Consider the following 57,671-nt stretch of genomic DNA (forward strand, 5'->3'; position numbering starts at 1 on the left):
GCCTGCGTTGCCGGGCGCGCGCCTGCATAACTCTGGGCCGCATTGATTGCTCGGATATCCATTCTGGTGTCCTTTACTTTCTGAGGAGGTCCATCAGGCTCGACGACATCTGACGTGTCTGATCGAACATCTTGAGGTTGGCTTCGTAACTGCGCTGCGCCTCGCGGGCGTCGGCGATCTCGATCATCAGATCGACGTTCGAGCCGCGAAAATGGCCTGTGTCATCGGCCATCGGATGACTTGGGTCATAGACGCGCGACAGCGCGCGGCGGTCCAGCTTGACCCGCCCTGCCTGCACCATTTCTTTGCCGTCTTTGTTCACGGCTTCAAACGGGACCGTCTTGCGCCGATAACCCGGTGTATCCGCGTTCGAGATGTTTTCGGACACATGGCGCAAACGCGCGGCCTGTGCGCGCAAGGCGCTGGCAGAGGCGGTCAGAGAATGGGAAAAGTCACTCATCCTACGGCCCCCTTATGCCCGGCCGACGCTGCTGCGCAGAATGTTCATTGAAGATTTGTAGATCGCCAGGGCGCGGTCATGCTGACGCTTGACTTCAACGCCTTTTAGCATCTCTTCCTCGACGGAAACGCCATTGCCGTTTGGGTCACCCGAAGGGGTGGCTTCAATCTCAGCCCAGGGCTTTGGGCCACCAACACCATTCAGATGTCCCGCCCGCGTGGCAGTCATTGCGACCTCACGACCCGAGCTTTCGAATGCTTTTTGAAAGGCCTCGATATCGCGGGGCTGGTAGCCTGGCGTATCCGCGTTGGCCATGTTTCGTGCAATGACGGATTGCCGTTGCCCGGCATGTGTTGCCATTGCGTACGCGGTCTTAAAGACGTTCAGGTCATAGAACATCGGGGCTTCTCCCTCGATCAATTTCAATCAAGGCTTAACCCCGATTCCTTTAAAAACCGTTTTCAGAAACCGTTGGAGAACCCACGATGTCCGATCTCGACCCGATGCTATTGAAATGTGAAATCGACCGCCTGACTGCCACACGCCATATGGGGCATGTGGCCAGCGTCGCGCGCGGGTTTATAGAAGTTGAAGGCATCGCAGCACATGCGCGGATCGGGGGTCATGTGACCTTACGCCGACGCAATGGGCCGGATCTGGCAGGCGAGATATTGCATGTCGAATCGGATCTGATTCACATGCTGCCCGCCACGGCTCCGGACGGGGTCTGCCTTGGTGACAGAGTGATTCTGAACCAAACACCAGCCTTTGCGCCGGGAATGCACTGGTTGGGACGGGTGGTCGACCCGTTTGGCAATCCATTGGACGGAAAACCGCTGCTGTCGGGAATTCAGGAGCAGGACATAATGCAAGCCCCTCCACCTGCGGTCGATCGCAAACCTTTGGGTCAACGAATGGAGACTGGTCTTGCGATACTGAACACTATGCTGCCCATCGTTCAGGGTCAGCGCATTGGACTGTTCGCCGGTTCGGGCGTGGGAAAGTCCACTTTGCTGGCGACTCTGGCGCGGTCGATGCAGGCGGATGCAGTTGTCGTCGCGCTGGTCGGTGAGCGTGGGCGCGAGGTCAACGAGTTTGTCGAACATGCACTGGGTTCCGACGGAATGAAGCGGTCAGTCGTCGTGGCCGCAACGTCTGATCAGTCCGCCCTGGCGCGCCGCCGATGTGCCTGGTCCGCGATGTCGGTAGCAGAGTATCTGCGAGACCGGGGGCTGAATGTCCTGTTCCTGGTCGATTCCGTCACCCGTTTTGCCGAAGCGCATCGCGAGATTGCTGTTGCTACAGGTGAGCAACCGTCGCTTCGCGGGTTTCCACCTTCAGTGACCCCATTGATTGCGGGCCTTTGCGAGCGCGCGGGTCCGGGCACCGGCGAACAGGGCGACATCACCGCCGTATTTAGTGTTTTGGTCGCAGGATCGGACATGGATGAACCAATAGCCGATATCCTGCGCGGTGTACTGGACGGCCACATTGTCCTGAGCCGCGAGATTGCCGAGCGTGGCCGGTTTCCCGCGATCGACCTCAGCCGCTCTGTCTCGCGCAGCCTGCCCGGTGCGGCCACAGAGGAAGAAAACCAGTTGATCTCGCAAGCCCGCCGACTGGTTGGCAGCTATGAACAGTCCGAGGTGATGATCAAAGCTGGGCTCTATTCTGAGGGCGCCGATCCGCTGTTGGATCAGGCCGTGCGCGTGCATGATGAGCTGGACGCCTTTTTTGCCCGATCCGAAACGGACGGAATCAAGAATAGTTTTGACCGCCTGCAACTGATCCTCCGCCGGTCGGGAACCGCTTTGGCATAGCAGCGATATCGCGACAGTTTTAAACGTTAAGCCCGCCTTAAGACCTGCACTGCTACCTCGGTAGCGGGTGATAAAAAGGTGGTGGAGATGGGTGCGCAATCCAATGCAGCGCCAATCATCATCAAGAAGAAACGTGTGTCCGGTGGCGAAGGTCACCACGGTGGCGCGTGGAAAGTCGCATATGCCGACTTTGTCACGGCCATGATGGCGTTCTTCATGTTGATGTGGCTGCTGAATGCAACGACGGAAAAACAACGCAAAGGACTGGCGGATTACTTTTCGCCTACAATCCCGGTGAATCCGGTGTCAGGCGGCGGTGACGGCGCCTTTGGCGGCAACAATATGTTCTCTGAAAAGACCATGGTGATGGATGGTTCGGGCGCCAGCCAGAAAAGCCCGACGGTTGCCCGGCAGGCGCGCGGTTCGGTCGGCGTGAACGCGGAAGGTGGTAAAGAGACCGTCGAGGATTTTTCGACACTCGAAGCCGAGCTTCTGGGGCGCACGGGCGAAAGTCTGGTTTCGGACAAGGTCCGGAAACATATCGTCACACGCGTCACTGACGAAGGCTTGGTTGTCGAGCTGTTCGATACCGAGGATCAACCGCTGTTCGAATCGGGAACCGACAAGCCCACCGCCATGATGCGCGCGCTCGCCTTGCTGGTGGCGCGATCTTCGGACCTGGTGCAGAACTCCATTGCTGTCGAGGGACATGTGCGTGCCTCGCCGGTCGTTCTGGCGCAAAACCCGGCCTGGGATTTGTCGACGACCCGCGCTCAGGCCGTGCGCCAGATGTTGCAAGGTAAGGGTCTGGCTGCCGAAAGGCTGGATCGGGTCACGGGGCACGCAGACCGCGAGTTGACGGCCAAAAACCCGATGGCGGTTCGCAACAACAGGATCGAGATCATTTTTCTGCGCACGCCGTAGAATTCAAAAGGATAGAACGCATTTTACCTGTTAGCGTGCTGTTAAGGGCCAGTACGTTAGCTGTTGCATCACGTTTTGACGCAACAGAAGGGCGTGCCAATGACAATTTCCTCTTCGCTGAATGCCGGTGTGGCCGCTTTGAAGGCCAACGCGAACCGGCTGGCGACCATCTCTGACAATATCGCCAACTCGTCCACCTTTGGCTACAAACGGGTTGAGACCGACTTTCACTCGATGGTCACCTCCGGTCAGGGCGGAAGCTATTCGGCAGGTGGTGTCAGAACCACAAGTCAACGCATGATCGACCAGCGCGGATCGCTGGTCACAACGAACAATTCAACCGACCTGGCAGTGCGCGGCCGTGGCCTGCTACCCGTGCGGCCCAGCTCTCAGGTGGCGTCAAACTCGAATGAAATGCTTCTGACCACAACCGGCTCGTTTCGCACCAATGAGCAGGGTCATCTGGTAACGCAATCGGGGCTTGTTTTGTTGGGTTGGCCCGCTGGCCCGGACGGATCGATCCCTAATGTGCCAAGGGATACACCAGCTGCGCTGGAACCCGTCAAACTCAGCGTCAATCAATTGACCGGCTCGCCGACCACAAGCATGAACCTGCGCATGAACCTTCCGGCCACGGCGACGGATGCCGGCGCACCGGGTGACGCACAGCCTTTGTCGGTTGAATATTTTGACAACCTCGGAAAATCAGAATCCGTAAACATTGAACTGGTCCCGACTGTGCCCGGAACAGGATCCAGCAATGAATGGACCATGACGCTGCGCGATACCGCATCTGGCGGTGCGGTGATCGGAGAGTACCGCCTGACCTTCACCGACAGCCGAACCGCAGGCGGCACGCTGGCCAGCGTGACTACCATTTCAGGTGGTGCTTACGATCCGGCAAATGGCAGTTTTGTGGTAAACGTAGATGGTGGGCCGATGGAGATTAATATCGGTCAGATTGGCGACAAAGATGGGATTACCCAGCTGTCGGATACATTTGCCCCAGTATCAATCACGCGCGACGGTGCCCCGGTTGCGACGATGACCGGCGTAAAGGTGGATGAAAACGGATATGTCTACGCGCAATACGACAGCGGTGTCAGCCGGCGCGTGTACCAGATTCCGCTTGTCGATGTTCCCAACCCGAATGGGCTAACGGCGCTGGATAATCAGACCTATGCCCCATCCCGCGACAGCGGAACGTTCTTCCTTTGGAACGCGGGCGATGGGCCGACCGGCGATCTGGTATCCTTTGCACGCGAGGAATCCACGACCGATGTCGCAACTGAACTGACCTCGATGATCCAGACGCAACGGGCGTTTTCCTCCAGCGCCAAAGTGATCCAGACAGTCGACGAGATGCTGCAGGAAACCACAAACATCAAACGTTGATCTGGGGCATTCAGCTAGGGAAAGGACCTGTCCGATGAACATGACGACAGCATTGAACAACGCGTTGGGCGGTCTGACCGCCGCAAGCCGCGGGGCCGCAGTTGTCTCGGGTAATATCGCCAACGCCCTGACACCGGGCTATGCGCGTCGCTCGCTGGAATTGGCGACAAGTCCGATCTCGGGCAACGGCGTGCGCACCGTCGGCGTGACGCGCCATCAGGACCCGGCCCTGATCGCCAACCGGCGCGATTCCGACGCAAATCTTGCTGGTACAAGCGCAATTTCAGAGTTCTACACCCGTTTTGAAAAGGCCGTGGGTTCGGTTGATGACCCCAATTCCATTGCCTCTCGGTTGACCGAATTTGAGAACGACATGACAACGGCCGCCAGCTTGCCCGATTCCAAAGTGCGGCTGGATCAGGCGGCCCGCGCTGCCCGGGATTTGGCGGACAGCCTTAACGCGGCATCCGAAGGTTTGCGTCAGGCGCGTTCGGACGCAGACAGGACCATCGGCAAGCAGGTCAACCGCCTGAGCCAGTCCTTGCAGGACATCGAAAACCTGAACAACAAGATCCCCAGCATCAAGAATTCTGGAGGCGATATCAATGCCTTGCTGGATCAGCGCCAGGTATTGATTGATCAAGTGAACGAACTGATGCCGGTCAATGTCGTAGCGCGGGATAACGACCGTGTGTCGCTATATTCAGATGGCGGCCTGATCCTTTTAGAGGGGCAGGCAGCAGAATTCAGTTTTACGACTACCGGCGAAACCAAGCCGCACATGACAATTGCCAACAGCCTTTTGTCCGGTCTTGAAGTGAACGGGCAGCCTGTGCGCACCGGCGGCAATAGTGCGCAGCTTAGGGGCGGCGCGCTGGCGGCTCAGTTCGAGATTCGCGATGAACTGGCGGTTGAGGCTCAAGTACACTTGGACACCGCCGCCCAAGACCTGATCGAACGGTTCGAGACCGCCGGTCTTGATCCGACCGTCGCGGCAACTGATCCCGGCGTGTTCACCGATGATGGCAATCGCTACGACGCAACTGCGGCAATCGGATTGGCTTCGCGCATACGCTTGAACGTGACGGTGGACCCCGATGCTGGTGGTGACAGCTGGAAATTGCGGACGGGCCTCGGCGCCGCCACTCCAGGGGATCCGGGCGATGCAGCGCAGCTGAGGACCTTTAGCGCGGTCCTGAACGATGCCCGTCCCGTTGCCGGGGCGGTATTTGGCACCGGCAACATGCGAGCTGCGGAAATTGCCGAGGCACTGCTGTCTAAGGCCGGGGCAAACGCCCATGCCGCCGAGGGGCGCATGACATTCGCCAAGCAATCACAACTAGAAATGGCCAAGATCGAAACCGAACGCGGCGTGGATACTGACACCGAACTGCAAAATCTGATGCAGATCGAAAAGGCATATGCCGCGAATGCGCGGCTCATCTCGACCGTGGATGAGATGATGGACACTCTGCTGAGGTTATGACGATGAATTTGACATCCATAGGTGATCTGGCGCGCGGATTGACGCTGAGAACCCGGTCGACCGAGATCAAAAATCAGATCGAAACACTGTCCTACGAATTGTCATCCGGACGGGTTCAGGACTTGTCTGGCCATTTGGACGGTGATTACTCTCATCTGCTGGATCTGGATCGCAGCCTGTCCAGACTGGATGCGTTCAAAGTATCGACCGCCGAAGCCGGGTTGTTCACGGATGCGATGCAGCTGAGCCTGAACACAGTTGCCGGCGCTGTTGGGGGGATTACCGCCTCACTTCTGTCCTTTGGCACCTCAAATCAGGCGGTGACCCACGAAAACGCATCGGCTCAGGCCAGAAACGAACTGGACGCGATCGTATCTGCGTTGAACACCCGCGCCGGAGGGCGCAGCCTTTACTCGGGCACCGCAACGGATGTCTCTCCGCTTCCGTCCGCTGACACGCTGATCACCGCGCTAGAGGCCGAGTTGACGGGCGCAGCTACTGTCGCGGACATCCGGCAGAGGGCAGAGGATTGGTTCAACGATCCTACCGGTTTCGATGCGGTAATTTATCAGGGATCCGGCACAAAACTGGCCCCCATGCAGATATCCGAGAATGAAAGCGTTTCAATTCCTGTGACAGCGACCGACCCAGCCATCAAAGCCGCAATTCGCGACATTGCAGTCGCAGCCGTGGTCGCGGACAGCGGTCTGAATGTCCCGACGCAACAAAGAACGGCCCTGTTCAAACAATTGGGCGTCGATCTGGTCAACGCCAAGGATCAGTTGGTAGGGCTGCGCGCCGATGTCGGCGCGACCGAAGCTGGAATCGAACAGGCGCAAACGCGAAATAATGCGGCGCGGACCAGCCTGCAAAGCAGCCGAAGCAAATTGATCGCGGCGGATCCCTATGAAACCGCCACTCAGTTGCAAACCGTGCAGTTCCAACTGGAAAGCCTGTATTCGGTCACCGTTCGCAACGCGAACCTGTCGCTGGTGAATTTCCTGAGATGAGAGTTCTTGTTTTTCTTCTGATGTTGCTTCCTGGCCTGGCCTCCGCCGGCGCGATCCGACTGAAAGATCTGGTGGACTTCGACGGAGTCCGCGGAAACGATCTGGTCGGTTACGGTCTGGTTGTGGGGCTGAATGGAACCGGTGACGGGCTCAGGAATTCGCCCTTTACCGAAGAGATCATGTCCAACATTCTCGAAAGGTTGGGCGTCAACGTCAACGGCGAGGACTTCCGCCCCAAAAACGTGGCCGCTGTTCTAGTGACTGCAAGCCTGCCGCCTTTTTCGCGCGTTGGGGGGCAGATCGACGTGACGGTCTCTGCCATCGGAGATTCCAAAAGTCTACTGGGCGGTACGCTGATCATGACGCCATTGAACGCTGCTGACGGGCAGATTTACGCTGTTGCGCAAGGCACCGTTTTGGCAGGCGGCGTGTCGGCTGAGGGAGAGGCCGCCTCGGTTGTGCAGGGCGTTCCTACTTCCGGTGTGATCCCCTCCGGAGCAAGGGTAGAACGTGAAATCGATTTCGAACTTTCGGCTCTTACCCAGATGCGCCTTGCTTTGCGAGAGCCTGATTTTACTACGGCAGGCAGGATCGAGCTTGCCATCAATACCGAGTTCAACAGCGCGGTGGCCATCATGCGCGATTCCGGGACGGTTGAGCTGAACATCGCGGCAACGCAGGCAATTTCGACCGCCCACGCGCTTGGGCGGATCGAGAACATTCTGGTCGAACCCGAAACCAAGGCCCGCGTCGTGGTCGATCAGCGTTCGGGCACGATTGTGATGGGGCAGGAAGTGCGGATATCCCGCGTGGCGGTCTCGCAGGGCAACCTTACGCTAACAGTCGAAGAGGCGCCGATTGCGGTTCAACCCAACCCCTTCGCGCGCGGCGAGACCGTTGTGGTGCCCAGAACAATCGCGGGAATAGAAGAAGAGGAAGGCACCGGACTGGCTGAAATACCCGAAGCAGCAACCTTGTCCGAAGTTGTGGCAGGTCTGAATGCGCTTGGGGTGTCGCCCCGCGACATGATCGACATTTTGAAGACGATCAAAGCCGCCGGAGCGCTGCACGCCGAATTTATCGTACGCTGAGGAACACAGGCCAACAGGTCACCGCCAAGGCTGAGGGAGGTGCCAAACGGCCCCACCAAAAACTATTGGGATTTCCAACTGTTCAGCCACTTTCGGAACCTGCTGCCCTGCTCTTCTATGGCGTCGCCAGCGGCATAAAGGCCATCTTCCATATTCTCGATCACGGGATCAACCCGCGCCTCGCGAAACCGGCGCCAGCGGACCCAAAGGGCCCAAACTATCGCGAAGAATACGGTCAGGAAAATGATATTGAACCAGGGAATAATCCGAACGTCTTGGCTGTCTACTGACCAAATCTTCACTGCATTCGGGAAAATCGACAGGAACTCACTTCGCCAACCGTAGTGGCGAACAACCACCCAGCGAGGCGCTTCGTTTGTTGATTTCAAGTCTGCGGCTTCGGCCTGCAGGTTCGACGAGTTTAGTTTAAAATAAGGTGGCCAGCCCCAGCCCGTGTCTTCGTTCCGATACACCATGACCTTGCCGTTGGTCTTGCGGGTCTGAATGAAAAACACATCGCGGTTTGGCGTTGTCGCATCACTGCCGACGTCATGAACCGACCAGAAGATGCTGTTCTCACCGGGGTCGATCCGTTTCTCATAGGTATCCGAAATCCGAACCACATCGTGCTGCGGAAGGGTGTAATTCAACACCGCGGCAATTGTGCCCCAGAACAGGATGATGATAGCCCATTTGATGTAACGCATCAGCGAAACCCTCACATGAAATTCGTAACATAAATCAGGATTGCGATCAGGCCCAGCGGCACCACGTAAATCCCAAGGATCAGTTTGCGTCGAAACGATCCGTCGTACTTTTTTAGCCCTCGCTGGACAAATGCATCGCGGTCGCCGGTCAGACCCTTTTTCTCCCAATGGGCGATCAACTTATTGCGCCGTATCCAGCGGGAATAGATTGATACGCCCACATAAATTACCGTCAGAACGACCAGCAACGGTATCAAAAAGCGCAGTGCGACGAACATTTAACTTCTCCCTACTGCGCCCCAGGGGCCGACGCGTGCGATGATGTCTTCGCTGATCCGGTCATTACCGCTCATATCCGGTTCGTGGCCGAATAGTGCGGCCCGGGCGCCAGCTTTATCCACCTGATACTCGCGTGCAAGGAAGTCGGCAACATAGGCTTTCTTGGCCTCGGGCCAAGTCGCATAGGTGCGGTAGAACAGTTCCTTATGGCAAATGAACACCTGACGCGGGTCCAACGGGGCCAGTTCCGCCAGCAACATGTTCACCAGATCGCGGTTCGGTGTGTTGGTTGCCCGCAACGTATAGAAATAGGCCGGGTGATCCGAGGTGATACGCGGCCAAGGTCCGCCATCCTTCGCCCAGCGCAGCAGTTGTGCCAGACCGTGATAAGCCTCGGGCAGACGATCCGAATGGTTTCGCGCCAGCCGTCGCATGTCACCGCGATCCAACCCTGTCAGGTCAACGCCTGCATCGGCTGCGGCGTCTACGGTCAGAAAATCCATTTTCTGCTGCAGGATTGCGGCGGAATTGACACCGCGCGCCTCGATGATCGTTTCGACCAAGTCGTTTAGCCCGAGGAACTTGGCAATCTGGTTTCGCTGCGATGGGTCGAAAACGTATTTGATCGGAATATCGTCGGGTCTGTCGCCCATACAGATCGCCGCCGGGTGGTCCAGATCCGGGAACATATACAGCCCGCCGAAATGCGCTGTCCAGAAGTTGCGTTGCTCGAACGCTGTGTGACGCAGGCGGACAGGGTTGCGGGTGACGTCGCCGGTTTCCTTGGCCGTCTCGATCATCTTCGCGATCAGCACATCGTCGAACCAGGCATCCTCTTCGGTTTTGAACCGTTCGACCATGCCCGCCAGTTGCTGTGCCTTGCGCAGGGTGCCGCCCGCGGTATCCGCCTCGATCTCGATCTTGCGCAGGTTCAGCAGATCGCGCGGGGTGGAGAGCTTGATGACCGAGTTCACCAACTCTCCGGCCACCGCATCGGTGGCGGTCAGGGCGAACAGCTGCGCCTCGTTCATCTCAATGAAGTCGCGCAGGATATCGCGCGAGGTCGAGAATTTGACGTTGAGCAAAGGCGCGCGTTTCTGCTCGGTCGTCAGCAGGATGAACTGCCGGTTGACCCCGTTGGGGTTGAGGTAGAGCTCATCCTCCAGCTCAATCCCCACTTCCGGCGAATAGCCCGAGATATCCACATGGAAATCCGTCAGCGCCGTGGTTTTGCCCGCCAGATGCTGCAGCGCGCGGTTATACCGCTCGACCAGAGCCGGGCTGGAGATGTGGACGAGATTGCCGAACATCAGGCCTTTTTTGATGAGGCGGATCATTTAAGTCATCTTGATGCTGGAAAAAGAACTACTAAACGAATTCAGGAAGTCTCGAATCTGCTTTATCCGCGCACCCTGAAGGCGGATTTGGTCTGCGCTAGATAACCGTGGTTCAATTTCACAAATGGCATCTGCCTTTGAGATCATATCCTCCCATCGTAAATTAATAGTTTTGTCTGCTGATTCATGAAGCTCGGAAGACATAGGATCAACTTTACGAATCACAAAGAATAGATCGAGAAAGAACTCGACATCATCCTCGTTTTCAGCGTTGTTCTTTACCACTTGTCCCCACATTTTTCTGCACAATCTTTTTCTTGAGCCATGCCATTCCATCGCCCGGCGGAAATCTTTGAGTAGTTGTTCAAACTCTAGGTTTGCTCTTTGTTCTTTTCGAAACTGCTCCTCATCACGTAGGATGTTTATTTGTTTCTCGGAGATAACTCTCTGACTACGAAATTCCTCACGAGTAAGTCTTAGTTCTACACGTTGCGCACGCAGCTCCTTTGCCTGCATCATTACCGTTATGATGATCCACAAGAAAGCAAGAGTGCCTGCTACACCAGTCAAAGTGTCTCCAAACTCGTTGGGAGACGAATAGATCAACGCACGTGCTTTGCTTTCGCAGGCACTAGGTGCTTTACAATAATCAAACCCGAAGGAAAAAAAGATCAGACCTAGAAAAAGTGCAGTGAGTAAAAGTCCGCTTTTAAAAAGGCTGTCTTGCCGTCTTAGTTTTCGCAGTTGCAGTTTCGCAATTATTCTGGCGCGCCGAGGGTGTTCGAAGTCGTAGAAAAAAACAACAAGCGCGCCGAAAATCGCTATCACGACAAAAAACTCAGCGGAGAATTTGAAGCCGTACCAGTTCACTTTTTCCCCTCCAAATACCGCCGCTTGGCCTCCTCCATCCGGCCCATCTCACGCACCGCGTTCTCAATGGCGACCTCGTCGCTCTTGTCGGCATAGCGGAACTCGCTGTCGGCGTAGCGGTTGATTTCCTGCATCACCATCTCAACCGTGATCGGCTGGCGCAGGTCCTCGATCATCGCCTTCTTGGTGTCGTAGTCGCGGAACAGGAACAGGTCGGGGTTCTCCATCCATTCGTCGGGCAGTTCGAAATCCATCGCACGGACCTTGACTGCATCGGTGATATTCTTGATTGCGCGGCCGGTAAAGCGCTCATCGGCCTGTTGGATCGCCTTGAGGTAGGTGCCCAGTTTGGCGATCGTGTCCATCTGGCCAATCTCGCCGGAGACCCCGTCATAGACCTGCAGCAGAGCCTCTTCGTGCGGGCGGGAATGACTTTCGAAACTGGCAGCGACAGCCTTTTTGATTTCCTGCGCGGCATAGGCTTCGTGTTCGCCCAGCGGGATGTCGTGATTGCGGCCCATCAGCAGGTGCAGGATATCGATGTAATCCTCGCGCGTCTGCGGCCCGTCAACCAGGAACCGCGCGCCCGCCCGTTGGCGCAAGGCGTCGTCCACATTCTCGGGGTAGTTCGAGAACATGCCAAAGGTGCAGTTGCCCCGAACGACGGTGTTGGCGCCCGCAAAACTCTCCATCAGCACGGCGGTGATTTCCAACTGCCCGGCCGAGGATTGCCGGTCACCGCGCTTACCCGCCAGTTGGTCGATATCGTCGATGGTGCCGAAGCCGATGACCGAGGGGTCGATGATCGTGTTGATAAAGGCCTTCGCGTTCTGGCCTGACTTGCCCTGATAGCTGTCGATATTGTCAGTGCTCAGGTTCTGATAGCGGAACGGATAGCCCGCGTTCTGGCAATAATCGTTGATCAGCCCGGCCATCATCTGGATCAGAGTAGTCTTGCCGGTGCCCGGTTTACCGTCCCCCATGAAGGTGAAGATGAACCCGCCGAGTTCCGCAAACGGGTTCAGGCGGCGGTCGAAGTCATAGGCCATCACCATCTTGGCAAGCTTCATCGCCTGATATTTGGCGATGTGGTTGCCCACCACTTCGTTTGGTTTCTTGAACGTCATGGTGAGGGTGGTGGATTTGGCCTTTGAGGCCGGTTCGAACCCCCGGATCGTCAGATCATCAGCCTCGATGTGCCATGCGGCGTTCTGGAACGGGGCCAGATGGCCTGCTGACTGCGCGCGCAGCGCGGCCTTGTCCATCAGTTGCTCGGCATAGGCGCTGGTGGCGGCAATCAGCTGGGCATCGTCGGGGGCATGATTGGCGAGGGTCTGGTCCAGCTCCCACAGCGCGCCATGCAGGGCAAGTTGGCCATTATCGGTCAAAACCTCTTCGATCTCACTGATATCGGCGGTGGTTTCACCCAAATGCGAGGACATCAAGTACGCCAGCGCATTGCCGAACGTGTGCGAGGTGATCAGAGCTTCCGCCGTCAGCAGTTCCGAGAATTCGGTCTTGCGCGCGGCGGGCAAGTCTCCAGCAAGATTCGCGCGTTTCAGATCAGCCAGCGAGGTCTGTTCCGCATAGGCCTCACCCACAGCCAGAGCGACGGCAATGGCGCGGCGGATGGCCTGCTGCGTGGTCGCCTGAGGCGGCGAGACCAGCGTATCGCCATCATCCGAGGCCTCGATCCGTTCGACCAGATGCACTCCGGCTGCGCGCACGGTTCGGCGTGTCACCAGCCCCGGCGTCGTGGAGCGAAACCGCCGCCCAGTTGAAACGCCCGGAGACCGTTCGGTCGCCACCTCAACCGCTTTGGCTATCCGCGGCGCGTGTTCAAACCCGTTCAGCAAGGCGGTCGCTGCCGGATAATGCTTGCGAATATCGTCCTCGCGCAGTTCCATCTGATCTGACGTCAAACTCATCTGAAAATAGCCTTTGTTGTCTTCAATATCTCAGCACCTGCCCGCTCTTGCTGACCACGAATTTGCGCACATCACCAAATCCCGGCGGGTTACGCTCAGCCAGCACCTGAAACGGGCGTTGGGGCAAGATGATCGACCGTTGGGTGCGCGTAGCCCCGGTCTCGGCCCCCTGTCCGCCGAAAGGATCCAGCGCAAAAACCTCACGTTCTACGGTCGAGAACCACCCGGCGCGTTCTTCGATCACCTCTTCGCTTTCCAGCTCTTCTGTGGTCCATGCCAGTGCCCAGTCCTGACCTTGCGGTGCCTGTGCATCCTCAAGTACCTGCCGCAACGGGCCGGTTTGCTCGGTATAGGCCGAGGAATACATCGGTCCCACGTGGATGCGGCGCAGATGTTTGGGGTGCAGGTCGTCGAAATCCTGATCGAAGCCTTTGGCGATGGTCACCAGTTTCAGACCGCCTAAGCTTTGCGCCATCAGATGCGCCTGCACTTCGGGCCAGCGGCGCTGGTCTTTAGGCAGGGCGGTTTTGCCGCTGTCCTCCAACTGCATCAGGTAGATGACCGGCAGGTTGATCTGGCTGTCATAAACCGCCCAGTGGATCATGAACTTGCGCCGCTCGCCCTCATTTCCGATCCAGTGGCATTCGGGATCATTGCGGGCCCAGAACAGCTGACCCTTTAGCAATTCCTCGTAATAGAGCCTTTGAGACAGGGCGAATTGCAGCTTGGTGGGGATTTCCTGATCGCCAATGATCGTCCGCACCATGTCTGTTTTCAGATCATCTTCAGACGGCATATTCGCCAGATGCACCTGCGCCTGTTGCGCGTCATTGGCCATGGTCAGCAGCTCGGCCGCCACCGGAAATCCGCTGTCACGCTTGTCCATGGCGAGGCTGCCAAAGAACCGGCCCGTATCGCGCCCGACCAGCAGGTATTTCATGGAGAGCGCCCGGAAGGTGTAGAGCAGCCCCGAAAGGTAACGCGACACGATCCGCACCTCTTGTTTCGAGATCGCGCCCTCAGCCTCCATCGTCGCGGCCACGCGCAACAAGTGAACGGTGATCACCTCGAATTTTCGAAAATAGCGGCGCGAGGAGAAGGTGTCGGTTAGTCCCACATGGTCTTTAGTGGGGTCAGTCATGCATCACCGCCACCAAAACCACCTAGGTCCGGGCCAGGTGACTGACTGCCGTCGCTTTGGACATTAGTTGGCACACTGTTAATTCCTTGCGATCTGCGAAACATTTCCAGTCGATAGCCCGACCACAAAGCACCGAGAACACCAACGCCACTCAAAAGGTAAAACCCATTCGCCATCATCGTCAGAAAACAGATGAGGAAAACGAGGCCAATTGCACCCCAAACAAGCTCACCGTTCCGTTCTACCCAAGTCTTGTCTTTGTCTTGCTCCAAGAAAAATGGCATTCGTCGCAACCACTCTTTTTTACCCACCATACAAATTCTTATCATGCTTCTCGACAATCGAGGCGAAGCGACGGGCAAAGCGTTCATCCGCCTTGGCCTTTTTCTCCAGCACATCACGGGCAAAGACCATGTGGTCCTCATGCGCCTCAAGCATGTCGGCCATCTTCTGGTTGGTCGCGGTGCCGATGGCGGCCATGGCGGTCTGCGCCTCCTGGTCCGTCTGCACGCCGATCTCGTTGATGCGGTGGGCCACGTCCTGCTGTTGCGCGGTTTTCAGCGATTTGGTCAGAGCGTCATACAGTACCACGCGCTGTTGCGTGTCTGTCTGCAGCTTGTTGATCAGCACCATTTGCGTCGCGGCCTGGTTCTGTAGGGAGTCGACCCAGGTCTTGCCCTTTTCAATATAACGTTCGAGCGTTTGGCTTTTGGCCAGCTTGACCTGCTCTTCCTGAACCTTGGCGTTGTATTGCTTGTTCAGCTCGGCCAGTTCAGTCTCCAACTGGGTCCGCGCGGCGGCATCCTGTTCGACACTGATCTTGTTTTCCAGAGTTATGATCGTCGGATCCATATCCTGAATCTCGGCCCGCAGCGCCTCCAACTCGGCCACCGTCGCCTCGCGGTCGTCCAGCGTACCGGTCAGGTTTTCCTCGACCTTCACCCGCTGTTCTTCCAACACGGATAACTGCCCTTGCAGCAATTGAACGATTACGTCGGATTTGGCGATCAGGTCCTGCAGCTTGTCGTCGATATTGGCGGTGCGCATGCGTTCCTGCCGCATCGACTCGGATTTTCCTTTCGAGAAGATGCCGACAAACGTCTCCCACCCGGACTTCGAGCGCATCTCATCGAAATCCTTGGAAAAGGCGCTGGTGACGTCGTCCAGACCCATGATCAACTCAGCGATATTGGCGTTCATCACCTCGGTATGGGCGTGCACATCCTCAAGTGTGGCGTTTTCGATGTCGATGTCGGCCTCGGCAGAGCCGATCTTAGAACGCGCGGCTTCAATCCGGGATGTCAGCCCTTCGATCTGAGACTGGCTTTCGCGCACTTTTTGCTGCGTTTCCTCAATCAACGCATCAAACTGCTGGTTCGACATCTGTCCTATTCCTTTTTTAATTATGCACCCAACAAGATAGGAGATGTTACGATCATTTACATCCCCTTGGGCAACCAATCCTGTGGAACTTTGGCAAACTCCGCCAAAAAAAGATAGGCGGGTTGACACTTTGGCCTCAGATCGCATGAATGCGCTCCGGTAGGCAAAAAACGTCACGTTTACCATACGAAAACTGGATTGATCTGACCCCACGGGTGGCCATAGACAATCCGGGAGGCACATGTTTGAGTGCTAACAAATTTTTATTGCCGGAGGCTGACCTATGCTGGACGCGACAACCGACCTGAAATCAATCCTGAAAAACCCCGATCTGCTTGTAACCAAAGCCTATATCGGCGGTCAGTGGGTCGACGGGGACAATGGCACCTTTGCCGTGACCAACCCGGCGCGCGGCGACGTCGTAGCCGAAGTCGCAGACCTGAGCCGCGCGCAAGTCGCCGGCGCGATCGCACAAGCTGAGGCCGCGCAAAAGGAATGGGCCAAGCTGACCGGCAAGGAACGCGCCGTGATTCTGCGTCGCTGGTACGACCTGATGATGGAAAACGCCGAAGATCTGGGCAAGATCCTGACCGCCGAGCAAGGCAAACCGCTGGCCGAGGCCGTTGGCGAGATCGGCTATGGCGCGTCGTTCATCGAGTTCTTCGGCGAAGAGGCCAAGCGCGTTTATGGCGAGACGATCCCCGGTCACCAGCGCGACAAGCGGATCATGGTGCTGAAACAGCCGATCGGTGTTGCGGCCTCGATCACGCCCTGGAACTTTCCCAATGCGATGATCACCCGCAAGGCAGCTCCAGCGCTGGCGGCTGGCTGCGCCTTTGTTGCGCGCCCAGCCAAGGAAACACCGCTGTCCGCATTGGTCATGGGCGTTCTGGCCGAACAGGCTGGCATTCCGGCTGGTGTGTTCAACGTATTGCCGTCCTCCAGCGCCAGCGAGATTGGGAAGGAATTCTGCGAAAACCCCGGCGTGCGCAAACTGACCTTCACCGGCTCGACCGAAGTAGGTCGCATCTTGCTGAAACAGGCGGCCGATCAGGTCATGAAATGCTCGATGGAGCTGGGCGGCAACGCTCCGTTCATCGTGTTTGACGACGCTGATCTGGATGCGGCTGTCGAAGGCGCGATGATGTGCAAGTTCCGCAACAACGGCCAAACCTGCGTCTGCGCCAACCGCATCTATGTGCAGGCGGGCGTGTACGATGAATTCGCGGCCAAACTGAAAGCCGCCGTCGAAGCGCTGAAAATCGGTGACGGTCTGGCCGATGGCACCACCACCGGTCCGCTGATCAACGAAGAAGCGGTCGCCAAGGTCGAGGAACACATCAAAGACGTTACCGACAAGGGCGGCGCGGTTCTGACCGGAGGTCTGCCGCATGATCTGGGCGGCACCTTCTTCCAGCCCACCATCGTGACCGGCGTGACGCAGGACATGATGGTCGCACAGGACGAAACCTTTGGCCCGCTCGCGCCCCTGTTCAAGTTCGAAGACGAAGATGACGTCATCGCAATGGCCAACGATACGATCTTTGGTCTGGCTTCATATTTCTACGCCAAGGACCTGAGCCGGGTGTACAAAGTGGCCGAGGCTCTGGAATACGGCATCGTCGGCGTGAACACCGGTATCATCTCGACCGAGCTCGGCCCGTTTGGCGGTGTCAAACAATCCGGCCTGGGCCGCGAAGGCAGCCATCACGGCATGGAAGATTATCTTGAAATGAAGTACGTCTGCCTGTCGGTCTGATCTGAAAAGGCCCCGGAGCACAGCGCCGGGGCCATTCGGTTTGTCACAAAACTGCAAACAAACCGTCACATCCCTGCAATGACCCGCGTTCATCCCCCTCTCATCCAAGTGAGAGAGGATACCACCCGATGTCATTGCGCTGTGTCTGCCTGACATCTGCCCTTGCCCTGACCGCCGGTCAGGCAGCGGCAGAAATGAATTTCAACCGAATTGCGTCTTTCCCCGTCGTCAAAAATATGGCCGAGGGGGCGGATACCACCCGCGAAACCTCGCCCGAGATCATCGCGGCGACTGCTGATGGCATGACGCTGGTCTATACGGACAGCCCGCTGGGTATGATTGGTATGGTCGATATCACCGACCCCGCGAACCCCGCGCCACTGGGTGCGATGGACGTGGGTGGTGAGCCGACATCCGTGGGGATTGTTGGCACGACGGCTTTTGTGGGCGTGAACACTTCGGAAAGCTATACTGTCCCTTCGGGCAAGCTGATCTCGGTCGATATTGCAGGCAAGGTGGAAACCGGTGCCTGTGACCTGGGTGGTCAGCCCGACAGTGTCGCGATTGCCCCGGATGGCAACTTTGTTTCCGTAGCCATCGAAAATGAGCGTGACGAAGACCTGGACGACGGGGTCCTCCCTCAGCTGCCTGCCGGAACACTGGCTCTGGTGCCGCTGAAAGACGGCGCATTGGATTGCGCGGGCATGAAGATGGCCTCGCTGACCGGTCTGGCCGACGTTGCCCCCACCGACCCCGAACCCGAGTTCGTGGACATCAATAGTCTGGGCGAAACTGTCGTCACCCTGCAGGAAAACAACCACATCGCGGTCGTGGACAAAGACGGCAAGGTGATCAGCCATTTCTCGGCCGGTAGCGTAGATCTGGATGGTATCGACGCCACCGATGAGCGCGGCGCACTGGTTTTCACCGAAAGTCAGCCGGGCCGTCTGCGTGAACCGGACGCGGTGAAATGGGTCGACGAGAACCACTTCGCCACCGCCAACGAAGGCGACTACGAGGGCGGTTCGCGTGGCTGGACGATCTTCCACAAGGACGGCGCCGTAGTTTACGAAAACGGTACCGGTTTCGAGAAAGCCATCATCCAGATCGGTCACTATCCCGACAAACGCTCGGACGCCAAAGGTGTTGAGCCTGAAAGTGTGACCGCAGCGACCTTCGGTGACACACCAATGATCTTTGTAGGAGCCGAGCGCGCCTCGGTCGTGGGTGTCTATGACGCCACCGATCCGGCCAACCCGGTTCTGAAACAGCTGCTGCCTTCAGGCGTTGGTCCCGAAGGTTATGTTGCGATCCCGAAACGTAACCTGCTGATCTCGGCTAATGAAAAGGACCTGATCGAAGACGGTGGCCCGCGTGCACACGTGAAGATCTACGAATATCAGGACGCCCCGGCCACCTATCCGCATCTGACGTCCGCAGGCACGGATGAGCTGATCGGCTGGGGCGCGCTGTCCGGTCTGGTGTCTGATGAGGACGGCATGATCTACGCGGTCAACGACAGCTTTTATGGCTTCCAGCCTTCGATTTTCAAGATCGACCCCAGCCAGAAACCCGCCCGCATCGTGGATGTGATCCGCATCCACCGTCAGGACGGCAACCCGGCGCAGAAGCTGGATCTGGAAGGCATCACGCTGGACGGTAAAGGCGGATTCTACGTCGCCTCCGAAGGGCGCACCGACCGTGTTATCCCGCACGCGATCTACCACGTGTCCGCTGATGGCCTGATCAAGGATCGCAAAGGCGAGATCGGCCTGCCGCCGGAACTGATGGCAGTCGAAAAGCGTTTTGGCTTTGAGGGCATCACCAAGGTTGGCGACACCCTGTGGATGGCCGTTCAGCGCGAATGGAAGGACGACCCCAAGAACCACGTGAAACTGGTCGCGTACAATCTGGACACCAAGGAATGGGGTGCAGTGTACTATCCCAAGGCTGACCCGGAAAAAGGCTGGGTTGGCCTGTCGGAAATCGTGGCATTTGGTGACCATGTCTATGTCATCGAGCGCGACAATCAACATGACCACCGCGCCGTGACCAAAAAGGTCTACCGTATCCCGCTGTCAGAGATGACCCCGGCCCCGTTAGGCGGTCCCCTGCCCGTGGTCAGCAAGCAAGAGGTCCGCGACCTGCTGCCTGACCTGACCTCAACCGGTGGTTACGTTCTGGACAAGATCGAAGGTCTGGCCATCCTGCCCTCGGGCGAGGCGTTTGTGATGACCGACAATGACGGCGTCGACGATGCTTCGGGCGAGACGATGTTCTGGTCGATTGGATCGGTTACGGCTGGGAACTGAGCGCTATCTCGAATTATGTTGAGCCCCGCGTATTGCGCGCGGGGCTTGGTGGTCAATGCTCTAGAAACCAGGGCGATACCTCAGTTAGGAATTGGGTTTTATCAGTGATTTTTTCGCGCGTATCGAAAATGACACTGCCCCGTTCTTCTCGCAGACCCATCAAGAAATTCGTGACATTTTGGGCGTCGGCAATACCAGGAGCTTGGTAGCAAATGGCTTGTCCGGATTTCCGGGAGTTTACACCAACGCAGTGTTGAGTTTAATCAAAGCGAATAGACCGCAAAGCCAAGGGTAAGCCGAATGAGCATAAGTGAGGCTGAGAATCTGACCGAATTGGCAGATCGCTATGGATCAGACAAAGGTTCATCAAAACATCGATACACCGAACTCTACCATTTGCTGTTTCACCCTTACCGTCATAGCGAAATTGTTTTTCTAGAGATGGGCCTTCTGATCGGTGGACCTGAGCACGGGGTCGACAAAGATCGAGCTACCAAAGATTGCCCCTCTATTCGAATGTGGCTTGAGTACTTTTCGAAGGCACAAATTCATGGCTTGGATGTCTCCGATTTCTCGTGGTTTAAACACGAACGCTTCACATTTCACCGGTGTGACATGAATAACCGAGAGGAAATTGCGAATACAGCAGGCAAGATTGACCCAGCGCCAGATATCGTGATCGATGATGCAAGTCATGCAAGTCATCATCAACAGAGTGCTTTTTTAGAGGTTTTTCCGAAGCTCGCTTCAGGAGGGCTCTATATTATCGAAGATTTGAGGTGGCAGCCAAAAACCTATGAATTAGCGGGCATAACAAAGACTGCCGCACTTTTTCGTAGCTTTCAGAATGACCGAGAATTTACACATTCAAACCCATCCATAGCCGAAGAATTTAACGCACTAATTCCTCAGATTTCGGCCTGCATTATTGAACCTGCGCGGTATCAGAAACACCGCAGAGACCAAGTTCTGGTCGTGCACAAAAAATGAAGAACTAGCCCGCATCTTCGTTGGGGGTAAAACCAGAGCGCCCTCTATCGCAATCCGTTGAAATCTTCGCCCCCCAACGAACGGCAAACACCTGAAGCGTGGATTTTTTTTGCCAAGCGCGACGATACCTCAATACCCTAGTGGCTCTATTTGAGAGCCTCGCTATAACACTTCGCCCCGCGCCTGGAGGAACGCGGGGCGTGTGGTGCGATAATCCAGAGAGGAACGATTATCGCGGCGTATAGCGGTCGCCTTAGTTCACGGCTTTGGCGTCGACCACGTCCTTTTCAATGGCATTGGCCGAAGAAATCTCGATCCGGCGCGGTTTCAATGCCTCGGGCACTTCGCGCTTCAGGTCGATGTTCAGCATGCCGTTTTCATGGCTCGCGCCGATGACCCGTACGTGATCAGCCAGAGCAAAGCGGCGTTCGAACGCGCGGGTGGCGATGCCACGGTGCAGGTAGCTGCGCTCTTTGTCCTCGGCGGCTTTTTTGCCAGCAACGATAAGGGCGTTTTCTTTCATTTCGACCGAAAGGTCATTCTCCGAAAAACCGGCGACTGCAACCGAAATGCGATAAGTGTCGGCATCGGTCTTTTCGATGTTGTAAGGCGGGTAGCTCGGCTGAGCCACATCATTGGTCAACACGCGATCCATCATGTCGGCGATCTGGTCAAAACCAACGGTGGCACGGTGCAGGGGTGCAAAATCAAAACTACGCATGTGTCATATCCTCATATCAGAGCGATCTGTGTTCTGCCCTCCGTTCGGACGGGCATCTGGTTGATACGGGCCCCGTTCGTGGCGACCCGATACAGTTCACATGGGTAGCAATTTGATCGAGTTCAACCCCCGCCTGAGCTGATGAATTTCGCGCCGGAATTCGACTTGCCGGACCCGACCTGCAACCGGCGGATCGTTGCCTGTGGACGCGGGGCATCGCGTCGCAAGTCCGCCTTTAGTTCGGAAACGATTCCAGATAGTTCCATGCCAAACCCTACTTTCTGATACCCGTTGGACGCGACTGCGGAAACCACCGACAGAATCTGCCAACGCGGGCCGTTTTTGGCAAGTAAGGCAGAACCTGAGGACCCAAAGGTGATATCGCAGTTGAAAGTTATCAATCCCTGGTCTCGATCCAATATCCGACAGGACCTTTCACGTGTAATCGCCTCGGACCGGCCGCGCCCGTATGAGGCCAGGCTGACCTCATTTCCCGAGACCCTACCCTGATGCAGGGCAAAAGGATCGGCGATGGAATATGGGATTGGCTCGTCCAGACGCATCAGAGCCACATCAACCTTCACCCGCGGTGCTGACACCGGGCCGTTTGCCACGAAATCCGGGTGCGCCGCGATTTGAATTACTTTGCGGTCGGCTAATGCGTCCTCGCCGCTTAACCCCGCCCGAAAAGTCACCATTCCCGGCGGGTACGGTTCGCCGGTGGCCTTGTCCAACGCACAGTGAGCAGCGGTCAAGACCAGATCCTGCGCAATCAGGGTGCCTGTGCAAAACCCGTCATCGCCGATGTCCAGACGTCCAACCGCCTCCCACCCGTAAAGGTCATCGCGGTCCGTCAGTTTACGCTTGGCGGTCTGGGCGTAAGTTGCAGAAGCGGAAATTGAAAAAAACAAAAGAAAATTCAGAAAAAAGCGACTCATGGTTTTATGAACCTTGCTCCAATATTGCGGCGTGTCCCTCCTTGGGAGGAAGATACGCCAAATCCGCGGCCAGCCGACAATTCTGCCTGCAGCAGCTCCAATGAATCTTCGACCGCGGTGCCGACGGCCACGCGCTGCCCGTTGAATTCGGCCTTGGCTGCGACGACCGAAACGATGCGCGGCCGGTCCCCTTCAAAGGAAAAGACCGGTGCGCCCGACGACCCGAACTCGACGTCACAGGACAACACCAAAACGTTGGATGTGCGCGTCATGACCGAGCACACTTCTTGCAACGAGGGAGCCTCGGCCCGATCCTGCGCGTAGGACACGACCCCCACTTCGGCACCTCGGGCCGGACGGTCTCCGGTCTCGAACGGAATTACGCTCGTATTGCGGATCGGTTGCCACAGCTCGATCAGCGCGATGTCATTGTACAGCCGCGAGGCCGATGCCTCGGTGCTGTATTCGTAGTCCGGGTGAACAACAGCGCGACGTGCGGCCCGATAGGCCGATGCACGCCCAAGACGCCAGGCGGCCAGAAACTCGACCTCTGCCAGGTCAATCCGTTGACCAGTTACCTTATCGAACAGACAATGGGCAGCCGTCAAAACCTGGGTCGGAGAAATCAGTGTCCCGGTGCAAAACCCGGCGCCGTCCTTGATATCCAGGCGCCCGACCGCCATCCACGCGCGCCCCGCATCGGTGGTGTCCAGGCTTTTCAACCCGGTATCCTGGGCTGCGGCGGACAACGGCGTCAAAGCCAGCGCCAATGCTGTGATCCAGTTTCGCAAACGGCACTCCGGCTTTGCTGTTGACGTATTTTCCTACGTCTCCGGTGCGGCAAAAATAGGGCGATGACGCCCGCGTCCGTTTAACGGGGCGAGTGGTGCGCAGTTGCATCAGCATGGCCTATCTAAGGACCGGAACCTTGGGTTTGGCTGGTTCACGCAATGCACGCGGCACAGGCCCACCCGTTGCCCAATCCAAAAGCTCGACCGTGTGCAGCACGGGAATGTCCGTGCCAGAGCCGATCTGCATCATGCATCCGATATTGCCCGCCGCGATCACGTCCGGCTTTTTGGCTTCCAGCGTTTTGACCTTGCGGTCCTTCAGCTTGCCCGAAATCTCGGGCTGCATCAGGTTGTAAGTTCCCGCGCTGCCGCAGCACAGATGACTATCTGTAGGCTCTAACACAGCAAAACCGGCCTGTTTCAGCAGAGTTTTGGGATGAGCTTTGATCTTTTGACCGTGCTGCAAAGAACAAGCTGCATGATATGCAACGGTCAGGCCCCTTTCTTCACCTTCAGGCAGTTCCAGCTGGATCAGCAGTTCGCTGATATCCATTGCAATCGATGACACCCGCGCCGCGTCTTCGATTATGGGATCGTTGCGAAACATATGGCCATAACCCTTGACCGTCGTGCCGCAGCCCGAGGTGTTGATGACAATGGCGTCCAGCCCGTCGCCGTGCATTTCTGCGGTCCAGGCCCTGATGTTGGCCTTTGCGGCCTCATGGCTTTCGCGGGTCTTGCCCATGTGATGGGTCAGCGCGCCGCAGCACCCTGCCCCTTCAGCCACGACGACCTCGCATCCCACCCTGGTCAAAAGTCGAATAGTTGCGTCGTTAATGTCAGTATTCAAAGTTTTTTGCGCACAACCCGTCATCAGAGCAACGCGCTTGCGCTGCGGTCCCTTGGCCGGAAATCTCTGCGGGTCGTCATTGCGACTAACGGGCGGGATATGTTTGGGTGCCATGTCCAGCATGGCACGCAACCGGGCATCAGGCATCAGAAAGCGGAATGGCCGCCCGAGCTTCGCCCCGATCAAAGCCCAGCGGAACCGCATCGGATAAGGCAGGATCTGAGCCAACACCCAACGCAGCGCACGATCCGAGAAGGGGCGTTTGTAGTTCTCTTCGATGTATTCCCGCGCGTGGTCGACCAGATGCATGTAGTGCACACCCGATGGACACGTGGTCATACAGGCCAGGCATGACAGGCAGCGGTCGATATGCTTGACCGTTTTCTCATCCGGCACACGCTCGTTTTCCAGCATGTCCTTGATCAGGTAAATGCGCCCCCGTGGACTATCCAACTCGTCCCCCAGCACCTGATAGGTCGGGCATGTGGCTGTACAAAACCCACAATGGACGCAGTTTCGCAGGATTTCATTTGATCTTTGGATCGCGGGATCTTGCAACTGCTCTTCGGTGAATGTCGTCTGCATCGGCTTACCCCATCAACCCCGGATTTAACAAACAGCGGGGGTCGAATCTTTGACGTATACCCTTAGTTAGAGCCGAAATATTTGGCGCCTCCGGTTGAAAGTGCCCCAGTTCAGCCAGTGTTTCCCGCCCTGCCCGCACGATGTTTGCGTGACCGTCAAACGCGCCTAATTGCGCACGCAGATCAGTTCCAACCGGCACCAAGGTCCAGATCAACCCGCCACCCCAATCAAACAACGTTCGATCTGCCCGGATGCGCGCAACGATGCCCGGCGCATCCGAGGGTTTGACCGAAATGCGCCAGACATCACCGCTTTGTTCGTGGAAACCGGCTGCGTCACGTAGGTCGACCCACAATGTGCCGGGCTGCTCAAGTTCGGCAACCTCGCCGAAACCAGACAGTAGGGATTTCAGTTGATCCGACCTGTATGTCACCGAACCCGCAAATCCTTCGAGGCGCAGTAAGGCGCTTCCCATATCCGGGTCGTACGCTGCTCCGCTAACTTCAAAAGGGGATTTCAATGCGGCGGACAGCGCTGCAATTGCGGTGGTCACATCAGGTACCTGAACAGACAGCGTTGCGGCGACTTCGGGCTTTGGCAGTACTTTCAATGACACTTCGGTCAAAACGCCCAGAGTGCCCCAGGATCCCGCCATCAGTTTGACCAGATCATAGCCGGTGACGTTCTTCATGACCCGGCCACCATTCTTGATGACCCGCCCCATGCCATCGACATAGCGCACGCCCAAAAGGAAATCACGGCATGCCCCTGCCTGTACCCGCCGGGGGCCTGATATGTTGGCCGCCACAACGCCGCCTATGGTCGGTGTGCTATTGGTGCCCAGCAATCCCCGGTGATCCATCGGCTCAAAGGCCAATTGCTGACCTTCTGCATCTAATGCGGCCTCGATCTCTGTCACCGGCGTGCCGGCTTTCGCTACCAGCGTTAGCGCACCGGGTTCGTAAAGTGTGATGCCGGTTAGTCCGCTTGTTTCAATCACCGCATCTGGTCCCACAACACCGCGCGTACCGCCTCCCTTGATGCGGATCGGTTCGCCCAGCCCGGCCACCATCTCGGCCAGTTCGGCTTCTGTCTTTGGTTTCATGACAATTCTTCTTTGTTAGAGCCGATTATTCAGCGGCAATCCGCGCGATGCGTCGGGATTCAGACGCACTCAACGGAAAAACCTTGGCGGGGTTCAGCAACCAATTCGGGTCGAACACATCCTTGATGACCATCTGAGCCTCAAGGTCCGCAGGCGCGTATTGGTGGGACATCAGATCGCGTTTTTCGATCCCAACGCCGTGCTCACCTGTCAGGCAGCCACCCACATCAACACAAAGCTTCAGAATATCGGCTCCGAACGCCTCGCATTTCTCAAGATCACCGGGTTTGTTGGCATCGAACAGGATCAATGGGTGCATGTTGCCATCGCCTGCATGAAACACATTTCCGACCGGCAAGCCGTATTCTTCGCTCATTTCACCAATCCGGCGCAGCACTTCCGGCAAGGACGACACCGGGATCGTGCCGTCCAGACACATGTAGTCGTTCAACTGCCCCATCGCGCCAAAGGCCGACTTGCGCCCCAGCCAGATTTTCGCGCTTTCTTCGGCCGACTGGCTTTCGCGCAGTTCGACCGGATTGTGGCGCTTGGCGATTTCGATGATCTTTGACAACTGATAATCCATCTCGGCCTCGGACCCCTCGACCTCGACAATCAGCAAAGCGTTACAGGCGGGGTAACCGGCATGGGCGAAATTCTCACAGGCTTTGATGCACAGAGTATCCATGAATTCGATCGCAACCGGCAGGATGCCCGACTTGATAATGTCCGAGACGCATTGCCCGGCGACCTCGTTGTCATCAAACCCCATCAGCACGGGTCGCGCGCCCTCGGGTTTGCGCAGAATGCGCAGCGTGGCTTCAGTCACTACGCCCAACTGCCCTTCAGACCCACAGATGACACCCAGCAGGTCCAAGCCCCCAGAGTCCAGATGCGCGCCGCCAATCTCGACCACGCTGCCATCCATCAGCACCATCTTTACGCCCAACAGGTTGTTGGTGGTCACGCCGTATTTCAGACAATGCGCCCCGCCTGAGTTCATGGCGATGTTCCCAGCAATGGCACAGGCGAGCTGTGAGGACGGATCTGGCGCATAGAAGAAATCGTCTTCCTCGACCGCGCCGGTCACGCTCAGGTTCGTGCGGCCTGATTGAACGCGAATGAAGCGGTTGTCATAGTCGACCTCCAGCACCTCGTTCATCCGGGCGACTCCAAGGATGACGCAATCCGCTGTTGGCAACGCGCCACCTGCCAAGGAAGTACCCGACCCGCGCGGAACCACTGGAACGCCTTCCTCGTTGCAGATGCGTAGAACGTCCGAGACCTCTTGCGTGGTCGACGGCAGCACCGCCAGCATCGGAGGGCACCTATACGCCGTCAGTGCGTCGCATTCATAAGCACGTGTCTCGGACGGCTCGTGAATAACCGCCTCTTCGGGCAAGACCTGCAACAAACGTTGAAGAACCACGGCCTTGCGGCGCAGAACGTCAGGATTTGGCGTTGGCATTTCCATGGCTGATCCTCCATTTGGTAAAATAATATTACCAATTTCTCCATCTGGCAAGTTCTCATGTCTGGCCCTAAGGTCGCCGCATGACGTGGATTGATCGGGCACAACTTTTTTCACCGCTGGACTATGCGGCAATTGCCGTGCTGCTAATTGCTTGGCTCTGGATCGGGTGGCGAATCGAAAACCCCTCCCCTACCAAGAGCTCTGTCACGATGATGATGGATGACTATCGTCGAGAGTGGATGCGGGAAATGGTCACTCGACAGCCCCGAATGTTCGACGCGCAGGTGGTCGCGGCGATGCGGCAGGGCAGCACGTTCTTCGCCTCGACCACGATGATCGCTGTCGGGGGCGGGTTGGCTTTGCTGGGCAATACCGAACGCCTTGCCGGTGTCGCCAATGATTTGGCCATCGGCAGCGCACCGGCCATGGTGTGGGAGATCAAGATTCTGATCATCATCCTTTTTCTGGCCAATGCATTCCTGAAATATGTCTGGGCGCACCGGTTGTTTGGCTATTGCGCGGTTCTGATGGCCTCGGTGCCCAATGAACCGTCGGACCCACAAGCCTATCCGCGCGCAGCACAAGCGGCCGAGATCTGCGTCACCGCGGCGCGCAGCTTTAACCGCGGTTTGCGCGTGACTTATTTTGCCCTGGCATCCGTTGCCTGGATACTTGGGCCTGTGGCGCTGTTGCTGGGCACGGCGATCACGTTCGGTGTCCTATACCGGCGCGAGTTTGCGTCGCATTCCCGGCTGGTCCTGCTGTCCCAACCGGGCGACACGGATTCGTGATCGCGAAGCCGACGGACAAAGCCTAGGATCGCCACATGCGGTATTTGATTCTCAGCCTTCTTCTCGCCAGCCCGGCGCTGGCCAACCCTTCTGTGATTGAAAAAGTGGCGGCCAGCCAAAGCGGTGACACGTGGCGATTCGACGTGACGATCCGCCATCCCGATACCGGGTGGGATCACTATGCTGATGGCTGGCGTGTTTTAGACATGGACGGTAATGAACTGGGCATGCGCGTATTGCATCATCCACATGAGAATGAGCAGCCCTTTACACGCTCCCTGTCCGGGGTGGTGATTCCAGATGGCGTGTCTCAGGTTCAGATTCAGGCGCGGTGCAGTGTCGATGGCTGGGGTGACGAGACGACGTTGGTCACACTGAACTGATCTTCAGAACACACCTAGCGCCAGACCCGCACCCAACGCAGCCCCAATATCACGGCACACATCCAGTTGGTTTTGCGGGATGGTCTTTTCGGCCAGAATAGCCTCGGGCGTTTGCGCATGGGTACAGATGATCAGCGGCGACTGAACCTCTTTCAAGCGCCAACCAGTGGCAATCCGCGCGGTTTGGCGGGCCGCATTCTCGCCATCAGACCCGGCACAGATCATCTGGGCATAGGGCCGTCCTTCGATCTTGCCCAGCACATGGTAGTAGCAGCGATCAAAGAACTCTTTCATCAGACCGGAAATCGCCGCCAGATTCTCGGGCGCGCAGAAAATATACCCATCCGCGGCCAGCAAATCCTCAGGGGTCGCCTGATCTGCAGTTTTCAGAACCGTTTCCGCTTCGTCCCGCGCTCCTGCCGCGGCGGCTTGGGCCATTTGACGGGCTCCGCCAGTGCGCGAATGGTAGACAATCAGAAGCTGCGCCATGTCAAACCCGGTGATAGGGACCGCCCGACAGGATGTTCGCGGCCCGGTATAGTTGCTCGGCCAGCATCACACGGACCAGCATATGCGGCCAGACCATCGACCCGAATGAGATGGAAAAATCGGCCTCGGCCCGCAGATCAGGGTCTATTCCGTCCGCACCGCCAATGATCAATGCCAGATCCTGCCGCCCGGCATCGCGCCAGCCACCCAGTTTTTTTGCAAAATCAGGCGAGGACATCACCCGCCCACGTTCATCCAGTGTGCAGATCACCGCACCTTTGGGCAGGGCCTTGCGCAGCAACGCGGCCTCGGCCCCCATGCCTGCGTTTTTCTTGTCTTCGACCTCGACCACCTGTGCAGGACCAAGGCCCAGGCTACGGCCGGTCCGGTCAAATCGGGTCAGGTAATCGTCAAGCAGGGACTTCTCCGGTCCGGCACGCAATCGCCCGACCGCACAAATGCTTATACGCATATTTCTCTCGCCTCCGGCCCGTTAATGCAGGCCGGGATAGCGCCTCAGTTGGCTGAGGCGCTGCTGCCCTGAGGCAGCCACATCTTTTCCAGCTGATAGAATTCACGCACTTCGGGGCGGAAGATATGGACAATAACATCGCCCGTATCGATCAGCACCCAGTCGCCGGCATCCTTGCCTTCGACCTTCGAGGTGAAACCGAATTCCTGCTTGATGCGATCCGTCAGCTTTTCCGCCATGGCCGAGACCTGACGGGTCGACCGACCCGAGGCAATCACCATGTGATCCGCGACAGACGACTTGCCTTGCAGGTTGATCTGCACGACATCTTCGGCCTTGTCATCGGAAAGTGAGGAAAGGATACGCTCAAGCAGCTTGTCGCTGATTGACTGAGAGTGGGCCATTACATTGGCCCCATCATCGGCGGGCAAACCCGCCTGTGTATGTAGAGACAGGACATAGTCCTCCTTTGTTGCGCGCCGCCAAACCCCGGCGCAGGGGTACTAATAAGGTAACAAGGGGAATGCAACATTTCAATGAACGGGCGCTTTTGCGGCCGCACGGGTGCTCACTCTTTGGCGATCTGTTGCGAGTCTGCGCCGTCGGGCAGCAGCCGAACCTCGCGCTGGGGGAAAGGAATCGATATCCCCTCGGCCTTGAAGGCGTCCCAGAGGGCGAGGTAAACATTGCCCCTGATATTGGTAAGCCCCTTGGTCGGATCGCTGATCCAGAACCGCAGCACATAGTCCACGCTGCTGTCGCCGAACCCGGTTATATGGCAGACCGGCTCATGTGAACCGCCGCTGAGAACACGTTTCACCGATTTAACTGCCCGGATCGCGGTTGCGCGCACCTGATGCGGGTCGTCGTCGTAACTGGTGCCAAAGTCCAGATCCAGACGCACATAACGGTCCGAATGCGACCAGTTCACCACCTGATTGGTGATCAAGTCTTCGTTCGGGATCAGGTATTCACGCCCATCCCGCGTGACCACCGATACATACCGAGCGCCCAGCGCGTTGATCCATCCGAATGTGTCACCCAACGAAATCACGTCGCCCGGTTTGATCGAGCGGTCCATCAGGATGATGATCCCGGAAATCAGGTTCGACACAACTTTTTGAAGACCAAAACCGATGCCCACGCCGATCGCGCCTGACAACAGCGCGATGCCAGTCAGATCAAACCCAAGCGTGCGGATGGCCGCCATAAAGACAGCTCCGTACAGCAGAACTTGAATGCCTTTGGCCAACAGAACCTGCATCGAAGGCGTGATGTCGTCGTTCCTCTGCAATCCCCGCTCGGCCGTGCGGGTCCCGATGCGGGCCAACGTCAGCAGCACGCCGATCAGCAAAGCGGCCTTGAGAATCCCCAGGGCCGAGATGTGCAGATCACCGATGGAAATCGCCACGCCGTCCAGAAACTCGGCCACATCATCCGTCAAGTTCAGCGCAACCAGTGTTGCATAGACCCACATTGCCCATTTGAAGATCCGCCGCAGCGTACGGTTGCGGACAAGTCGCGCCACCAGCGCGATCGCCAGCCAAGCGGCGGCCAATGTCGCGATCACGCCGATAATGTAACTGTGCGACGGCCAGGTCACATTCTGCATGAACAGGTACAGCGTCCAGGACAACAAAACGAAATAGACCAGTGTTAGACGCTGCATCAGCTGAACCAGAGTGCGCAGCCGCCATTTGGGCCAGCCGGTGCGGGCACGTGCCCAGGTTTCCCACCGGTTTTGCGTAACCAGCTTGAGCACATATGCCAAAGCCCACAGGGCGAGGATGATGATCAACTGGTGCCGCCGCCAACCCGGCGTAACGATCAGATCGGCAAGTTTGCCGAACTGCACGGAAAACCCCGCGACCATGTTTTCATAGAGTTCCGACAGCGAGCTGGGGATCAGGTCTTGGTTCATACAGGTCTCCTGACCCGCAGCTTGGACAGCAACTCGGGGTGATGCAAGCCCGAGGCCGGATTGAACCTTGATTGACGGGCACACGCGATATATCTGAGGCGCATGAGAGTCTATTTGGCCCCTGCTCCGACACTGCAAGACCGCACGCGCCTGCGTGAACGGTTCTTTGGGGCCGCCCGCACGGTTCTGGCCCGCCTATAAGCGGCGCCCAGCCACTCGCCAGCTATTTCTCATTACATACGGGAGAGGACCGATGTCCCCCAAAACACTCTATGACAAGATCTGGGATGCCCATGTCGCGCACGAAGCCGATGATGGAACCTGCCTGCTTTATATCGACCGCCATCTGGTGCACGAAGTCACCAGCCCACAGGCTTTCGAAGGCCTGCGCATGGCGGGCCGTCCGGTGCGCGCACCGGAAAAGACCATCGCTGTGCCGGATCACAACGTTCCGACCACTGCGGATCGCGTAAACGGGATCGAAAATCCCGAATCGCGCATTCAGGTCGAAGCACTGGACAAGAACGCAAAAGATTTCGGCATTCACTATTACCCGGTGAATGACGTTCGTCAGGGCATCGTTCACATCGTCGGCCCCGAACAAGGCTGGACGCTGCCTGGCATGACCGTTGTTTGTGGCGACAGCCACACCGCCACCCACGGCGCGTTTGGTGCTTTGGCCCACGGCATTGGCACGTCCGAGGTTGAACATGTTCTGGCCACGCAAACCCTGATCCAGAAGAAGTCCAAGAACATGAAGGTGGAAATCACCGGCAAATTGCAGCCCGGTGTGACCGCCAAGGACATCACTCTGGCTGTGATCGGTGAGACCGGCACTGCCGGCGGGACCGGCTATGTTATCGAATATTGCGGCGAAGCGATCCGCGATCTGTCGATGGAAGGCCGCATGACCGTCTGCAACATGGCGATCGAAGGCGGCGCCCGCGCCGGCCTGATCGCGCCAGACGAGACCACTTATGAATATGTCAAAGGCCGTCCCCACGCGCCCAAAGGTGCCCAGTGGGAAGCAGCACTGACATGGTGGAAAACGCTGTTTACCGACGATGACGCGCATTTCGACAAGGTCATCACCCTGCGCGGCGAAGACATCGCGCCTGTCGTGACCTGGGGCACCAGCCCCGAGGACGTACTGCCGATCACCGCAACTGTACCGAACCCCGAAGATTTTGAAGGTGGCAAGGTTGACGCAGCCCGCCGCTCGATCGAGTACATGGGTCTGGAAGCCGGTCAAAAGCTGAGCGACGTCGAGATTGACACTGTTTTCATCGGGTCCTGCACCAATGGCCGCATCGAAGACCTGCGTGCCGCAGCCGAGATCCTGAAGGGCAAAAAGGTCAAGGACGGCATGCGTGCCATGGTCGTGCCAGGTTCGGGCCTGGTTCGTGCGCAGGCTGAAGAAGAAGGTCTGGCCGAGATTTTCAAGGATGCCGGTTTCGAATGGCGTCTGGCCGGGTGTTCGATGTGTCTGGCGATGAACCCTGACCAACTGCAGCCGGGCGAACGCTGTGCAGCGACCTCAAACCGCAACTTCGAAGGCCGTCAGGGCCGGGGCGGACGCACCCATTTGCTGAGCCCGGCGATGGCTGCCGCAGCGGCAATCACAGGACGGCTGACAGACGTCCGTGAATTGATGTAAGGTCCCATCACATCTAGATATTTGAGGGATTGAAAACATGAGTGACTGGGTCAAATGGCTCCTGCTGGGGCTTCTGTCCATAGCGTTCGGTATCTTTGTACTGGGCGCGCCAGTTGTGGCGTCTGTCGCGGTGACGGTGGTAACAGGTGTGTTGCTGCTGATCTCGGGCGTGCTGCAAGTTGTTGGCGGCTTTACGGTTGAAGGCACCGGCAACAAAATTCTGTCACTCATCATGGGTGCGGTGATGCTGTTTTTGGGCTGGTCTTTCTTGGACCACCCGTTGCAGGGAACCCTGACCTTGGCGACCGTGATGCTGATCCTGTTCATGGCAGGCGGCATCGCGCGGGTCATTCTGTCGTTCCAGATGAAAGGAACACAGTTTTTCTGGCCCACGATGATCTCGGGCATCTTGTCGATCGTCCTTGCCGGTATCATCTGGACTTATGTGGGAAGCGATCCTCAGGTGCTTCTGAGCATTCTGGGCATCTTCCTGGGCATTGAGATGCTGTTCAACGGGTTCGGATTGGTCTTCATGGCGTTCTTCATCCGGAACGCACCCAACGACGCAACAACAGAAGCGAAAGAAGCTTAAACGCGGGATATGGGCGCGGCCCTCTCCTGCAGGAGTGTAGACATGGAAAAGTTTGACAAAGTCCACGGGGTGGCCGCCCCAATGCCGCTGATCAATATCGACACCGATATGATCATCCCGAAAGTGCACCTGAAAACCATCAAACGGTCCGGCCTTGGTGTCGTGCTGTTTGATGAGATGCGATACCATCAACATGGTGGCGAAAACGAAGACTTCGTGCTGAACAAACCCGCCTATCGTCAGACAGAGATTCTGGTTGCCGGTGACAATTTCGGCTGCGGCTCGTCGCGCGAACACGCGCCCTGGGCGATCAAGGATTTCGGCATCAAGGTTGTGATCTCGACCAGCTTTGCCGACATCTTCTTTAACAACTGCTTCAAGAACGGCATCCTGCCCATCGTGGTGGAAGAGGAACATCACGCCATTCTGATGGATGACGCACATAAGGGCGAAAACGCCCGCATGACCGTGCATCTGGAGGATCAGCAGATCACCACCTCGGATGGCGTTGTGATCGAATTCAGTGTCGACCCACATCGCAAGCATTGCCTGCTGAATGGTTTGGACGATATCGGCCTGACGATGGAGAAAGATCACCACATCGACAAATTCGAGGATCATGCAAGCCAGGCCCGCCCCTGGGTGTGATTCCAAGAACGAATCTGTGGATACTCAACCTATCGGGGTCGCCTGGGCGACCCCTTTCGCGTTCTTGGGGTTATCAGCCCAGCAACCACAACATGTGGTATTCCCCCTCTGATACACGCCGAATTTGCGACGGAAATGATGCAAAGGCGCACCAGTTTCGCCATCTTTTTGCCTGAAATTCCGTGTTTTCTGCAGCTTGGCTTGAGCGGATTGCCGCTTATCGTCAGTGTTGGCGATAATAGAGGCACCCGTCGAATAATAATTATCGGGCACAAGTTGGGACGAAACCGTCAAAGAAGCGGTCAATCCGGTTTGAAAGGGTTTGGATAGTGATTGCGCGCACAACAGGGGCGGCGATTCGGGGATTATTGGTCGCACTTTTGGTGCTGACGCCCGCGTTGTACCTGCCTGTAACGTCAACGAATGGGACCGAGATTGTCGTCTTTCTCGCCATTCTCGCGTTTTTCCTGACATTCGCTGAATACAACTCCTCCTTTCCCAGCTTTATCGAATTCCGCGATGCGCCACCTGTGAACCGTTTGCGCTTTGTCGGCCTGATGTCGATGGTCACGTTCCTGACGTTGATCTGCAAAAACGCATATACGCCGACCGGCCTGACGACAGTTTTCTATTCCTTCGGCGTGGGCGTCGCGAATGTGGTCGACTTTCCCTATTCGCCAGTACGGCTGATCATCCTGATGCTGCCGACTGACGCAAGCGCCCCCCTGATCGAACTTGTCCGTATTTCTGCCAGCGTCGCGTATGTTGCTGCTTTGGTGACGATCGCCAGCTTTGCCTATGCGGTGAAAGTGCGCGGCTGGCCGACCGGAAATGGCGCCTTCAATGTCTGGACCAATCTTCCGTTGTTCGACCCCACCAAAGGCGGTGACGTAGTTACGCGCCTGCAGCGCGACGGTCGGCTGAACATTTGCATCGGTATACTGCTGCCGTTCCTGATCCCGGCGCTGATAAAACTGCTGACTGACTATGCCGATCCGATCTCACTGAGCAATCCTCAGACCCTGATTTGGACGCTCAGCGCCTGGGCCTTCCTACCGGCCAGCATGATCATGCGTGGCATGGCGACCCTGCGCATTGCCAATCTGATCGTCGAAAAACGGCGCGCCTATTCCACAGCCGAGTCTACCCAGACCGCATGATCCGCATTCTGATCCTGCTGCTGTTGCCCGTTGTGGCACAGGCAGAGACGATCCGTATTGCCACCTACAACACAGAACTCAGCCGCGATGGTCCGGGATTGCTGTTGCGGGATATTCACCGCGGTGATGATCAGGTGATGGCGGTTGTTGCCGTTTTGGCGGACACCCGCCCCGATATCATTGCGTTGCAGGGGATCGACTGGGATTTCGAGGGGCTGGCGCTGGCGGCGCTGGCAAATCGGTTGCGCGAGGCCGGATTGGATTACCCCTACACTTTCGCAGCCCAACCAAATTCCGGCCTGGAAACGGATCTTGATCTGGACGGAGATGGTCGCACCAACGGCCCCGGCGACGCGCAAGGCTGGGGTCGGTTCACCGGTCAGGGCGGGCTGGCCGTGATGTCCCGCTATCCCATCGCATCGGATCAGATTCAGGACCTGTCCGACCTGCTATGGCTGGAACTGCCCGGCGCTGAACTGCCTCAACATGACGCAGGCCCCTACCCATCAGAACCGGCGCAGAACGTTCAGCGGCTCTCATCCGTGGCGCATTGGATTGTGCCCATTGAAACTTCGGTAGGGCAGCTGGATTTGATGACTTTTCATGCCTCACCCCCCGTGTTTGACGGGCCAGAGGATCGCAATGGACTGAGGAACAAGGACGAGATCCGCCTTTGGTCCGCAGTGATGGATGGGGCAGTCGGGCGCAAACCCGATCGTCTGTTTGTCATCGCGGGTGACGCCAATCTGGACCCAGTGCGAGGTGATGGACGCAAGGAGGCGATCCGAGAGTTTTTGAACGACCCCCGCCTTCAGGACCCTTCACCCGCAGACCCCTCAGGCGATTTGACAACGGTGGTCTGGAAAATGGTTGGTCCAATGCGGGTCGATTACGTCCTGCCATCGGCCCAATGGCAGGTGGTGGATTCCGGGGTGCACTGGCCCGTCGCGGGCTCCGAAGAACGCGAAACCGCCGAAAGCGCCAGCCGTCACCGGCTGATCTGGGTCGACCTGACACTGCCTCGCTGATACGGCATTTTGCGCCATGATCTGGCCTGCAATGCAGACCTGACGCAATTTTCAGACGCTAACGGAAACAAACCTGTAATTTCCTTGCCGTCAGGCGGGATCGTCTCATTGACCCGATGCCGCGCAGGCGCTAGGGCCTGTGCTGTAAAACGCAAGGAGATCCTTCATGTCCAACCCCTCGCTCCTCATCCTGCCCGGAGACGGAATTGGCCCCGAAGTCATGGCCGAAGTGCGCAGAGTCATCGACTGGTTCGGTGCGAAACGCGGCCTGGAATTCGACGTGAGCGAGGATCTGGTCGGTGGTGCCGCGTATGATGCGCATGGCAAGCCCCTGTCGGACGAGACGATGGCCAAAGCGCAAGAGGTTGACGCGGTTCTGCTGGGTGCTGTGGGCGGCCCGAAATACGACGATCTGGATTTCAGCCTCAAGCCCGAGCGCGGCTTGCTGCGCCTGCGCAAAGAGATGGACCTGTATTCCAACCTGCGCCCGGCACAGTGCTTTGACGCGTTGGCCGATTTCTCGTCGCTGAAGAAAGACATCGTTTCTGGCCTCGATATCATGATCGTGCGCGAGCTGACCTCGGGCGTCTATTTCGGCGAGCCGCGCGGCATCTTCGAGGAAGGCAATGAGCGTGTTGGCATCAACACCCAGCGCTATACCGAATCTGAGATCGAACGCGCCGCGCGCTCGGCATTTGAGCTGGCAATGCGCCGGAACAAAAAGGTCTGCTCGATGGAGAAGGCCAACGTCATGGAATCCGGCATCCTGTGGCGCGAAGTTGTGAACCGAGTGGCCAAGGATTACCCCGAGGTCGAGCTGAGCCATATGTATGCCGACAATGGCGCGATGCAGCTGGTGCGCGCGCCCAAGCAGTTCGACGTCATCCTGACCGATAACCTGTTTGGCGACATCCTGTCGGACTGTGCCGCGATGCTAACCGGCTCGCTGGGAATGCTGCCGTCGGCCTCGTTGGGTGCTCCGATGGCGAATGGCCGCCCCAAGGCGATGTACGAACCGGTCCATGGTTCGGCCCCGGATATCACCGGTCAGGGCAAAGCCAACCCGATCGCCTGTATCCTCAGCTTTGCTATGGCCCTGCGCTATAGCTTTGATCAGCTTGAAGAGGCGGATCGTCTGGAAGCCGCGATCGAGAAGGTGCTGGCCGACGGTGTACGTACTGGTGATCTGCTGGCCGACGAAGGCGTCACGCCGGTTTCGACCACGGAAATGGGCGACGCCATTTTGGGCGCGCTCGACGACAGCCTCTGATCGGACCCACATTCAATTCAAAAGGCGGTGCCCAGCGCACCGCCTTTTTTAATTTCCACCGAAAATGTTGTTCAGCAGGTTGTTGATAGCCCGATCCAACCCGGTTTGGTTCTTACGGCGCTGTTGCTGCGGTTGCGCTGTTCTGACCGGTGGGTCCGGGGCCAGCATCGGCAACGGCGTCGGTGTCATGCCTTCGGTCACGCGCAGCATGGTTTCTTTCCAGACTTCAGCCGGCAACCCGCCTCCGGTCACACCGGATAATGGGGTGTTGTCGTCATACCCCATCCAGATGCCCGTCACGTAGTCTGCCGTAAAACCGATGAACCAAGCATCGCGGGCTGCCTGAGTCGTCCCCGTCTTTCCCGCGACCTGCCAACCGGGCAACTGAGCGCGCGCACCGGTGCCTTCGGACACGACACGCTCCATCATCCAGGTCAGTTGTTTGGCGGCTTTGTCGTTGATGACCCGCTCACCAATGCCGGTTGTCGTCACCATGACCGGGGTTTGATCGCCCAACAGCTTCAATTCGGTCAGCCCATAGGGTTCCACCGCCGAGCCGCCGTTCAGGATACCCGCATAGGCCCCCGTCATCTCGATCAGCGTGCTTTCCGACGCGCCCAGCGCCAATGCGGGGCCCTGCGCCAGATCGCTATCGATGCCAAACTCGCTCGCCACGGTACGGACATTGTCCAACCCGGCAATCTCAGCCACTTTTACCGCTGGGATGTTCAGCGAGTTCTTTAACGCGTCCGCCAGCGTGACGCGCCCATAGAACTTGTTGGTGTAGTTCTTGGGGCACCACCGACCGGACCCCGGAATATTCACGCAGTAGGGTTCATCTACGACCGTATCCAATGGCGAATAGCCAAGCTCCAGCGCGGTGGCATAAACAAAGGGTTTGAAGGAAGACCCCGTTTGCCGCAGCGCCTGCGTGGCTCGGTTGAATGCGCCGGACACGCGGGTCTTGCGCCCGCCAACCATGCCGCGCACAGCCCCGTCCGCCGACATCACCACGATCGCGGCCTGCGCCTTTGATCCTTCGCGGACCTTCTCCTGGAAGATGAACTGCAGCGCCTCTTCGGCCGATTTCTGGATACGTTGATCCAGTGTGGTGCGGATCACCACATCTTCGGTCGTGTTGCGTGTGAAGAACTCGGGCCCGCTGGCCATCACCCAATCGGCGAAATAGCCCCCCGCTCGCGCAGCAGCGGCTTCGGACAGTTGCGCGGGATTGCTGCGCGCACTGCTTGCTTGTGCCGAGGTCAGATACCCCTGTGCCTCCATCAGGCCAACCACCAGCCGCGCTCGATCCTGCGAACGTTGAAGGTTATTCGTCGGTGCATAGCGCGTCGGTGCCACCAGCAGACCAGCCAGCATAGCAGCCTGCGACGGGCTGACCTCAGCCGCCGAAATCCCGAAATAGCGTTGGCTTGCCGCCTCGAACCCGCGCGCACCCGCGCCCAGGAAAGCCCGGTTCAGATAGATGGTCAGGATCTCGTCCTTGGAATACTTGACCTCCATCGCCATCGCATAGACCGCCTCTTTGGCCTTGCGCCAAAGCGAGCCCTGACGGCAATCGGATTCATATGCAGCCTCAGATTCCCATTCACTGGGCTCATAAGGCACACCCAGGCACAAAAGCTTGGCCGTCTGCTGCGTGATGGTCGACCCGCCATGCCCCGACAGCGGTCCGCGCCCTTCGCTCAGGTTGATGCGTACAGCGCTTGCGACACCGCGCGGGCTGACGCCGAAATGGCGATAGAACCGCTTGTCCTCGGTCGCGACGACGGCGTTCTTCAGATGCGGCGAGACGGTATCGGCGGTGATCACCCCACCAAATTGGTCTCCACGCCAGGCAAAAACTTTGCCATCCCGATCCAAAAGGGTCACCGACCCGCGCGCGCGACCGTCTAGCAAGGCATCGACGTCAGGCAGAGAGGAGTAGACAACCCCAACCGCCAAAGCCAACAGCATGGCAGCCACCGCGCCCACACGCCAGGTCACACCCCAAATCAACCGCCAAATCCAACGGAACAAGCGGCGAAAGAAGCCGCCGCCGCCACCGGACGTCTTGCGGGTTTTCTTCCGGCCGGTTTTGCGCGTCGACGTTTTACGCGCCGTCGCCTTTTTGCCGGCGGGCTTTGTCGTCCGCTTTGTGGTCGCGGGTTTGCGCCCTTTGGAAGGGTATCTTTTGTCCGCAACAAGCGATGTCTTGCGGCGCTTGGACTCAGTCATGCTCAAACTCTGCCCGGTTATCATTTTGAGGCACCATACCCTGCCACTGGCGCGAAGTAGAGGTATGAAATTCCGCTAACCGGCCTCATTAGTTCGCCTGATTTTTGGGCATAAACGTTTTTTTGTGCAAAAATTGTGCACCTCACCCCCCTTTTCCCCTGCGTTCTCCCGCCCTGACCGTTTCTTACTGCGGTCAGTCACGCTCTCTTTCTGCAGGTGCAAACAAACCGGTTCCGCCGGACAGGAAGAGGGGACAGACGTGAAACTGATCATTGCGACAATCAAGCCGTTCAAGCTGGAGGAGGTGCGCGAGGCACTGACCGAAGCAGGCGTGCGCGGCATGATGGTGACCGAGATCAAGGGCTTCGGCTCGCAATCGGGCCACACTGAAATCTATCGTGGGGCCGAATACGCGGTGAATTTCGTGCCCAAGATCAAGCTTGAAATCGTGGTGCCCGCCACGATGGCCGACCAAATCGTCGAGACCATCACCAAAACCGCCAAGACCGGCAAGATCGGTGACGGCAAGATTTTCGTCCTTGATGTCGAGCAGGCGCTGCGCGTGCGGACCGGGGAAACGAACGAAGAGGCGCTGTAAGCGCCGCCACTCCAAAGCATTCGAGGACTGACAATGAACCTGATGAAATCTCTCATCCCAGCCGCCGCGCTAGTCGTGCTGCCGCAGATGGGTCTGGCGCAAGAGGCCGCCGAGGGCGAAGCCGCGCTGCACACCCAGTATATTTTTACCACCCTGTTGTTCCTGATGGCAGGCTTCCTTGTCTTCTTCATGGCAGCAGGATTTGCCATGCTCGAGGGCGGTCTGGTGCGTTCCAAGAACGTCGCCATGCAGATGATCAAGAACATCGCGCTGTTTTCGATTGCCGCGATCATGTACTGGCTGGTCGGCTTCAACACGATGTACCCGGGCGACTTCAATGGTTTCTTTGCTCTTGGCGGCCCGACCGTGCTTGATGCCGTGGGTGTCGCGCCCGCAGACGCGGCGTTAGATTACGCGTCTATCGGTTCGGATTTCTTCTTCCAGCTGGTCTTTGTGGCGGCAACCGCATCCATCGTGTCCGGTGCCGTGGCCGAGCGCATAAAGCTGTGGCCCTTCCTGGTCTTCGTCATAGTGCTGACTGGTATCCTCTACCCGATCTCGGGATCGTGGAAATGGGGCGGCGGCTGGCTGGATGCCATGGGCTTTTCCGACTTCGCCGGTTCGACAGTTGTGCATTCGGTCGGTGGCTGGGCCGCTCTGGCGGGCTGCCTGATCCTTGGCCCCCGCATTGGCAAGTACAAAGACGGCAAAGTTCACCCGATGCCCGGCTCGAATCTGGCGCTGGCAACCCTGGGTACGTTTATCCTTTGGCTGGGTTGGTTTGGCTTCAACGGCGGCTCGCAACTGGCGATGGGCACCGTAGGTGACGTATCCGACGTGTCCCGCATCTTTGCCAACACAAACATGGCCGCCGCATCTGGTGCTATCGCAGCCCTGATCATGACGCAGGTGTTGTACAAGAAACCTGACCTGACCATGGTGCTGAACGGCGCGCTGGCCGGTCTGGTCTCGATTACCGCAGAACCGCTTGCCCCGACCCTGTTCGGAGCGCTTTGGATCGGTGCAGTTGGCGGCATCATCGTGGTCTTCGCGGTTCCGATGCTGGACAAGTTCAAGATCGACGACGTTGTCGGTGCCATCCCGGTTCACCTGTTCGCAGGCATCTGGGGCACCATCGCCGTGATCTTCTACGGCGAGGCAAACCTGATCACCCAACTGACCGGTATAGTAGCTTATGGTGTGTTCACATTTGTTGGCGCGTTGATCCTGTGGACAATTCTGAAGGCGACGGTCGGCATCCGCGTCAGCGAAGAAGACGAAATCAACGGCCTCGACATGGCAGAACTGGGTATGGAAGCTTATCCAGAGTTTTCGAAAGGCTAAGAGCCAGCCACCGGAAAACAAAAAAACCCGGGCGTTCGCGCCCGGGTTTTCTGATTTATAGAATTGAATCAGACACCGACGTCAACGATCGCCTTAGCCAGAATCGGAACCGTCGTCGCGTTTAAGCCAGCAATATTCAACCGGCTGTCACCAACCATGTAGATGCCGTGATCCGCGCGCAGCTTTTCGACCAGTTCCGGTGCCGCCCCCAAACGCGAGAACATGCCGCGGTGCTGGGCGACAAACCCAAAGCGATCGGACCCACTTTGGGCCTGCAGCTCGTCTGCCAGTTGTTGGCGCAAGCCCAGCATGGACAGGCGCACCTCTTCCAGCTCAGCCGCCCAGTCAGCGCGCAAGGCGTCATCGTTCAGGATTGTCGTTACGACCCGGGCGCCGTGGTCCGGCGGGAACGAGTAGTTCTGACGGTTCAGGAATGCCAGTGTGGACTGATTCAGAGCCGTCTGCGCCGGGTCATCACTGATGGCCATCAACAGGCCGGTCCGCTCGCGGTAGACACCGAAATTCTTCGAGCAGGACGCTGCAATCAGGCAACGCTTGACCGACGAGGCCACCAGTCGGGTTGCCTGCGCGTCTTCCTCAAGACCGTCGCCAAAGCCCTGATAGGCGATATCGATCATTGCCACGAGGCCGCGCTCGTTGATCAGGTTCACGACCTCCTGCCACTGCACCATGTTCAGGTTGGCACCAGTCGGGTTGTGGCAGCAGCCATGCAGCAGAACCACATCACCTGCTTTCGCAGTCTTCAGGTCCTCGATCATACCGTCGAAATCGACGCCACGGGTTTCACCGTCGAAATACCGGTATTGGACTGTCTCCATCCCCAGATAGTTCAGGATCGACAGGTGGTTGGGCCATGTCGGGTTCGACACGAACACGCGGGCCGAGGGGTTGGCCATGCGGATCATCTCAAACGCCTGACGGCAGGCACCGGTTCCGCCGGGCGTCGCCACGGCAGCGATGTTGCCTCGTGGAACCGAGGTGCCCAGGATCAGGCCAATCATCGCATCGGCATAAGCCGGGTCGCCCGCCAATCCGGTGTAGGCCTTGCTCTCTTGCTCTTCCAGGATGCGCTTTTCGGCCGCTTTCACCGCACGCATCACCGGGGTCACGCCCTCGGCATTTTTGTAAACACCAACTCCCAGGTCGATCTTTTGATCGCGCGGGTCTTCGCGATACGCCTGCATCAGCGCCAGAATCTTGTCGGCAGGCTGCGGTTTGAGGTTTTCGAACATCAGTTCTCTCCGGTTGCGACGGGCAGGGTCGGGAAGGCACCCCATTCAGCCCAGGAGCCGTCATAAAGCGAGTGGTCTTTCTTGCCGATGCGCTCAAGCGCAAGGCTGAGGATTGCGGCGGTCACACCCGACCCGCAGGACGTGATGGCCGGTTTCGACAGATCCACACCTGCGGACTCGAAGATGTCGCGGCATTCCTCGGGGGATTTCATCGTGCCATTCTTGTTCAGCAGCGTGCCAAAGGGCACGTTGCGCGACCCCGGAATACGGCCGGAACGCAGACCCTCGCGCGGTTCTGTTCCGGTTCCGGCAAAACGGTCGGCAGAGCGTGCGTCGATGATCTCATGATCTCCCAGCTTGGCGGCGGCGGACACCTGCGTGACGTCACGGACCAGATGGTTCTGGACCCGGACGGTCATGTGGCGGTCGCGGATCACCGGCGGCAGATCTTCGATCTCATGTCCCTCGGCCTGCCATTTCGGCAGACCACCATCCAGAACGGCGATGTTTTCCTGCCCCATCAACCGGAACAACCACCAGACGCGGGCGGCAGACATCAAACCGGCCCCATCATAGACGACAACCTGATGGCCGTCGCCCACGCCCATCGCCCTCAGGCGGGACATGAACTTTTCGACCGGGGGCGCCATATGCGGCAAGTCCGAGCGGTGGTCCGAGATATCATCAATATCAAAGAACCTCGCACCGGGGATGTGGGCCGCGTCATATTCGGCCTTTGCGTCCCGCCCTTGCTGAGGCAGATACCACGACCCGTCCAGCACCCGCAGATCCGGGTCCTTGAGATGGGCGGCAAGCCATTCGGTAGAAACGAGGGTTTTCGGATCGTCCTGCATAAAAGCCTCCCCTAAACGCGTTTGGTTTTTCCCTATACTTGGTGGGATGCTGGTTCAAGGCTGGATAACGCTAGCGCCCAAGTCGTTCTGGATTTACCGCACCCGACGCAGGCGAAAATACTGAATAATCCCGATGACGCTGATGATAATCCAGAACCCTTCGATCAGCATCGACGCCAGATTGAAGTTCTGCATCAACGAAAACACGATCAGAATCGAGCCGATCAAGTTCACCATCGGAAAAGCAAGGTCATCCGAGTTCATCATTCGCATCTGGGTGGCAAAATAAGCCGCAACTACAATCAATGCCCCGAAAGAACCGATGGCATCCACGAAGGTCAGGCTGTCAAAAAATGCGGTCATTGAAGTGTTCGGTCCTGCTCTGGAAACTCAATTGGTTGCGAATAGTGATGCATGTTGAGGAATGCCGCCCCACAATCACCGGCGCGGTACCCGTGCGGCACGTCAGCTGCGAACCGCAACCCCTGACCGGCTTGTAGTGGAACCCAGTTTCCATTGCGCAGGACGTCCAGTGTTCCGTTCAGTACAAAAACCTCTTCGGTCACGCCGGCTGCATGGGCGGGTGATTCATGACTTTGATTCGGCGACAGATCTACGTGAAATGTTTCGGCGCCCAACGCGGGATCAAAGGGGAAGACAATCTTTACCTCGATGCTGCCCGGGAAAGTTACTGTGCTAAATACGCCGGTATCCTTTGTGTCGCGCATCGCAGCGGTGCCGATCAAAGCACTTAACGGAAGTTGGAAACCTTTTGCGATCTTCCACAAGGTCGCGATCGTCGGGCTTGATTCGCCGCGTTCAATCTGACCCAGCATGGCTTTGCTAACCCCGGTAAGTTCGGCCACTTTGGACAGGCTCAGCCCTGACGCTGCGCGAACATCCCTGAGTTTAAGTGTTAGTTCGTCCGATTCCATACCCAGGCCTTGCGATTTGTCTTGTGCGTTATAACGTACATATGATACGTGCGCTATAACGTACACACCCAATATCGCAGCTTGGGTAATAGGGAAACAGCATCATGCCAATGTACCGATCCAGAACCTCTACCCATGGCCGCAACATGGCCGGTGCCCGCGGCCTGTGGCGCGCCACCGGAATGGGTGACGACGATTTCGGCAAACCGATCATCGCTATCGTCAACTCTTTCACCCAGTTCGTCCCCGGCCACGTGCACCTGAAAGATCTGGGCCAGATGGTCGCGCGCGAAGTTGAGGCCGCTGGCGGCGTTGCGAAAGAGTTCAACACCATCGCGGTCGATGATGGTATCGCCATGGGCCACGACGGAATGCTGTATTCTCTGCCCTCGCGCGAAGTGATCGCGGATTCGGTCGAATACATGGTCAACGCCCACTGTGCTGATGCGATGGTCTGCATTTCGAACTGCGACAAGATCACCCCCGGCATGCTGATGGCCGCGATGCGCCTGAACATCCCGGCGATCTTTGTCTCGGGCGGACCGATGGAGGCCGGCAAGATCGACATCGCCGATCTGGACGCCAAGAAGATCGACCTGGTTGACGCAATGGTCGCCGCCGCCGATGACAAGTTCACCGACGAACAGGTCCAGCACATCGAAGAGAACGCCTGCCCAACTTGTGGGTCATGTTCCGGTATGTTCACCGCAAACTCGATGAATTGTCTGGCCGAGGCGCTGGGTCTTGCTCTGCCGGGCAACGGCTCAACTTTGGCCACACACGCCGATCGTAAAGAGCTGTTCCTCGAGGCCGGTCGTCGGATCGTGGAAATCACCAAGCGTCACTATGATCTGGATGAAAAAGGCTTCCTGCCACGCGAAATCGCAACGTTCGACGCGTTTGAGAACGCGATGTCGCTGGATATTGCCATGGGCGGTTCGACCAACACGGTTTTGCACCTGCTGGCCATCGCGCATGAGGGTGAGGTGCATTTCACCATGACCGACATGGATCGCCTGAGCCGTCAGGTGCCGTGTCTGTGCAAGGTCGCGCCCAATACTGAGAATGTTCATATGGAGGACGTGCACCGCGCCGGTGGCATCTTCTCGATCCTTGGCGAACTTAGCCGCGCCGGGCTGCTGCACGAAGATTGCAGCACCGTGCATTCGGCAACCATGGGCGAAGCGATTGCCAATTGGGACATCAAGGTCGCCAACAACCCCGCAGCGCAGGACCTGTTCAAGGCCGCGCCCGGCGGTGTGCGCACGACGCAGGCATTCAGCCAGTCGAACCGGTACAAGGAACTGGACACCGACCGCGAAGGCGGTGTGATCCGATCCAAGGAACACGCGTTCAGTCAGGATGGTGGTCTGGCGGTCCTGTTCGGCAACATCGCGCGCGAAGGATGTATCGTGAAAACGGCAGGCGTTGATCCCAACAGCCTGACGTTCACCGGCTCTGCCTATGTCTGCGAAAGCCAGGATCAGGCCGTGAACGACATCCTGACCGGCAAGGTCAAAGAAGGCGACGTGGTGGTGATCCGCTATGAAGGCCCGCGCGGCGGTCCGGGGATGCAGGAAATGCTCTATCCGACGTCTTACTTGAAATCCAAGGGTCTGGGCAAAGCCTGCGCCCTGCTGACCGATGGGCGTTTTTCGGGTGGCACTTCGGGCCTGTCGATTGGCCACGTTTCACCAGAGGCCGCCGAGGGTGGCGAAATCGGGCTGGTCAAGCAAGGCGACAAGATCGAGATCGACATCCCCAACCGGACGATTCATCTGGCCGTGTCTGACGAAGAACTGGCCGCTCGCCGCGAAGAGCAGGACGAAAAGGGATGGGTGCCCGCCGCACCGCGCAAGCGCAAGGTGTCAACCGCGCTCAAGGCCTATGCTAAGCTGGCGACAAGTGCCGCGAAAGGTGCCGTGCGCCAAGTCTGACGAAGCGGTTTCCAAACCACCCAAACTGCAATAACTTCAAAGGTCTCGCTAGTTTGTTTAGCGAGACCTTTTTCTTTTGTATTCAACGATATCCATAGCACAATCGGTGAGAAGCATGACATTCTGGCGCCCGCACAAAGGTATCCGTGTCAAAGCCATCGGCTTGCATTGGCGGGGGGACCGCCTTCTTGCTGCTGAAGTCCCAAATGACGACGGTCGCATCAAGGGTGTTCGCCCGTTGGGCGGATCGGTCGAATTCGGCGAAACATGGCATGACGCCCTGAAACGTGAGTTCCGCGAAGAACTCGATGTGACGGTTGAAGTCAGAGGGCAACCGCTGGTGATTGAGAACCTGTACCAGCATGAAGGGCATCAGGGGCATGAGATCATCTTTGTGGCCGAGATTCAGTGCCCCGAGCTTTTGAACTGGCCCGACGCGCCGATTTCATTCACCGAAGACAATGGCCTGAGCTGGACAGCAGGATGGTTCAGTCTGGATGCTCTGGATACCGGCGGCCCAGAGCTATACCCGACCGGCCTGAAAGAGTGTCTGATCAATCGCTGACTCGTTCGCCTAGTCGCCCAGTTTGGCGTGAACTTCGTCCAGATCAATCTCACCGATTGGCATCTTGTTGCCCGGGTTTTCAAAATCGTATTTGAACAACTCGAAATCGTGTTTGTAGATTTCGTAGACCAGATGCATCGAAAGGTCGTCAAAGTAGTCCTCGACCGGATGCGCACGTTTGGGCCCGTGGCCTTCGGATTCATTGAATCGCGGGATTTCGGACAAATTCACAGCGTGCGGTGTCTCTAACCGATCAAGGACACTTTGCATTCCCTCATTGAACTGCTCAGTCCAGAAAATCTGATCGTACTGCCCACCATTCACGATGAAGGTCGAGACATGGCCGGACATGGCCGACCAGTGAATGTCAGGATCCATCGGGCGGCGCCAGCGGATCGTATCACGTGCAAACAGCAAAAAACGGCGGAAACTGGCGATCTGATCGAACTCACCCTTGCCATCGTCTCCGCCAACTTCGATCCCATAATTATAGATAAGCGTGGGCACCAGACTGCCCCGATACCGCTTGCCGTTGCGCTGAATGCCGCAGATCTTGTCGAAGAACGAGCTTAGAATTCGGGTGTAGGGATTGCGTACGCAAGTAAAGGCCAAGGACTTGTGATTGCGGACATTTCCCGAGATCTGATCCTGACTTGGACCGAAGGCCCATTTGTGCATCCCGTCCTTCGCGTCATGGATATCACCGTCAAAAAACTGCCCGTGATCCGAATAAAACATGATCTGACCAATGGTCGAACAGGCGCATTTCGGCACCACACGGTAAACCATGCTTTCGCTTTCGGTCATCCATGTACCGGGAAAACCCATCTGCTGTGCCTCCTTTGCTGATCTGGTCTCAAAATTGACGCGCCAGCATTCGAAACCAAAAAACCAAAAATATTCTATTTATTCAATCGCTCATCCTCAGTATCACGGTTGGAAACGGGCAGAAACGGAAAACAATAGGCCAATATGGCAAGAATTGCCTACATATTGCTATGTCACAAAGACCCTGACGCGATCATCGCGCAGGCCGAGCAATTGACCGCCGCCGGGGATTGCATGGCGATCCACTTTGACGCGCGGGCCAGTGCGGCCGCTTTCGAACGCATTTGCGAGGCTTTGAAAGACAACCCCAATGTCACTTTTGCCAGCAAGCGCATCAAATGCGGCTGGGGGGCGTGGTCACTGGTTCAGGCCACGCTGAACGCCCTGCAGGCCGCTGTGGATGCGTTTCCCCGCGCCACTCATTTCTACATGGTGTCGGGTGACTGCATGCCGATCAAATCGGCTGAGTACATCCACGACTTTCTGAACCAGAACGACGTTGATTTCGTCGAAAGCCATGATTTCCTGGAAAGCAACTGGATCAAGACCGGCATGGTTGAAGACCGGCTGATCTATCGGCATTATTTCAACGAACGCACACAGGCCAAGCTGTTTTACGGGTCGTACAATCTGCAAAAACGGTTTGGTTTGACGCGCGAGATTCCGTCAGATGTTCAGATAATGATCGGCAGCCAATGGTGGTGCCTGCGCCGCAGGACCATCGAAATGATCCTGGATTTTCTGCAAAAGCGCCCGGATGTGAAACGGTTTTTTTCGACCACCTGGATTCCGGACGAGACCTTTTTTCAGACGTTGGTGCGCCATCTGATCCCCAAGACTGAGATCGATAACCGCACGCCCACATTTCTGATGTTCTCGGATTATGGCATGCCGGTGACGTTCTACAACGATCACTATGACTTGCTTCTATCGCAAGATTACCTGTTCGCCCGCAAGATCAGCCCCGAAGCCCATGAGCTGAAGGACAGGCTGGGTCAGATGTACGCAACCGAAGGGATGACCTTTCACATCTCGAACGAAGGCCGCAACCTGTACAGTTTTCTGACAGGGCGTGGCCGGGTGGGGCGGCGCTATGCGCAACGGTTCTGGGAGGCAGGCAATTCACTGGGCCCCGAGCGCGAAGTGTTTCTGATCGTGAGCAAGAAATGGCATGTTGCCAAGAGGTTGGTGGACCAGATCGTCTCGGAAACCGACATTCCCTGCGTGGAATACCTGTTCAACGAAGAAGACACTTCTTTGCCTGATCTGGGTGGCATTGAATCGTCTCTGGCCAAGCGCACGCGGCACCGGCGCGCGGTGGCGCGCATGCTGTTTGAAAGCTTTGATTCCAACAAGCTGGTCTTGTGCGTGGATCCCGCAGATCTGGATATCATTCAGGATTTTTGCTCGGTTCAGGCCCGCAGCCATGTTCTGGAAATCGAGTGCGAGTACTCCGACGATTATCTGATCGGCCACGCCCGCCGCGTGGGGTTGGCCGGAGAAAGCAGTCCCCGGGAATCCGTGGCCCGTCTGATCCCAGCACTGCGCAGTTCACTGGTGCACGAATCCGAATTGATCCGCGAGGCAGAGTTCGACGGATACCTGCGTATCCGCGAGACCAACTCAAATATTGAGAATGAGACCGCGATTGCCGAGTTTCTGGGCGTGTCGCTGGACAAGGCGCAAGCCATCATGAGCCTTGATTATCTTTTTGCCGATTAATCTGGAGCGTCCAGCGGCGCTTTAAGGCGCCGCTGGATAATTGGTTCAAATGTCGAACTTGACGCCCTGCGCCAAAGGCAGCTCAGCCGAGTAGTTCACCGTATTTGTCTGACGACGCATGTAGGCTTTCCACGCGTCCGAGCCGCTTTCGCGCCCACCGCCAGTTTCCTTCTCACCACCGAAGGCTCCACCGATCTCGGCACCTGACGGGCCGATATTGACGTTGGCGATACCGCAATCCGACCCGGCCGCAGTCAGGAACTGCTCGGCCTCGCGCATATTCAGGGTGAACACGCAAGAGGACAGGCCTTGGGGGACGTCATTCTGCAGCTCAATCGCGTCATCAAAATCGTCATAGCCCATGACGTAGAGGATGGGCGCAAAGGTTTCGGTTTTTACCACCGCCGTCTGGCCTGGCATTTCGACAATGGCCGGTTCCATATAGACACCAGCAGGCACACCCTCGGTCACGCGACGACCACCGTGCACGGCTCCACCTTCGGCCTTGGCAGCCTCAAGCGCTGCGGTCATGGCCGTGCCCGAGGCTTCGTCTACCAACGGGCCAATCAACGTGCCTTCGACCAGTGGGTTGCCGATGGGCAATCCCGCATAGGCTTTTTTAAGACGGCCCACCAGTTCTTCGCGGATCGAGTTATGTACGATCAGGCGGCGCAGCGTGGTACAGCGCTGACCGGCCGTTCCTACGGCCGAGAACACAACCGCACGGACAGCCATTTCCAGATCGGCCGAAGGACCAACGATCATTGCATTGTTGCCGCCCAGCTCCAGAATGCACTTGCCAAAACGCTGTGCTACGATAGGTGCCACGGCGCGCCCCATACGGGTGGACCCGGTGGCCGAAATAACCGGAACGTCTTCGCTTGCGACCAAGGCCTCGCCCAGCGCCGCACCACCGATCAGGGTTTGCAGCAGGTTGTCCGGCGCATCGCCAAACCGGGCCAGCGCGCGTTCAAAGATTTTCTGGCAGGCCATCGCGGTCAGCGGCGATTTCTCGGACGGCTTCCAGATCACCGGATCACCGCAAACCAGCGCCAGTGCCGCATTCCACGACCAAACCGCTACCGGGAAGTTGAAGGCCGAGATCACCCCGACCGGGCCTGCCGGATGCCACGTCTCCATCATCCGGTGACCCGGACGTTCCGACGCAATGGTCAGACCATACAATTGACGCGAAAGACCGACCGCAAAGTCACAGATATCGATCATCTCCTGCACTTCGCCCAAGCCTTCGGATGTGATCTTACCGGCTTCCCAGCTCACCAAAGCACCCAGATCGTCCTTGGCAGCGCGCAGTTCCTCTCCCAACAGGCGGATCAGCTCGCCCCGGCGTGGGGCCGGTACTGTCCGCCATTCTTTGAACGCCGTTTTAGAACGGGCAAAGATGGCGTCCATGTCGGCAACGGGTGTCTCATGCACGTCGGCCAACACGCTGCCATCAATCGGAGACGTCACTTTGAGCGTGCCGCCGGTCAGTTCGGCCTCGGTCAGATCCAGATTGGCGAGGGTTGTTTGGGCTGTCATCACGATGTCTTTCATATCTCAGGCCGCCTTGTTCTGTTCGGTTACGTCGCCGGCGCGATAGAGCCGGCCAAATTCGGTATTGAGGAAATCGGACAGGTTCACCTGTTCTTGCCGGACAAAGCCCTTCGCAGGCAGTGCGCCGGTCCGCATCAAATCAACCACGCCCAGAACGCCTGCAGCGGTGGTGACCTGAATGGCACTCCAGATCTGCCCGTTAATCGTGCGGGCAAAGCTCTTGTTGATCAGGGACTTCTCGCGCAACGCGCCGTCGATCATGCCTTTTGCCGTGCAATAGACCAGCACCACATCCTGATCAGTGCGCGGGAGTGCAGTTTCAAAAATGTCCTTCAACAGATCGCGGCGGTGCTCCAGCCCAAGGTCCTTGAGAAGCAGTTTGAGTATGTCGCAATGACCCGGATACCGGATCGAACGGTAAGACACTGCCCGCGCCTTGCCGTCCAGCGTTTCGGGCAAGGTGCCCAATCCGCCAGAGGTGTTGAAGCATTCGTACTCCACCCCGTCATGGCCAAGCAGCTCATAATCCTCCAGCGGAGCGGTCTTGACCCGTTCACCATTCACAATGGCATCGCAAGGGTTGCAGTATTCGTTGATCAACCCGTCGGTGGACCAGGTCAGATTGTATTTCAACGCGTTGGTTGGATAGAGCGGCAGCGCCCCCACCCGCATATGCAGGCTGTCGATTTCATCGAATTCCGCCGCCAGCGATGCCCCCGCGATACCGACAAAACCCGGTGCCAAACCACATTGCGGCATGAATGCCGTATCACTGCCTTGTGCCAAGTCACGCACCGCATTGGTCGCCGCGACATCTTCGGTCAGGTCAAAGTAATGCGCACCAGCGGCCTTGGCCGCCTTGGCAATTTTCGGCGTCAGAAAGAATGGGGCCGCCGAGACTACGGCATCGAACCCACCCAGACCTTCGGTCAGTTGCACTTCGTCGCTCACATCAATTTGCCGGGTCGAAATGCCCTGCTTGTTCAATGCTGATAACGCAGCCAAATCGCGGTCGGCCACTGTGACCGAGTAATTGGCCGATGACTTCAGCAAGGTCGCGATCATCTGACCGATCTTGCCTGCTCCGATGACACAAATGTTCCAGCTCAAAACGCGCCTCCTCTTTCGTTTTTGAAAGTATGAGGCCGCTTCTGTCCGAAACGCAGGGGCAATCTTGACGAAATCGTGGTTATGCTTGTCATATTGACAAGATTTTTGTCGATTCGTCGCACCACCTGTGCGAGCTTCCGCGCTCGGCGGCACGATGAACGACATGATCACCCTATGGCTGCAACGCAATTGGCCCAATCAACAACGCCAGTGATTTTTATATTCAGATATTATACAGTACGCTCAATTGGACCCTTTTGTTCGCGCATATCAATATGTTCAATCGGTCCGCCCAGCGCGGGAAATTACGTCAGGCCGGTTTTCTATTCCGTATGACCGATGGGTGCCTGACCCAAAAACAAGCTTCTGCGTTGGGTCTTTGACAATTTTCACGGCGAAGTTCAGGGGGGACAAGACGTGCCTAAAGATCCAATTGAAAGCTCTCAATCATTCAATCCATCCCAAGACGATCTGAAATTGATAGACGAGGTTCTGCCATCCAAGGATCCATCAGTCATTCATTCGAAATTCGAGTTCTACGAAGTATCCGAAGAGATGGTCCTGCCCTCTGAGGGTATGTTTGTGGTCCTTGGCGGCATGGTTCAGCTCCGGCAGGACAAAGCGGTTCTCGCGACCGCAGACACCGGGGACTATTTTTACGAAGAACATCTCGAAATCGAGGACATTCCCGTCAGTCTTCAGGCGCTGGCCACTCCGGGCACCCGATTGGCCTATCTGCCCAAACACCAATGGAAGGCAATCCCGAAAAAGATCAAGGATGCCTGTGAAGATACGCTGTTTGGCGATCTGGTCAGTGTGCATCTGAAGAACTATCAACAGCCGATCAATTGCTGCAGCGTGACCGCTGCAGCCCTTAGCATGTCGGCGCTTGGGTTCAGCTACGAAGTCAACGACATCTTTCGCGAATGCGGCTTACCGACCTCGTTTGTCGTAAACGACGGAATATCGCTGGGCGAACTTTTCGATGTTGCCTGCACATTCATCCATACTCAGGACCTGCGCGATGTCATTCAGGTGCAGGCCTATTTCATGGATGAGGCCACGACATCCGTGGATCTGCTGCTTGAGGCAATAGACGAATCCAATCGGCTGGGTGGAAAGAACGATATTCTTGTGGCGAACTTTCAAGTCGGTGTCGCACATGGCAAGGAGAACATGCCGGGCGGCCATTTTGCCATTATCGCAAAGTGCAACCCAAGCACCGGCCTTGTGCATATGATGGACGTTCACCCGGAAAAGTACGGCAAGCTATGGGTGACAACCATTGATCGTCTGTGGGCCGGGATGACCGACCGCGATGGAACATCGATGCGATCACGGGGGATGCTGCGGTTTTCGGCGCTAGACGCAGTCAAAACATACCTGCAAACCCTGAAGCAGGACTGCAATTATGTCGACAGTACGGAATACCTGGCCAAGGACCCTAAAATGCGGCGCAACCTGTTCAGGCGGGCCAGCCCGAACATGAATTCGATGGGCGTTCTTGCGGAAAGCCTGGCCATCCTTGGGGATGAACAGGTTGACGAGGATAAACTGCTAAGGGCAACGCAAACCGATTTGGCCGAAGCGCTTAGCCGTGTGTCGACAGCCCGGGAAATGCACGCGATGGCGCAACGGTACCTAAGTCAGGAACCGGACGTGCATCTGGGCAGCTCTTTCCGCAGCTATGCCAATCGTTCGGACAAAAGCATCAGATCACCCGAAGACTGGTTCCGCTACCAATTGCTAGGCCTGAACGAACACAAAGATTGTCGTCATCTGATGATCAATATCGATTTCAATAAGGTACTGGGGTCTGAGGTCATTTGTCCCCCAAAGAATGCGTTCCGTGAAACGGCCCTGTTGGAGGAGTTCTGGTGCCTGTGTATCGCTTATAAAGAGGCAACCGATATGGTGACGGTTGTGGACATGAGCCCCGCAACCTCACAGGTATGGCAAGCACCGCGCGGGCATTTGTTCCGCGGCCTTCGAGACCTCAAGGACCCGGCCTTGCTCGTGATCGAAAAACACGATCCGCCCGAAGACCCCAGCGATGTAGACCAGGTCGTCAAAAACAACCCGCTTGTTCTTTTTTATGCGGATGAAGACCCCTGGTCCTACATGCTGCGCAGTATCCTGGCCAATATCGGCATCACCGACATCAAGCTGATTGATGTCGAGGGGCATGGTGCAAATGTTATGAAAATGCGCCGGCAACTGATCGCCCGAACCGGTAAGGAAACCGTTCCGTATCTGTTTTTCAATGGCGTTTGTCTGGGCCGGCGAAACGACATCGTTGACAGTATCCTGAAAGGTGAATTTCAGAAGGACGTGGAAAAGGCCGGGTTGCCGGTTCTGCTGCGTCATGAATCCCCCAGCTTGGACAAGAACATCTTTGGGTACCCCAAGGGCGGGCTGACCGATGCCCCCAGCGAAAAGCGCAACGTGTTGCTGTGTGCTTGCGGATCATCGGCGGCGGACAAGGTGCCGCAACTGGTGAAGAAAATCACCGATGCCGGCCACAATGTGAAACTGATCCCTTCCGTGTCCGCTGAAAGGTTCTTTCGCGATATTGAGATTGAAGCGGATGTCGAGATTGAAAGGGGATATGAGCCCGAGAAGGTCGAGGACTATATCTCTCACAACGACTATTACCGCGACGACGACGAATGGAACTTTCGATACACCAAGTTCGGCATGCCGCTGCGAGCCTCGCATCTTGCGTTGTGTGATTGGGCCGATTGCGTGATCGTGGCGCCCGTGACCTGCAATACAATGGGCAAGATCGCCAATGGGATTGCCGACAATCTGCTGACCTCGGTCTTTGTCGCCTGGCAGTACCGGAACAAACCGGCGATCCTTTGCCCGGCGTGTAACACCAACATGTGGAACAACGTCACAACCCAAAGGAATGTCGAAAAGCTGCGCGATCTGGGTGTTGATTTGGTCGGTCCCCGCAAAGGGCGATTGTCGAACGGCATGATGGGGATCGGTATGATGGCCACCCCGGACCAGATCATGGAAGTTCTGGACGAAGCGTTCGAGGAACTGGCCGATCAGGAACACAACATCTGCAAATGGGCGCAAGAGGCCGCAGCTTCGGATGAGTTCGCGCAATGGCGCCGTGTTTTCGACGCGATTGAAAACGGGATGGCCGGGATCGACATCGTGGATGAGCACAATGGCGATACGCTGTTGCATTACGCAGCTGGCGGCGAAGGTGAGTTGCATGAAAACGGAAAGGGCTTGGGCAAACCTGACATTGAGGCCGCGCAAGAGCTGATACGGCGCGGCATCAACGTGAATGCGACCAACGACCATGGGTTTACCAGCCTGCACGTGGCGGTGATGAACAACTCGGTTGATATGGTCAAAACTCTGTTGGCCGCAGATGGCATTGACGCAAGTTCGTGCATCCACTTCCTGCAAAGCCCCAAAAACGCCGAGGACGTCAATGAAGCCAAAATCTCGAGTAAAGTGCTGACCATGCTGGATGACTGGGCTAACAGCCACACGCTTGCGGAGATCGAGGAAGAGAGCGAAGACGATGTCGTAGATGACCGTGAACGTACCTATCTCTACTTCACCTATGGCTCGTTGAAGAAAGGCTTCCCAAACCACGAAGCCCACGCAGATGTGCTGGGCGATTTCGTTGGCAAGGCCGTGACCCGACAGCGAATGCCCCTAATCGTGCCGCATGAGCCGCATTGCGATAATCCGAATTGTGGTTACCTGCATCGGATGGCCACGCTGGTCGACCAGAAAGGCCGTGGCAAACCGATCCACGGAGAGGTGTATCGGGTGACTTCGTCCGGTATGAAAGAACTCGACAAGCTCGAAGGTTTTTACGAACCTGGATCACCCGAGAACGTCTACGTCCGTAAGCGGATCAACGTGCTGATCGAGGGCGTAATGAAACCCGCATATGCCTATGTGATCGCGCAGCCCACCAAGTATCTGGATCAGTTGGAGAAGGGCGCAGCCGGGGTTGTCGGGGAATACACGCTGGACATGGCCACAGGCACATTAAAACCCGGATGGCAGCCGCCCGCCTAGTTTTGAACCTGTATCCCGACCTCATCCTTAGGGCTGTCCTTGAGGCTGAGGTTATAGGCCGTGATGATCACCATGCACGACAGGACAAAGGGCCAGAAAAAGGCCTTGGGTATTAGGTTGTCTTTATAGTGGATGAACCACAGGGACGGCACGGCCTCGGCTGCAAAGAAGTAGGTGTTTACCGACACTGCCAGCAGCAGGAAATACATCAGGAAAAAGAACGATTCCATGTAGATCACAGGCGATCCGGCGAACCCTTCACGCAATTGTACATGCGCCAGCAGGATCACGAAAAACAGGACCGAGCAGGTGCCGATAACGCTGGACGTACTGAAATCGTGCCGTTCCACCAGATTGGGGCGTCGCGTGACTGTCATGACGGCCCCGAACAACAGCATCGTCACAACAATCAGGGGGATCATGTGAACGATAAAAGCATTCGCAAAGTTCCGTTTGATGACGAAGTTATAGTGCAGCTCGGGCAGGTTGGTCTGATATTCGTTCTTGCCGATGCCCAGGGTCGTATCCAGATCGGACAGGCGATAGTCGAAATATGTGTTTTCACGCTCCCATGTTCCCATGACGATCCGGTTGTCGATACCAAAGATATCGTCCGGCCCAGTGGCCGGATATGCCGAAAAGTCGGGGATTAGAGCCACATTGACGTCAAACTCGCCCGGCCAGAATCGGACCCAGACGGTTTTGTGGTCAAAAGGATAGCTGGTATAGTCAAAGGCCTGGCGCAGGGTCTGTTCAAAATACCAGCCGATCAACTCGGACCCGCCCTGATCTATCCTGTAGGCTTCTTCAATCAGGCCACTCGCTGCCTCGGCAGCTTCCGGCAGGATGAACCCCACTTCGCCTTCGGCTGGTTTGATGGCGTCATGCACACCGTCCTCATAATGCTGCC

54 protein-coding genes (2 of these 54 running past the window's edge) are annotated in these 57,671 nt (G+C 57.2%); 24 read left to right on the forward strand and 30 right to left on the reverse strand.

Annotated features, from left to right (window positions below; genetic code table 11):
• The 3 genes in view from fliE to AC2FD9_RS16955 are tightly spaced (at most 12 nt apart) and all read right to left on the reverse strand, a layout consistent with a single transcriptional unit that may run on beyond the window.
• Positions 1-62, reverse strand: the beginning of a protein-coding gene (gene fliE, locus AC2FD9_RS16945) for a flagellar hook-basal body complex protein FliE (protein WP_472722390.1). The gene continues 229 nt to the left of window position 1, outside the view; only the first 62 of its 291 coding nucleotides appear in the window; it begins with the start codon at positions 60-62; the stop codon falls past the left edge of the window.
• An 11-nt stretch (positions 63-73) separates the two neighbouring features.
• Positions 74-460, reverse strand: coding sequence for a flagellar basal body rod protein FlgC (gene flgC / locus AC2FD9_RS16950; protein WP_282120921.1), 387 nt, complete (start codon positions 458-460; stop codon positions 74-76).
• A 12-nt stretch (positions 461-472) separates the two neighbouring features.
• A complete protein-coding gene (locus AC2FD9_RS16955) occupies positions 473-859 on the reverse strand; it encodes a FlgB family protein (protein ID WP_282120922.1) in 387 nt (128 codons plus the stop codon).
• An 86-nt stretch (positions 860-945) separates the two neighbouring features.
• Here AC2FD9_RS16955 and AC2FD9_RS16960 point away from each other — a divergent pair, with 86 nt between their 5' ends.
• From AC2FD9_RS16960 to AC2FD9_RS16985, 6 genes are all read left to right on the forward strand, one after another.
• Entirely contained in the window at positions 946-2,280 is a 1,335-nt protein-coding gene (locus AC2FD9_RS16960) for a FliI/YscN family ATPase (RefSeq protein WP_496837993.1), read from the forward strand.
• 87 nt (positions 2,281-2,367) lie between these two features.
• On the forward strand, positions 2,368-3,204 hold the full coding sequence (locus AC2FD9_RS16965; RefSeq protein WP_496699637.1) for a flagellar motor protein MotB: 837 nt from the start codon (positions 2,368-2,370) through the stop codon (positions 3,202-3,204).
• Between the two features lie 99 nt (positions 3,205-3,303).
• Positions 3,304-4,599, forward strand: a complete 1,296-nt coding sequence (locus AC2FD9_RS16970; protein WP_282120925.1) for a flagellar hook protein FlgE — start codon at positions 3,304-3,306, stop codon at positions 4,597-4,599.
• A gap of 34 nt (positions 4,600-4,633) precedes the next feature.
• Entirely contained in the window at positions 4,634-6,085 is a 1,452-nt protein-coding gene (gene flgK / locus AC2FD9_RS16975; RefSeq protein ID WP_496837995.1) for a flagellar hook-associated protein FlgK, read from the forward strand.
• Positions 6,086-6,087: 2 nt separating this feature from the next.
• Positions 6,088-7,095 (forward strand): flagellin, encoded by a 1,008-nt coding sequence (locus AC2FD9_RS16980; RefSeq protein ID WP_496837997.1) that lies wholly within the window; start codon positions 6,088-6,090, stop codon positions 7,093-7,095.
• The gene (locus AC2FD9_RS16985; protein ID WP_282152854.1) at positions 7,092-8,186 is read left to right on the forward strand and encodes a flagellar basal body P-ring protein FlgI; all 1,095 of its coding nucleotides are present in this window, start codon (positions 7,092-7,094) and stop codon (positions 8,184-8,186) included. Before AC2FD9_RS16980 ends, AC2FD9_RS16985 begins: the two co-directional genes overlap by 4 nt.
• Positions 8,187-8,248: 62 nt before the next feature.
• Here AC2FD9_RS16985 and AC2FD9_RS16990 read toward each other — a convergent pair whose 3' ends face one another.
• Genes AC2FD9_RS16990 through AC2FD9_RS17025 form a run of 8 tightly spaced genes read right to left on the reverse strand, consistent with a single transcriptional unit; the run spans position 8,249 to position 15,831 of the window.
• Positions 8,249-8,893, reverse strand: a complete 645-nt coding sequence (locus tag AC2FD9_RS16990) for a DUF1523 family protein (protein WP_496837999.1) — start codon at positions 8,891-8,893, stop codon at positions 8,249-8,251.
• An 11-nt stretch (positions 8,894-8,904) separates the two neighbouring features.
• Entirely contained in the window at positions 8,905-9,171 is a 267-nt protein-coding gene (locus AC2FD9_RS16995) for a hypothetical protein (protein WP_109311285.1), read from the reverse strand.
• On the reverse strand, positions 9,172-10,509 hold the full coding sequence (locus tag AC2FD9_RS17000) for a DUF6638 family protein (protein WP_496838001.1): 1,338 nt from the start codon (positions 10,507-10,509) through the stop codon (positions 9,172-9,174).
• A complete protein-coding gene (locus AC2FD9_RS17005) occupies positions 10,510-11,379 on the reverse strand; it encodes a hypothetical protein (RefSeq protein WP_496838003.1) in 870 nt (289 codons plus the stop codon).
• Positions 11,376-13,307 (reverse strand): AAA family ATPase, encoded by a 1,932-nt coding sequence (locus AC2FD9_RS17010; RefSeq protein WP_496838004.1) that lies wholly within the window; start codon positions 13,305-13,307, stop codon positions 11,376-11,378. The genes AC2FD9_RS17005 and AC2FD9_RS17010 overlap by 4 nt, the downstream gene beginning before the upstream one ends.
• Positions 13,308-13,329: 22 nt before the next feature.
• The gene (locus tag AC2FD9_RS17015) at positions 13,330-14,448 is read right to left on the reverse strand and encodes a hypothetical protein (protein WP_496838006.1); all 1,119 of its coding nucleotides are present in this window, start codon (positions 14,446-14,448) and stop codon (positions 13,330-13,332) included.
• Positions 14,445-14,759 carry a hypothetical protein gene (locus tag AC2FD9_RS17020; RefSeq protein ID WP_282170863.1) on the reverse strand — a complete coding sequence of 105 codons (315 nt, stop codon included), beginning with the start codon at positions 14,757-14,759 and terminating at the stop codon, positions 14,445-14,447. The genes AC2FD9_RS17015 and AC2FD9_RS17020 overlap by 4 nt, the downstream gene beginning before the upstream one ends.
• Entirely contained in the window at positions 14,752-15,831 is a 1,080-nt protein-coding gene (locus AC2FD9_RS17025; RefSeq protein WP_058276579.1) for a coiled-coil domain-containing protein, read from the reverse strand. Before AC2FD9_RS17025 ends, AC2FD9_RS17020 begins: the two co-directional genes overlap by 8 nt.
• Before the next feature lie 283 nt (positions 15,832-16,114).
• Here AC2FD9_RS17025 and AC2FD9_RS17030 point away from each other — a divergent pair, with 283 nt between their 5' ends.
• The 3 genes from AC2FD9_RS17030 to AC2FD9_RS17040 all read left to right on the forward strand — a co-directional run bounded on the left by AC2FD9_RS17030 (position 16,115) and on the right by AC2FD9_RS17040 (position 20,892).
• Positions 16,115-17,590: an NAD-dependent succinate-semialdehyde dehydrogenase gene (locus AC2FD9_RS17030; protein ID WP_058276539.1), complete on the forward strand. Its 1,476-nt coding sequence runs from the start codon at positions 16,115-16,117 to the stop codon at positions 17,588-17,590.
• A gap of 128 nt (positions 17,591-17,718) precedes the next feature.
• Positions 17,719-19,902: an esterase-like activity of phytase family protein gene (locus tag AC2FD9_RS17035; RefSeq protein WP_496838008.1), complete on the forward strand. Its 2,184-nt coding sequence runs from the start codon at positions 17,719-17,721 to the stop codon at positions 19,900-19,902.
• Positions 19,903-20,202: 300 nt separating this feature from the next.
• The gene (locus tag AC2FD9_RS17040; RefSeq protein ID WP_496838010.1) at positions 20,203-20,892 is read left to right on the forward strand and encodes a hypothetical protein; all 690 of its coding nucleotides are present in this window, start codon (positions 20,203-20,205) and stop codon (positions 20,890-20,892) included.
• A gap of 253 nt (positions 20,893-21,145) precedes the next feature.
• On the opposite strand, the gene AC2FD9_RS17045 is transcribed toward AC2FD9_RS17040, so the two are convergent.
• The 6 genes from AC2FD9_RS17045 to AC2FD9_RS17070 all read right to left on the reverse strand — a co-directional run bounded on the left by AC2FD9_RS17045 (position 21,146) and on the right by AC2FD9_RS17070 (position 27,356).
• Positions 21,146-21,613 carry an Hsp20 family protein gene (locus AC2FD9_RS17045; RefSeq protein WP_058276541.1) on the reverse strand — a complete coding sequence of 156 codons (468 nt, stop codon included), beginning with the start codon at positions 21,611-21,613 and terminating at the stop codon, positions 21,146-21,148.
• Positions 21,614-21,735: 122 nt separating this feature from the next.
• Positions 21,736-22,551: a trypsin-like serine peptidase gene (locus AC2FD9_RS17050; protein WP_496838012.1), complete on the reverse strand. Its 816-nt coding sequence runs from the start codon at positions 22,549-22,551 to the stop codon at positions 21,736-21,738.
• Entirely contained in the window at positions 22,548-23,342 is a 795-nt protein-coding gene (locus AC2FD9_RS17055) for a trypsin-like serine peptidase (protein ID WP_496838014.1), read from the reverse strand. Before AC2FD9_RS17055 ends, AC2FD9_RS17050 begins: the two co-directional genes overlap by 4 nt.
• 118 nt (positions 23,343-23,460) lie before the next feature.
• The gene (glcF, locus tag AC2FD9_RS17060; protein WP_496838016.1) at positions 23,461-24,777 is read right to left on the reverse strand and encodes a glycolate oxidase subunit GlcF; all 1,317 of its coding nucleotides are present in this window, start codon (positions 24,775-24,777) and stop codon (positions 23,461-23,463) included.
• A 4-nt stretch (positions 24,778-24,781) separates the two neighbouring features.
• On the reverse strand, positions 24,782-25,882 hold the full coding sequence (locus AC2FD9_RS17065; protein ID WP_496838018.1) for an FAD-binding protein: 1,101 nt from the start codon (positions 25,880-25,882) through the stop codon (positions 24,782-24,784).
• Between the two features lie 25 nt (positions 25,883-25,907).
• A complete protein-coding gene (locus AC2FD9_RS17070) occupies positions 25,908-27,356 on the reverse strand; it encodes an FAD-linked oxidase C-terminal domain-containing protein (RefSeq protein ID WP_496838019.1) in 1,449 nt (482 codons plus the stop codon).
• A gap of 80 nt (positions 27,357-27,436) precedes the next feature.
• Here AC2FD9_RS17070 and AC2FD9_RS17075 point away from each other — a divergent pair, with 80 nt between their 5' ends.
• Both AC2FD9_RS17075 and AC2FD9_RS17080 read left to right on the forward strand, forming a co-directional pair.
• The gene (locus tag AC2FD9_RS17075; protein WP_496723556.1) at positions 27,437-28,147 is read left to right on the forward strand and encodes a DUF599 domain-containing protein; all 711 of its coding nucleotides are present in this window, start codon (positions 27,437-27,439) and stop codon (positions 28,145-28,147) included.
• 35 nt (positions 28,148-28,182) lie between these two features.
• On the forward strand, positions 28,183-28,530 hold the full coding sequence (locus AC2FD9_RS17080; RefSeq protein ID WP_496838022.1) for a hypothetical protein: 348 nt from the start codon (positions 28,183-28,185) through the stop codon (positions 28,528-28,530).
• A 3-nt stretch (positions 28,531-28,533) separates the two neighbouring features.
• Here the strand turns inward: AC2FD9_RS17080 and AC2FD9_RS17085 are convergent, their stop codons facing one another.
• The 4 genes from AC2FD9_RS17085 to AC2FD9_RS17100 all read right to left on the reverse strand — a co-directional run bounded on the left by AC2FD9_RS17085 (position 28,534) and on the right by AC2FD9_RS17100 (position 31,412).
• Positions 28,534-29,019 (reverse strand): flavodoxin family protein, encoded by a 486-nt coding sequence (locus AC2FD9_RS17085; RefSeq protein ID WP_496838024.1) that lies wholly within the window; start codon positions 29,017-29,019, stop codon positions 28,534-28,536.
• A gap of 1 nt (position 29,020) precedes the next feature.
• The gene (gene rlmH / locus AC2FD9_RS17090) at positions 29,021-29,491 is read right to left on the reverse strand and encodes a 23S rRNA (pseudouridine(1915)-N(3))-methyltransferase RlmH (protein ID WP_496838026.1); all 471 of its coding nucleotides are present in this window, start codon (positions 29,489-29,491) and stop codon (positions 29,021-29,023) included.
• Between the two features lie 44 nt (positions 29,492-29,535).
• Positions 29,536-29,895 carry a ribosome silencing factor gene (gene rsfS, locus AC2FD9_RS17095; RefSeq protein ID WP_496838028.1) on the reverse strand — a complete coding sequence of 120 codons (360 nt, stop codon included), beginning with the start codon at positions 29,893-29,895 and terminating at the stop codon, positions 29,536-29,538.
• 164 nt (positions 29,896-30,059) lie between these two features.
• Positions 30,060-31,412 (reverse strand): mechanosensitive ion channel family protein, encoded by a 1,353-nt coding sequence (locus tag AC2FD9_RS17100; RefSeq protein ID WP_496838030.1) that lies wholly within the window; start codon positions 31,410-31,412, stop codon positions 30,060-30,062.
• Positions 31,413-31,514: 102 nt separating this feature from the next.
• On the opposite strand from AC2FD9_RS17100, the gene AC2FD9_RS17105 reads away from it, so the two are divergent.
• From AC2FD9_RS17105 to leuB, 7 genes are all read left to right on the forward strand, one after another.
• Complete coding sequence (locus AC2FD9_RS17105) at positions 31,515-31,613, forward strand: isopropylmalate isomerase (protein ID WP_108861670.1); 99 nt, start codon at positions 31,515-31,517, stop codon at positions 31,611-31,613.
• A gap of 52 nt (positions 31,614-31,665) precedes the next feature.
• Positions 31,666-33,069: a 3-isopropylmalate dehydratase large subunit gene (gene leuC, locus AC2FD9_RS17110; RefSeq protein ID WP_058276552.1), complete on the forward strand. Its 1,404-nt coding sequence runs from the start codon at positions 31,666-31,668 to the stop codon at positions 33,067-33,069.
• A 37-nt stretch (positions 33,070-33,106) separates the two neighbouring features.
• Positions 33,107-33,661 carry an HdeD family acid-resistance protein gene (locus tag AC2FD9_RS17115; RefSeq protein ID WP_496838032.1) on the forward strand — a complete coding sequence of 185 codons (555 nt, stop codon included), beginning with the start codon at positions 33,107-33,109 and terminating at the stop codon, positions 33,659-33,661.
• 42 nt (positions 33,662-33,703) lie between these two features.
• Positions 33,704-34,309, forward strand: a complete 606-nt coding sequence (gene leuD / locus AC2FD9_RS17120; protein ID WP_496736957.1) for a 3-isopropylmalate dehydratase small subunit — start codon at positions 33,704-33,706, stop codon at positions 34,307-34,309.
• A 329-nt stretch (positions 34,310-34,638) separates the two neighbouring features.
• Positions 34,639-35,469 carry a hypothetical protein gene (locus AC2FD9_RS17125; protein ID WP_282170875.1) on the forward strand — a complete coding sequence of 277 codons (831 nt, stop codon included), beginning with the start codon at positions 34,639-34,641 and terminating at the stop codon, positions 35,467-35,469.
• On the forward strand, positions 35,466-36,497 hold the full coding sequence (locus tag AC2FD9_RS17130) for an endonuclease/exonuclease/phosphatase family protein (protein WP_496838034.1): 1,032 nt from the start codon (positions 35,466-35,468) through the stop codon (positions 36,495-36,497). The genes AC2FD9_RS17125 and AC2FD9_RS17130 overlap by 4 nt, the downstream gene beginning before the upstream one ends.
• Before the next feature lie 166 nt (positions 36,498-36,663).
• On the forward strand, positions 36,664-37,767 hold the full coding sequence (leuB, locus tag AC2FD9_RS17135) for a 3-isopropylmalate dehydrogenase (RefSeq protein WP_496838036.1): 1,104 nt from the start codon (positions 36,664-36,666) through the stop codon (positions 37,765-37,767).
• Positions 37,768-37,815: 48 nt separating this feature from the next.
• Here the strand turns inward: leuB and AC2FD9_RS17140 are convergent, their stop codons facing one another.
• Positions 37,816-40,002 (reverse strand): transglycosylase domain-containing protein, encoded by a 2,187-nt coding sequence (locus AC2FD9_RS17140; protein ID WP_496838038.1) that lies wholly within the window; start codon positions 40,000-40,002, stop codon positions 37,816-37,818.
• 259 nt (positions 40,003-40,261) lie between these two features.
• Between AC2FD9_RS17140 and AC2FD9_RS17145 the strand changes: the two genes are divergently transcribed.
• Complete coding sequence (locus tag AC2FD9_RS17145; RefSeq protein ID WP_058273036.1) at positions 40,262-40,600, forward strand: P-II family nitrogen regulator; 339 nt, start codon at positions 40,262-40,264, stop codon at positions 40,598-40,600.
• A gap of 33 nt (positions 40,601-40,633) precedes the next feature.
• Entirely contained in the window at positions 40,634-41,944 is a 1,311-nt protein-coding gene (locus AC2FD9_RS17150; protein WP_058276558.1) for an ammonium transporter, read from the forward strand.
• Positions 41,945-42,012: 68 nt separating this feature from the next.
• Here the strand turns inward: AC2FD9_RS17150 and AC2FD9_RS17155 are convergent, their stop codons facing one another.
• From AC2FD9_RS17155 to AC2FD9_RS17170, 4 genes are all read right to left on the reverse strand, one after another.
• The gene (locus AC2FD9_RS17155) at positions 42,013-43,197 is read right to left on the reverse strand and encodes an amino acid aminotransferase (protein ID WP_496838039.1); all 1,185 of its coding nucleotides are present in this window, start codon (positions 43,195-43,197) and stop codon (positions 42,013-42,015) included.
• Positions 43,197-44,051, reverse strand: a complete 855-nt coding sequence (gene sseA / locus AC2FD9_RS17160; RefSeq protein WP_496838040.1) for a 3-mercaptopyruvate sulfurtransferase — start codon at positions 44,049-44,051, stop codon at positions 43,197-43,199. The genes AC2FD9_RS17155 and sseA overlap by 1 nt, the downstream gene beginning before the upstream one ends.
• 93 nt (positions 44,052-44,144) lie before the next feature.
• Positions 44,145-44,414, reverse strand: coding sequence for a CBU_0592 family membrane protein (locus AC2FD9_RS17165; RefSeq protein WP_282120956.1), 270 nt, complete (start codon positions 44,412-44,414; stop codon positions 44,145-44,147).
• The gene (locus tag AC2FD9_RS17170; protein ID WP_282120957.1) at positions 44,411-44,986 is read right to left on the reverse strand and encodes a helix-turn-helix domain-containing protein; all 576 of its coding nucleotides are present in this window, start codon (positions 44,984-44,986) and stop codon (positions 44,411-44,413) included. The genes AC2FD9_RS17165 and AC2FD9_RS17170 overlap by 4 nt, the downstream gene beginning before the upstream one ends.
• Before the next feature lie 104 nt (positions 44,987-45,090).
• Between AC2FD9_RS17170 and ilvD the strand changes: the two genes are divergently transcribed.
• Positions 45,091-46,923 carry a dihydroxy-acid dehydratase gene (gene ilvD / locus AC2FD9_RS17175; RefSeq protein ID WP_058276562.1) on the forward strand — a complete coding sequence of 611 codons (1,833 nt, stop codon included), beginning with the start codon at positions 45,091-45,093 and terminating at the stop codon, positions 46,921-46,923.
• A 115-nt stretch (positions 46,924-47,038) separates the two neighbouring features.
• Positions 47,039-47,488, forward strand: coding sequence for an NUDIX hydrolase (locus AC2FD9_RS17180; RefSeq protein ID WP_496838042.1), 450 nt, complete (start codon positions 47,039-47,041; stop codon positions 47,486-47,488).
• A gap of 9 nt (positions 47,489-47,497) precedes the next feature.
• Here the strand turns inward: AC2FD9_RS17180 and AC2FD9_RS17185 are convergent, their stop codons facing one another.
• Entirely contained in the window at positions 47,498-48,316 is an 819-nt protein-coding gene (locus AC2FD9_RS17185; RefSeq protein WP_496838043.1) for a sulfotransferase family protein, read from the reverse strand.
• A 144-nt stretch (positions 48,317-48,460) separates the two neighbouring features.
• On the opposite strand from AC2FD9_RS17185, the gene AC2FD9_RS17190 reads away from it, so the two are divergent.
• The gene (locus AC2FD9_RS17190) at positions 48,461-50,038 is read left to right on the forward strand and encodes a DUF5928 domain-containing protein (RefSeq protein WP_496838045.1); all 1,578 of its coding nucleotides are present in this window, start codon (positions 48,461-48,463) and stop codon (positions 50,036-50,038) included.
• A 45-nt stretch (positions 50,039-50,083) separates the two neighbouring features.
• On the opposite strand, the gene amaB is transcribed toward AC2FD9_RS17190, so the two are convergent.
• Together amaB and AC2FD9_RS17200 are read right to left on the reverse strand one after the other, a co-directional pair.
• The gene (amaB, locus tag AC2FD9_RS17195) at positions 50,084-51,580 is read right to left on the reverse strand and encodes an L-piperidine-6-carboxylate dehydrogenase (protein ID WP_496699660.1); all 1,497 of its coding nucleotides are present in this window, start codon (positions 51,578-51,580) and stop codon (positions 50,084-50,086) included.
• An 18-nt stretch (positions 51,581-51,598) separates the two neighbouring features.
• Positions 51,599-52,705, reverse strand: a complete 1,107-nt coding sequence (locus AC2FD9_RS17200; protein ID WP_496838047.1) for a saccharopine dehydrogenase family protein — start codon at positions 52,703-52,705, stop codon at positions 51,599-51,601.
• Positions 52,706-53,122: 417 nt separating this feature from the next.
• Between AC2FD9_RS17200 and AC2FD9_RS17205 the strand changes: the two genes are divergently transcribed.
• On the forward strand, positions 53,123-56,761 hold the full coding sequence (locus tag AC2FD9_RS17205) for a flavoprotein (RefSeq protein WP_496838049.1): 3,639 nt from the start codon (positions 53,123-53,125) through the stop codon (positions 56,759-56,761).
• Here AC2FD9_RS17205 and AC2FD9_RS17210 read toward each other — a convergent pair.
• Positions 56,758-57,671, reverse strand: partial view of a hypothetical protein gene (locus AC2FD9_RS17210; RefSeq protein WP_496838051.1) — the 3' portion only. 250 nt of this gene lie beyond the right edge of the window; only the last 914 of its 1,164 coding nucleotides appear in the window; its start codon lies off the right edge, out of view; its stop codon occupies positions 56,758-56,760. The two genes, AC2FD9_RS17205 and AC2FD9_RS17210, sit on opposite strands and share 4 nt — an antisense overlap.

This window comes from Ruegeria sp. YTSC230 (assembly GCF_059609665.1).

Coding starts and splice junctions, on each gene's coding strand:
- flgC (WP_282120921.1), bottom strand. CDS start 460: ATGAGTGACTTTTCCCATTCTCTGACCGCCTCTGCCAGCGCCTTGCGC.
- AC2FD9_RS16955 (WP_282120922.1), bottom strand. CDS start 859: ATGTTCTATGACCTGAACGTCTTTAAGACCGCGTACGCAATGGCAACA.
- AC2FD9_RS16960 (WP_496837993.1), top strand. CDS start 946: ATGTCCGATCTCGACCCGATGCTATTGAAATGTGAAATCGACCGCCTG.
- AC2FD9_RS16965 (WP_496699637.1), top strand. CDS start 2,368: ATGGGTGCGCAATCCAATGCAGCGCCAATCATCATCAAGAAGAAACGT.
- AC2FD9_RS16970 (WP_282120925.1), top strand. CDS start 3,304: ATGACAATTTCCTCTTCGCTGAATGCCGGTGTGGCCGCTTTGAAGGCC.
- flgK (WP_496837995.1), top strand. CDS start 4,634: ATGAACATGACGACAGCATTGAACAACGCGTTGGGCGGTCTGACCGCC.
- AC2FD9_RS16980 (WP_496837997.1), top strand. CDS start 6,088: ATGAATTTGACATCCATAGGTGATCTGGCGCGCGGATTGACGCTGAGA.
- AC2FD9_RS16985 (WP_282152854.1), top strand. CDS start 7,092: ATGAGAGTTCTTGTTTTTCTTCTGATGTTGCTTCCTGGCCTGGCCTCC.
- AC2FD9_RS16990 (WP_496837999.1), bottom strand. CDS start 8,893: ATGCGTTACATCAAATGGGCTATCATCATCCTGTTCTGGGGCACAATT.
- AC2FD9_RS16995 (WP_109311285.1), bottom strand. CDS start 9,171: ATGTTCGTCGCACTGCGCTTTTTGATACCGTTGCTGGTCGTTCTGACG.
- AC2FD9_RS17000 (WP_496838001.1), bottom strand. CDS start 10,509: ATGATCCGCCTCATCAAAAAAGGCCTGATGTTCGGCAATCTCGTCCAC.
- AC2FD9_RS17010 (WP_496838004.1), bottom strand. CDS start 13,307: ATGAGTTTGACGTCAGATCAGATGGAACTGCGCGAGGACGATATTCGC.
- AC2FD9_RS17015 (WP_496838006.1), bottom strand. CDS start 14,448: ATGACTGACCCCACTAAAGACCATGTGGGACTAACCGACACCTTCTCC.
- AC2FD9_RS17025 (WP_058276579.1), bottom strand. CDS start 15,831: ATGTCGAACCAGCAGTTTGATGCGTTGATTGAGGAAACGCAGCAAAAA.
- AC2FD9_RS17030 (WP_058276539.1), top strand. CDS start 16,115: ATGCTGGACGCGACAACCGACCTGAAATCAATCCTGAAAAACCCCGAT.
- AC2FD9_RS17035 (WP_496838008.1), top strand. CDS start 17,719: ATGTCATTGCGCTGTGTCTGCCTGACATCTGCCCTTGCCCTGACCGCC.
- AC2FD9_RS17040 (WP_496838010.1), top strand. CDS start 20,203: ATGAGCATAAGTGAGGCTGAGAATCTGACCGAATTGGCAGATCGCTAT.
- AC2FD9_RS17045 (WP_058276541.1), bottom strand. CDS start 21,613: ATGCGTAGTTTTGATTTTGCACCCCTGCACCGTGCCACCGTTGGTTTT.
- AC2FD9_RS17050 (WP_496838012.1), bottom strand. CDS start 22,551: ATGAGTCGCTTTTTTCTGAATTTTCTTTTGTTTTTTTCAATTTCCGCT.
- glcF (WP_496838016.1), bottom strand. CDS start 24,777: ATGCAGACGACATTCACCGAAGAGCAGTTGCAAGATCCCGCGATCCAA.
- AC2FD9_RS17065 (WP_496838018.1), bottom strand. CDS start 25,882: ATGAAACCAAAGACAGAAGCCGAACTGGCCGAGATGGTGGCCGGGCTG.
- AC2FD9_RS17070 (WP_496838019.1), bottom strand. CDS start 27,356: ATGGAAATGCCAACGCCAAATCCTGACGTTCTGCGCCGCAAGGCCGTG.
- AC2FD9_RS17075 (WP_496723556.1), top strand. CDS start 27,437: ATGACGTGGATTGATCGGGCACAACTTTTTTCACCGCTGGACTATGCG.
- AC2FD9_RS17080 (WP_496838022.1), top strand. CDS start 28,183: ATGCGGTATTTGATTCTCAGCCTTCTTCTCGCCAGCCCGGCGCTGGCC.
- AC2FD9_RS17085 (WP_496838024.1), bottom strand. CDS start 29,019: ATGGCGCAGCTTCTGATTGTCTACCATTCGCGCACTGGCGGAGCCCGT.
- rlmH (WP_496838026.1), bottom strand. CDS start 29,491: ATGCGTATAAGCATTTGTGCGGTCGGGCGATTGCGTGCCGGACCGGAG.
- rsfS (WP_496838028.1), bottom strand. CDS start 29,895: ATGGCCCACTCTCAGTCAATCAGCGACAAGCTGCTTGAGCGTATCCTT.
- AC2FD9_RS17100 (WP_496838030.1), bottom strand. CDS start 31,412: ATGAACCAAGACCTGATCCCCAGCTCGCTGTCGGAACTCTATGAAAAC.
- AC2FD9_RS17105 (WP_108861670.1), top strand. CDS start 31,515: ATGAGAGTCTATTTGGCCCCTGCTCCGACACTGCAAGACCGCACGCGC.
- leuC (WP_058276552.1), top strand. CDS start 31,666: ATGTCCCCCAAAACACTCTATGACAAGATCTGGGATGCCCATGTCGCG.
- AC2FD9_RS17115 (WP_496838032.1), top strand. CDS start 33,107: ATGAGTGACTGGGTCAAATGGCTCCTGCTGGGGCTTCTGTCCATAGCG.
- leuD (WP_496736957.1), top strand. CDS start 33,704: ATGGAAAAGTTTGACAAAGTCCACGGGGTGGCCGCCCCAATGCCGCTG.
- AC2FD9_RS17130 (WP_496838034.1), top strand. CDS start 35,466: ATGATCCGCATTCTGATCCTGCTGCTGTTGCCCGTTGTGGCACAGGCA.
- leuB (WP_496838036.1), top strand. CDS start 36,664: ATGTCCAACCCCTCGCTCCTCATCCTGCCCGGAGACGGAATTGGCCCC.
- AC2FD9_RS17140 (WP_496838038.1), bottom strand. CDS start 40,002: ATGACTGAGTCCAAGCGCCGCAAGACATCGCTTGTTGCGGACAAAAGA.
- AC2FD9_RS17150 (WP_058276558.1), top strand. CDS start 40,634: ATGAACCTGATGAAATCTCTCATCCCAGCCGCCGCGCTAGTCGTGCTG.
- AC2FD9_RS17155 (WP_496838039.1), bottom strand. CDS start 43,197: ATGTTCGAAAACCTCAAACCGCAGCCTGCCGACAAGATTCTGGCGCTG.
- sseA (WP_496838040.1), bottom strand. CDS start 44,051: ATGCAGGACGATCCGAAAACCCTCGTTTCTACCGAATGGCTTGCCGCC.
- AC2FD9_RS17165 (WP_282120956.1), bottom strand. CDS start 44,414: ATGACCGCATTTTTTGACAGCCTGACCTTCGTGGATGCCATCGGTTCT.
- AC2FD9_RS17170 (WP_282120957.1), bottom strand. CDS start 44,986: ATGGAATCGGACGAACTAACACTTAAACTCAGGGATGTTCGCGCAGCG.
- ilvD (WP_058276562.1), top strand. CDS start 45,091: ATGCCAATGTACCGATCCAGAACCTCTACCCATGGCCGCAACATGGCC.
- AC2FD9_RS17180 (WP_496838042.1), top strand. CDS start 47,039: ATGACATTCTGGCGCCCGCACAAAGGTATCCGTGTCAAAGCCATCGGC.
- AC2FD9_RS17185 (WP_496838043.1), bottom strand. CDS start 48,316: ATGGGTTTTCCCGGTACATGGATGACCGAAAGCGAAAGCATGGTTTAC.
- AC2FD9_RS17190 (WP_496838045.1), top strand. CDS start 48,461: ATGGCAAGAATTGCCTACATATTGCTATGTCACAAAGACCCTGACGCG.
- amaB (WP_496699660.1), bottom strand. CDS start 51,580: ATGACAGCCCAAACAACCCTCGCCAATCTGGATCTGACCGAGGCCGAA.